Annotated in this window: 4 protein-coding genes; all 4 read right to left on the bottom strand. The window is 68.9% G+C overall.

What is annotated here, in order from left to right; all coding sequences use genetic code 11:
• Window positions 1-2,190: condensation domain-containing protein (locus ACH34T_RS42720; protein ID WP_396026739.1), on the bottom strand; the 2,190-nt coding region annotated here is incomplete at its 3' end.
• On the bottom strand, window positions 2,187-18,044 hold the full coding sequence (locus ACH34T_RS42715) for a non-ribosomal peptide synthase/polyketide synthase (protein ID WP_396026738.1): 15,858 nt from the start codon (window positions 18,042-18,044) through the stop codon (window positions 2,187-2,189). The genes ACH34T_RS42715 and ACH34T_RS42720, both read right to left, overlap by 4 nt.
• Window positions 18,044-32,413, bottom strand: a complete 14,370-nt coding sequence (locus ACH34T_RS42710; RefSeq protein ID WP_396026737.1) for an amino acid adenylation domain-containing protein — start codon at window positions 32,411-32,413, stop codon at window positions 18,044-18,046. Before ACH34T_RS42710 ends, ACH34T_RS42715 begins: the two co-directional genes overlap by 1 nt.
• Entirely contained in the window at window positions 32,413-43,830 is an 11,418-nt protein-coding gene (locus ACH34T_RS42705) for an amino acid adenylation domain-containing protein (RefSeq protein ID WP_396026740.1), read from the bottom strand. Before ACH34T_RS42705 ends, ACH34T_RS42710 begins: the two co-directional genes overlap by 1 nt.
• Window positions 43,831-43,907: the final 77 nt, after the last annotated feature.

Genomic DNA, 43,907 nt, shown 5'->3' with positions numbered 1-43,907 from the left:
GAGTTGTTGGGGGGAGTGGCGTTGGGTGTGGGTGGTGGTGATGAGGGTGGCGCCGGCGGTGAGGGCGAGGGTGGTTTCCCAGATGGAGGCGTCGAAGCTTGCGGAGTAGAACTGCAGGATGCGGTCGTTTGGGGTGAGGTGGAAGTGGTGTTGTTGGGCGGTGATGAGGTTGGTGAGGCCGCCGTGGCGGATGCTGACGGCTTTGGGGGTTCCCGTCGACCCCGAGGTATAGATCAGGTACGCGATCTCATCCGGGTGCACCGTGCCGATCGGCGGAGTCGCGGGCAAGTCGGCGAGTCTTTGCCGGAGGCTCGGGTCGTCGATGAGCACGGCCGGGCCACGGGGGAGGAGCCGCTGGAGGGGCCCGGCGGTGATGACGGTGTGGGCGCCGCTGTCGGCGAGTTGGAAGGCGAGCCGGTCGGCGGGCTGGTCGGGGGCAAGCGGAAGATAGGACGCGCCGGCCTTCCAGATCGCCAGCAGAGCGGTGACCAGATCGGGGCCGCGGTCCAGGCACACGGCGACGATCGTGCCGGGTCCCGCTCCCTGGCCGCGGAGGAGGTGGGCCAGCCGATTGGCCTGGTCGTCGAGCCGCCCGTATGTCAGCTGCTGGTCGGCGGCGGTCACCGCGACGGCGCGTGGATGCCGGGCGGCCAGATCCGCGATCAGCTCATGTACCGGACGGTCTGGCACCGGGACCTCCGGCCCGCGCGCCCAGCTCTCAAGGCTCGCCCGCTCGTCCGCCGTCAGCAGCGGGATCTCGCTCAGCCGCGCCCCGGGTGCGGCGGCGACGCCTTCGAGCACGGTGGTGAGATGACAGGCAAGCCGCTCGATCGTGCTCGGGTCGAAGAGGTCGGTGCTGTATTCGATGGCCCCGTAGAGCCGCCCGTCGGCATCCATCAGCTCGACGGCGAGGTCGAACTGGGTGGTGGTACGAGTGATGGGGAAGTCGCATGCGCCCAGCTCGTCCAGCCCGGGACCGGCAGATCGGCCGGCGTCGGCCTGGTAGCTGAACAGGACGTCGAAGAGCGGGGTCCGGGCACCGTTCCGGTCCCGCCCGATCTCGTCCACCAGATGGGCGAAGGGAAGGTCTTGATTGGCGTACGCCTCTAGCGCGACGTTGCGCACACGGTGGAGGAGTTCCTCGAAGGTGGGGTCTCCTGACAGGTCGGAGCGCAGCACGAGGGTGTTGATGAACAGCCCGATCAGCGGCTCGGTGTCGTGGTGGAGACGGCCGGCGATGGGTGTGCCGACGGTGATGTCGTCGTGGCCGCAGTAGCGGGAGAGGAGCGCTTGGAACGCGGCGAGCAGGACCATGAACAGGCTGGTGCCGGTGTCGTGGCTGAGCGCGCGCATCCGGTGGGAGGTCTCGGCCGGGATCTGGAACTCGTACAGCGTGCCGGAGTGGCCGGGCTCCCCGGTGCGCGGATGGTCGGTGGGTAGTTGGAGCGGACTGAGATCGGAGAGTTGGGCGCGCCAATAGTCGATCTGCTCCTGCAGTACCTGGTCACCCATCCTGTCGCGTTGCCAGGCGGCATAGTCGGCGTATTGGATCGGCAGGGGCGGGAGGGGGGAGTGACTGCCGTCGCGATACGCGATGTACAGCGCCGTGAGCTCCTGCTGGAGGACACGGGACGACCACTGGTCGAACGCGATGTGATGGACGTTGACGAACAGAACGTGCTCGTCGGCGCTGAGGCGTAGCAGGAACGCCCGCATCGGCGGATCGGCCGCCACATCGAATCCCTGAGCCGCGTCGTTGTCGATCCGGCGGCCGGCCTCGGCTCGCGCCTCGTCGATGGGCAGCGGCGAGAGGTCGACGAGCGGGACCTCGAAGGCCGCGGTCGGCCGGACCACGGGTCGGGCTGTCCCGTCCGCGGCGGCGTCGATGGTCGTCCGCAGCACCTCGTGCCTGTCAACGATCTCGACCAGTGCTTGCTGGAGCGCCTCGGCGTTCAGGCCGCCGTCAAGGCGGAAGGCCATGGGGAGGTTGTAGTGTGCGGCGGAGGGATCGAGCTGGTTGACGAACCACATCCCTTGCTGTGCGAAGGACAGTGTGTTCGGAGCGTCCGCCGGAAGAGGCTCGATCTTGGAGCCGGCATCCGTGTTCGTGACACCCCTGAGCTGTTGTTCGAGCAGTGCTTGACGCTCGGGAGAGAGCTGTGATCGCCGTCGCGCGGGTGTGGTGCTCACGAATCGTCTCCTTCCAGGGCCAGAAGGTCGCGGACCTCGTCGTCGGTCATCCGCTCGATCCTCTCGATCAGCGCCTGCTCCACCCGTGCCGCCAGCCCGCCGAGCGAGGGGGCCTCGAAGAGGGCCGCCAGCGGCAGGTCGACCCCCAGCCGGGTACGAAGACGGACCGCGACCTGCGTGGCCAGCAGGGAGTGCCCGCCCAGTTCGAAGAAGTCGTCATCGACACCGACGCGGTCCACCCCCAGCACCTCCCGCCAGATGGCCGCCAGGGCGAGCTCGGCGGTGCTCGACGGCGCTACGAACGCGGCCGCCAGCTCGGGCCGGGCGGTGCCGGGCGCGGGCAGGGAGCGGCGGTCGACCTTGCCGCTGCCGGTGAGCGGCAGCGCGTGCAGCAGGATGAACGTTGCGGGGATCATGCTTTCCGGAAGGCGCTGCTTCAGGTGGTCGCGCAACTCGGAGATGTTCGGCGGGGTTCGGGAGTCGGGGACCACGTACGCGACCAGCTGGAGGCCGCGGTGCGGGCGCTCGTGAGCGATCACGGCGGCGCCGCCCACGTCTGCATGGGCGGTGAGCTCCTGTTCGATCTCGCCGGGTTCGATCCGGTGTCCGCGGAGTTTCACCTGGTCGTCCGTGCGCCCCAGGAACTCCAGTTGCCCGTCCGCACGCCAGCGGGCGAGGTCGCCGGTGCGGTAGAGCCGCGTCCCGGCCGGTCCGAGGGGATCGGGCACGAAGCGCTCGGCGGTGAGCGCGGCCCGATCGTGATAGCCCCGCGCGACGGCGACGCCGCCGATGTACAGCTCACCGGGGACTTCGATACCGGCCGGGCGAAGTCGTGCGTCGAGCACGTGGCACGAGACTCCGGTGATCGGGCGGCCGATGGGCGGCCGGTCGTCGTCCGGCGGGCAACGCGCGTCCGTGACCGAGACCGCGGCCTCGGCGGGCCCGTACAGGTTGTGGACCTGGAAGTGGTCTCCGAGCCGCTCATGGCAGCGGCGCACCAGGGGGCCGGGGAGCGCCTCCCCCGCGCATGTGATCAGACGCAGCCCAGCGGTCTGGTCGGCGTCGGCGACGTCCAGGAAGGGGCCGAGGAGTGAGGGTACGAACTCCACCGTGGTGATGGTGTGCCGTTCGATGAGCCGGGCGATCGCTGTGGGGTCCCGGTGCTGGCCGGGGGGCGTCATGATGATGGTGGCGCCGACGAGCAGTGGACAGCAGAGCTCCCAGAGGGAGACGTCGAAGATCAATGGCGTCTTGTGCAGGCTCCGGTCCGCGGCGTCGAACTCGTGGGCCTGGATCTGCCAGAGGAGCCGGTTGACCAGGCCGGCGTGGTGGTTGAGGACCGCTTTGGGGAGACCGGTGGACCCGGAGGTGTAGATCAAGTAGGCGCCGTTGCCGCCGTGTACGGGAACTGCTGGACTGGACGCGGGGAGTGCGGCGAGCGTGCGCTGGACGGCGGGCTCGTCGAGGACGACGACGGCCGTATCGATCTCGTTCACGGCCGGGAGCCGGCCGCGCAGGTCACCGGTGGTGATGAGCGCGATCGCGCCGCTGTCGCGGAGCTGGAACGCCAGGCGCTCCGCCGGGGCCTCGGGATCGAGCGGGACGTAGACGCCGCCGGCCTTCCAGATCCCGAGGAGCGTGGGGAGCAGTGACAGCCCGCGGTCGAGGAGAACCGCGACCGTCTTCTCTGGGCCGACACCCAGGCTGCGCAGGTGGTGGCCGAGCCGGTTGGCGCGCTGGTCCATGTCTCTGTAGGTCAGCCGCTGCGCCTCGGAGACCACTGCTATCGCCTCCGGTGTCCGGCGGGCCTGCGCGGCGACCAGTTCGTGGACCGCGGTGGCGGAGGCGACCGGCGCGTTCGTCCCGGCCGACCACTCGGCGACGAGCGCGGCTTCGTCCGATGGAACGGCGGTGATGTCGCCGAGCCGCTGGTGCGGGTCGTCGGCGATGGTCTCCAGCAGAGCGGACAGATGTGCCGCGAGGCGGTCGACGGTCGCCTCGGCGAGCCGCGATCGGTCATACGCGGCTGTGAAGAGCAGGGAGGTCTCGGGAATGGCGGTGACGGTGAGGGGATAGTGGTCGTATGCTTCCTCGCCGCTGATCTCGCAGATCGATGCCGTATCGCCGCGGTCGGCGGCCGTGGTGTCGGAAGGGCCGCCGCTTGATGTGACCGGGTAGTTGTGGACCACGAGGATGGTGTCGAAGAGCGGTGTGTTCGGCGGCAACGCACTGTCCGCCTGGATCGATACCAGGGGCGTGTGCTGGTGATCCTGCTGCTCGAGTTGCTGGCGTTGCAGGTCTTGAAGGAACTCGAGAAGAGGCTGGTCCGCCCTGGTTCGAGTACGGACGGGAAGTGTGTTGATGAAGAGGCCGAGCATGCTCTCGGCCCCGGGAAGGGTGCCCGGACGACCCGCGACGGTGGCGCCGAAGCAGACATCGGACGTCCCGGCCTGCCGGGAGATCAGCAGCGCGAGAGCACCGCGCACGATGGTGCTCATCGTCAGCCGGTGGCCGCGCGCCAGGTTCTCGAGTCGGCGAGTGATGTCCTCGGACAGGCTCCAGCGCCGGGTGGAGTGCCCGGTGGTCGGCTCAGTGCGTCGGGATTCCGCGAGCGGGGTGGGGTTGGTGAAGCCGTCCAGTTGCTCGCGCCAGAACTCCAGGTCGTCCTGGTCGTCCTGGCCGGCGAGCCAGGCGATGTAGTCGCGGTAAGGGCGGCGGGCGTGTAGGGCCGGCGCCTCTTCGCGGGCCATGGCCTGGTACGTGGCGAGGAACTCCTGCTGCAGGATCGGCAGGCTCCAGCCGTCGAGCAGCAGGTGGTGCGCGGCGATCAGGAGGGTGTGGCGCGTGGGGCCGTGCCGGATGACGGCCAGCCGGGCGAGTGGCGGGACGCCGAGGTCGAAGCCCCGCCGCCGATCCTCGACCAGGAAGTCCTCGAGCTGGGCGGCCTGCTGGTCTTCGGGAAAACGCGACCAGTCGTGAACGGTGCAGGGGATCGCGGTCTTGGCGGCGACGATCTGGAGAGGGTCGTCCAGGTCGTGGTGTCGGATGGCGGTGCGCAGAATCGGGTGCCGGTCGACCAGGTACTGGAAGGCCCGATGGAGGAGTTCCGGTTCCAGCGGCCCCTCGAAGGTAAGGCTGGTGTGCTCGAAGTACACGCCGGCGTCGGGGTCCAACAGTGTGTGGAACAGCATGCCGTGTTGCGTCGGCGACAGCGGATAGGCGTCTTCGATCACGAACCCGGTCGTGTCGACGAGCTGGTCTACCTGGTGCTGGGAGAGATTGGCCAAGCGGAAGTCGGAAGGCGTCGCCGCACCCGGACTCGTTCTCGCGACGTGCGCGGTGTGCTCGATCACCTCGACCAGCGCGCGCCGCACGTGTTCGGCCAGGGTGCTGATCGTGTCGGGTCGGAACCGGGTGCGCGGGTACGTCAGGTCGATGTGCAGCCGGCCTTCGTCGATCGCGGCGGTGATCTCCAATAGATGCGCCATCGGGGTGTCCGGGTGCTGGTCGTCCGCCGTTGGGCCGCCGACCGGCCGCCACCTCCCGTCCGGGTCGCCGCTCCCATCGCCCTGTTCCCGGCTGCCGGATGGCGATGGAGTGCCGGAGTCGAGCTGGCCGTGGTAGTTGAACCCGATCTCAGCACCCGAGCCGCCGCTGGACTCTGTGAGCAAATGGCCCCGCACACCGAGCCCTGAGATCGTCCGGACCTCTTCCTTCACCGTCTTGATGAGTCCCGCCAAATCGCCGGCATGTGCGAGCCGGACCGGGGCGAGCGCGGTGAACCAGCCGAGGGTGCGGGACAGATCGTGCGGACCGGTGTAGGTGCGGCCGTGGCCTTCGAGTTCGACGACGGTGCGGTCGACGCGCGCCCATTCGTGCAACGCGCGTGCGAGCGCGGCGAGGAGCAGATCGTCGACGCGGGTGCGGTATGCGCCCGGCGCCTCGCGGATCAATGCCGTCGTGGACTCGACGTCCAGGACGACGCCGCGGGTGCCCGCATGGGCGAAGGTCATGGGCCCCGTATCGTGATCGACTGGGAGCGGATCGGCGAGCCTGCCCGACCTCTGATCGCTCGCGGACGCGCTGGCGACGTCGGTGGTCCGGCTCAGGTCGGCGACGTACGCCGCCCACTGCCGGATGGACGTCGTCTTGGGGCCGAGGTCGACGGGTCGGCCGTCGGCGAGCTGTTCGTAGGCACGAGCCAGGTCCTCGATCAGGATGTCCCAGGAAACGGTGTCGATGGCGAGGTGGTGAACTACGAGCAGGATCCGGGAGCCGTTCCCGGATGCGTCATCCACGAGCTCGATCCGCCATATCGGTCCGTTCTCCAGATCCAGCCCCGCCTGAGCGCTTCCCGCGATTCGCCGGAGCCGGTCACGTGTCTGCTCCGCGTCGCAACCGGCCGGAAGGCGGTGCCGGGTGACGACCGGCGGAGCCTGGTCGGATACGGAGATCTGGAGCGCGTCGGGATATCCGGTGGCTCGTAGCCGAAGCACATCGTGATGGTGGGCGATCGCGGTCGCGGCCCGCTCCAGCAGCGGGGGATCGAGCCGGGTCGCAGACTCCAGCCAGGTTGCCTGGTTGAAGTGCTCCGGACGCGTCAACCGCTGTGCCGCCCACCAGTGATGAATGGGAAGGATCTCGATGGGGCCGGAGACCTGGACCTGTTCCGCCTCCTCGCCCTGGGCGGCGACGCCCGCCACCGCGGCAAGGGAGGCGATCGTGGAGTGGTCGAACAGCTGGGCCGGGGTGATGACGACGCCCGCGCGCCGTGCTCGCGCCACGACCTGCAGGCTCAAGATCGAGTCGCCGCCGAGGTCGAAGAAATCGTCGTGCACGCCCACGTGGTCGAGGCGCAGCACGTCACGCCAGACATCGGCCAACACCAGCTCGATGGCCGTGGCCGGTTCGACGTATTCGGCCGCGAGCCGGGGACGTTGTCCGCCGGGTGCGGGCAGGGCCTGACGGTCGATCTTGCCGGTGACCGTCAGCGGCAGCTCCGCCAGCGTGACGAAAGCCACGGGGATCATATGGTCGGGAAGCTTGGCCATCAGGAACGTTCTCAGCTCGTCGACGCTCGGATCCGACCCCGGCGAAACCGCGAGATAAGCGGCTATGCGCAGGTCGCCGGGTTCGTCCTCGCGCGTCACGACAGCGGCCGTCACGACGTCCGGATGTGCGACGAGGGCCGCTTCGACCTCACCGGGTTCGATGCGGTGGCCGCGCAGGTTGATCTGCTCGTCCGTGCGACCGAGGAGCTCCAGGTTTCCGTCGTTCCGCCAGCGTCCCAGATCACCCGTCCGGTACAGCCGCGAGCCGTCGTCGGCGGACGGGTCGGCGACGAAGCGCTGCGCGGTCAGGTCTGGCCGGTGGTGATATCCGCGGGTCAGCCCGTCGCCGGCGATGTAGATCTCTCCGGGCGTTCCGGGTGGTACCGGGCGCAGGTGACGGTCCAGAAGGTGCACGGTCGTGTGCGGAAGGGGCCGCCCGACGGGCAGGTACCGATGTGGGTGGGCGTCAGCGTGTGTCGCGTCGTACCAGGTCGAGTCGATGCTGGTCTCGGTGAGCCCGTAGGCGGTGAGCAGGCGGGCACACGGCAGCAGGGAGCGCGTAGGGGCGAGGTCGGCGGCGGGCCACAAGTCCGCTGCGACGACCATCAACCGCAGGTTCGAGGTGGCGGCCTCGGAAAGATGATCCCGAAGAGGGGCGAGCTGGTGGGGCGAGGTCTCCAGCGCGGTGATGCGGTGGCGGTCGATCAGATCCGCGAGGTGGGCGGGGTCGAGCCTGCGACGGTCTGGCCCGATGTGCAGGGTCGCGCCAGAGGCGAGCGCGCGGACCCAGTCGCCGGTGAAGACGTCGAAAGCCGTGTTCGCCGTGGTGAGCCATACGTCCTCGGCCGCCAGTCCGTGGCTGGCGGTCCACGCGTGGTGGAGCTGGATCAGATTGCGGTGGGTGCCGATGGCCCCCTTGGGCGTGCCGGTCGATCCCGACGTGTAGATCAGGTAGGCGGCGTTGTCGAGACTGATCTCGACCTCGGGTGGGGTGGCGGGGTGGTCCGCCAACTGGGCGCGGATCGCCGGGTCGTCGAGGAGCACGGTGGAGGCGACGTCGGCTTCGGACACGGGTGACCGTTCCCGCAGCGCCGAGGTGCTGATCAAGGTCCGGGTTCGGGTGTCGCGCAGGAGGAAGGCGAGTCGTTCGGGCGGGGTGCCGGGGTCGATGAGTGTGCAGGCGGCACCTGCCTTGAGCACGGCCAGGGCCGCGACGATCGCGTCGGATGTGCGTTCGAGGCAGATGGCCACCACTGCTTCGTGAGCCACGCCCCTAGTGCGAAGGAGGCGTCCGAGCCGGTTCGCGCCCTGCTCGAGTTCGAGGTACGTCAGTCGCCGTTCGCCGGTGGTCACCGCGGCCTTGTCCGGGGAGGTGTGCGCGTAGGTCGCGACCAGCTCATGGACGGGGACGTCCGGCACCTCGCCCGCCTCGATCCCGACCGTCCCCTTCCGGCTGCTGTCGTGTTCGGACGGCGGGAGAATCGGCAGCTCACTGAGGTGCAGGTCGGGATCGACCGCGACCGCGCCCAGCAGGACCGTGAAATGGGCGATGAGGCGGTCGACCGTCTCTCGATCGAGCAGCCTGGTCCCGTACTCGATGCTGCCGTGGAGAACCCGGCCGTCCTCGAACACGTTGAGTGTCAGGTCGAAAGGCGTGACCGTGTAGTTCGCCGGGAATTCGCAGGCGTCGAGGTCCGCCAGCCCGGTTCGATCATCGGCCCCCGCGGTGGCGTAGTTGAACATGACCTGGAAGAGCGGATGGCGAGCGCGATCCCGTTCCGGCCGCAGCGCGTCGACCAGGTGCTCGAAGGGAAGATCCTGGTGATCGTATGCGTCCAGCGCGGTCTTCCGGACCCGGCCGAGAAGTTCGGTGAAGGTGGGGTCGCCTGTCAGGTCGTTGCGCAGCACGACGGTGTTGACGAACAAGCCGATGAGCCGCTCGGCGTCCGGGTGGGGCCGGCCGCTGATCGGAGTGCCGACGGCGATGTCGTCTTGTCCGCTGTAGCGTGCCAGGAGCGTCTGGAAAGCGGCCAAGAGCGTCATGAACATGCTGGTGCCGGCCCTGCGGCTGGTCTCCCGCAGCCCCTCGGTGATTTCGGCGGAAACGGTGAACGGGCACTGGGCCCCCGCCGGGTCGCGAACCGCGGGGCTCTGGCGGTCCGTGGGCAGCCGCAGTGGGCGGAGGTCGGCGAGCTGGTCCCGCCAGTACTCCAGCTGGTCTCGCAATGCCTCTTCGGAGAGCCGACTGCGCTGCCATGCCGCGTAGTCGGCGTACTGAACGGGCAGCGGTTCGAGAGAGACGGGCCGCCCATCCCGGAAGGCCGCATAGAGCGTCGACAGCTCACGCTTGAGCACGCCGATCGACCACTCGTCCGCCGCGATGTGGTGGACGGTCAGAACTAGCACGTGCACATCAAGGTTCAGCCGGATCAGTTTCGCGCGCAGGGGCCGGGTCGTGGACAGATCGAACGGAGTGGCCGCGTCATCGTCCACGAGCCGGCCCGCTTCGCGCCGGGCGTCATCGGCGGGAAGCCCGGACAAGTCGATCAGTGGCATCCGCTGCTCGGCCTCAGCGGAGATCGTCTGCACTGGCACGCCGTCCGGTGTGCTGGTGATCGTGGTGCGCAGTGTCTCGTGCCGTGCCACCACCGCGGTGAGCGCCCGTCGCAACGCGGTGACGTCCAGCCCTCCGTCGAGCCGAAGCGCGCTGGAAATGTTGTACTCGGCGCTGTCGGGCTCCAGTCGGCTGAGGAACCACAGCCGCTGCTGGGCGGACGACAGTTCCAGCGGCGCGGTTCGGTCAACGGGCACGATGGGCGGGGGCTGCCGCCTGCGGTCCGACTCGTCCACCAGGACGGCGAGCTCAGCGACGGTGGGCGCGTTGAACAGGTCCGCTATCGCCAGGGTGACGCGGAACCGTTCTCTTATCCGCGAGACGATCTGCATGGCCGTGAGCGAATGCCCGCCCAGCTCGAAGAAGTCGTCGTGCGCGCCGACCCGTTCGATCTTGAGCACCTGCCGCCAGACGTCGGCGATGGCCTGCTCGGTCGCGGTGGCCGGAGGAACGAAACGGAGCACGGCGGCAGGCCGGTATGTCTCGTCGGCGCTGAGGGCGTGTCGGTCGGTCTTGCCGCTGGTGGTCATCGGCAACCGCGGCAGCTGCGTGACGCTTGCCGGGACCACGGGGTCGGGCAACCTGCTTCGCATGAACGCGCGGAGCTCCTCCGCCCCGGGCGGGTGGTCGGCGTCGGACGGGACGAGGAAGGCGGCCAGTCGTGCTTCGCCGGCATCCTCGCGGACCACGACCGCCGCCGCCCGCACCTGCGGATGGGAAGCGAGGACGCTCTCTATCTCCCCTGGCTCCACCCGATGGCCCCGGATCTTGATCTGGTCGTCGATGCGGCCCAGGTAGTGAAGCCTGCCCTCGGAGCTCCAAAGGGCGAGGTCCCCAGTGCGGTACAGGCGTGATCCGTCATTGGCCACGGGGTCGGGGACGAACCGCTCGGCGGTCAGCGCGGGACGACGGTGGTAACCGCGCGCGAGCTGCGGGCCGCCGATGAACAACTCGCCGGGAACGCCCGCCGGGACGCCCCGCAGGTGTTCGTCGAGCACGTGGGTGGTGGTGTGAGGGAGCGGGGTTCCGATCGATGGTGCGATGTTCTCTGGGAGATCAGGGGGGAGCAGATCGGTGGTGACGGTGATGGTGGTCTCCGTCGGGCCGTAGACGTTCCATAGGGGAACGCCGACGGCCTCGTACCAGGTCCGGATCTGCGCCGGGAGCGGGCGCTCTCCCCCGATCTTGGCTGCTCGGACCAGGGGGAGTTGCTCGGGCGTGGGAGTGGCCGCGCCGACCCAGCTCGCCCAGTAGCCGGCGGGCATGTGCAGCAGCGTGGGCCGCGACTCAAGGATGTGGACGGCGAGTTGGGCTGGATCGGGCCAGCCATCGGGCAGGACGTGGAGGGTTCCGCCGCGAGCGAGCACGGGAAAGATCTCTTCCGCGGCCGCGTCGAAACCGGGCGAGAACGCTTGCAGGGCACGGGTGTCGGTGCCGAGGCCGAAACGCGTGCTCATGGCCTCGTTGTGGTTGGCCAGCCCACGGTGGGTGACGGTTACCGCCTTCGGGGTACCCGTCGAGCCGGAGGTGTAGATCAGGTACGCGGCGTCGTCCGGGTGCACCGCGAAACGCGGTGAGGTGGGTTCGCATTCGTCGAGGGCGGCGACGGTGCCGGGATCGTCCAAGATCAGCAGCCGGGTTTCCGCCTTCACCGCACCAGGCAGGCGGTTCCGCAGCCGGTGCTGGGTGAGCACCACGTCGGCGCGGCTGTCGTCCAGCTGGAAGGCGAGCCGTTGCGTGGGGGTCGCGGTCGTCAGCGGCAGGTAGGCGGCACGGATCTTCCATGCGGCGAGCATGCAGACGATCAAGTCGCATCCGGGCACCGTGAACACGGCGACGACGCTTTCCGGGCCGATGCCCGCCGCCAGAAGATGGTGAGCGAGGCGACTGGCGTGCTGGTCCAAGTCCGCGTAAGTCATCCGGTGCTCGCCCGCCACCAGGGCGACCGCCTGCGGTGTCCGTTCCGCCTGCGCGGTGATCCAGTCGGGGACGTGCCCGCCCGGCACGGCGGTCAAGGGCCCTGTCCCCCAGTCCCGTAGTCGTGTCCGCTCCTGTGCCGTCACCATCGGCAGATCGACCAGGCGTCGGACCGGATCCTCGGCGATAACCTCGAGAAGAGCGGTGAGGCGGTCGGCGAGCGCGTCGACCGCCTCGGCGGACAGCCGGGCGCGGTCGTAGGAGAACGCGAGCTGCAGCGGGCTGCTGTCGTCGGTGATGAATGTCAGCGGGTAGTGGTCGTATTCGAGGGTGCTGCTCTCGCAGATCCGCGTCTCCGCTTCCGCGGTGGCGGCACCACCGTCACCGTCGGGGTAGTTGTTGAAGATCAGAATCGTGTCGAAGAGGGGACGTCCGACGGGGACCTCGCTCCTGGCCTGGATGGAGACGAGTGACGCGTGCTCGTGGCGTTGCTGCCTGAGTTGCTGCGTTTGGATGGACTGGAGGAAGTCCAGCACCGGTTGCTCGGGTGGGATGCGGACGCGTACCGGGACGGTGTTGATGAAGAGTCCGAGCATCTTCTCGGAGCCCGGCAGGGTATCGGGCCTGCCGGCGACGGTGGCCCCGTAGCAAACGTCCTTGCTAGCCGTCTGGTGGGAGATGGCGAGGGCCAGGGCGCCGCGGACGATGGTGTTGAGGGTCAGACGGTGGGTGCGTGCCAGTTCGTCCAGCCTGGCCGTGTGTCGCTGGGACAGCTTCCAATGATGCTTCGCATGTCCGCTGCCCGGCGCGGAAGCGTTCTCTGGGGCGATCAGGGTGGGGCTGGTGAAGCCGTCGAGTTCGTTGGCCCAGAACGCGGCACCGTCCTGTGAGTTCTGATCGCTCAGCCAGGCGATGTAGTCGCGGTAGGGCCGCCGGGAGGGAAGCCGCGGAGCCCGCCGATCGATGAATGCCTGATGGACGGCCTGGAGCTCGTGCAGGAGGATCGGCTGGCTCCAGCCGTCGAGCAGCACATGGTGCTCGGCGATCACCAGCGTGTGCTGGGTGGGCGTCTGCCGGATCAAGGTGAGGCGGATCAAGGGTGGCGTGCCGAGGTCGATTCCCCGCCGCCGGTCGGCGTCGAGGAACTCGGCAAGGCGCTCCTGGTACCGGTCGGCGGGCACGTCAGACCAGTCGCGGAAGTCGAAGGGGACGTCGGCGCGCGCCGCCACCATCTGAAGGGGCTCTTCGACGTCGAGTTGGCGGATGGCCGTGCGCAGGACGGGATGGCGATCCACCAGGTGCTGGAACGCCGCCCGCAGTGTGTCCGGATCGAGTGGTCCCTCGAAGGTGAGGAGCGTGTGTTCGAAGTACAGGCTGCTCTCCGCGTCGAGGAGGCTGTGAAAGAGCATGCCCTGCTGCATCGGAGAGAGCGGGTAGGCGTCTTCGACGGTGAATCCAGCCGTGTCGACCAGTCGATCGACCTGCTTCTGGGACAGCCGCGCCAGTGGGAAGTCCGATGGTGTCGCCAGACCCGGCGTCGTCTCCGTGACCTGCACGCAGTGCTCGGTGATGTCCGTCAGGGCCTCTTGCAGGTGTCCGGCGAGGTCGGCGATGCTTTCGGGCCGATACCGGGTGGTCGGATAGGTCACGCGGACGCGGAGCCGGTCACCACTGATCGTGACGCTGACGTCGAGCAGGTGCGGTAGGGGTGCGTCCGCCTGCTGGTCGTCTCCGGTCGGCCCGTCGATGGAACGCCATGGTGTCGCGCCTTTGGTGTGGTCGCCGCCGTCCTTGCCGGCCGAGGCGCCGGGCTCGGGGCCGAGACTTCCCTGGTAGTCGAAGCCGATCTCGGGAGTGGCCGACTCTGCCAGGTGGGGGGTGAGATGCGCGAGCACGCCGTATCCGAGTCCGTGGCGTGGGACGGCGCGTAGCTGCTCCTTCACGCTCCTGATGGCCCCCGGCCATCCGGCCGACGGATCGGCGAGGTCAAGCAGAACGGGTATGAGGGTGGTGAACCATCCGAGCGTTCGGGAGAGATCATGCGGTTCGGCATGGGTACGACCGTGGCCTTCCACGTCGATGAGGGCCCGGCGGGCTCCGGTCCATCGCCGGAGCGCCTCGGTCAGCGCGGTGAGGAGCAGGTCGTTGATCTGGGTGCGGTAGGCGGCGGGTGCCCGCCTGCTCAGCGCCCGGGTCATCTCGGGGGAGAGACAGATCTCGTGTGAGCCGGCGTGCGCGTGCGTGGCCGGGCCGGTGATGTGGTCCGTTGGCAACCGGTCGTGGTCTCCGCGACCCGTACGGATCCAGTACGGCTTCTCGGCCTTTGTGGTCTCGTCGTGGGCGAGCTCGACGAGGTGGTCGGCCCATTGACGGATGGAGCTGGTCTTGGGGCCGAGATCGACGGGCAGCCCGCTGACCAGCTGTGCGTAGGCGCCGGCCAGGTCTTCGGCGAGGATGGGCCAGGATACGGTGTCGATGGCGAGATGGTGGACCACGATGAGCAGGCGCGATCCCTCCTCGGTGCCGGAGCTGACGAGCTCGATCCGCCATATCGGCCCGGAAGTCAGATCCAGCCGTTGTTGCGCCGTCACCGCGATGCGATGGAGTTGCTCGGGACCGCACGCTTGGAGCCGGTGGGCGGTGACGACCGGAAGGTCCTCCGCGGCGAGGACGAGCCGGAGATCGTCGGGGTATCCGGTGGCGCGGAGCCGCAGGGCGTCATGATGATCCGAGACCGCGGCGGCGGCGCGTTCGAGGAGCACGGGATCGAGCCGTGTGGAGGTCTGCACCCAGGCGGCCTGGTTGAAGTGTTCCGGATGGCGCAGCCGGAGACCCGCCCACCAGCGGTGAATGGGCAGCGGAGCGACGGGGCCCGTCAGCCGGTCCTGATCTGCCTCCGCGCGCTCGCCGGCGAGCGCGACCGCGGCGAGCCCGGCCACGGTCGGATGATCGAAGATCTGCGCGGGCGTGATCAGCACGCCACGGGCCGCTGCCCGCGCCACGACCTGTAGTGCCAGGAGGGAATGGCCGCCGAGGTCGAAGAAGTCGTCGTGGATCCCGACCCGATCCAGGCCGAGGACCTCGCGCCAGATCTCGGTGAGGAGCTGTTCGGTTCCGGCGGCCGGTTCGAGGGACCAGGGGGGCGACCCGGTCTGCTCCGCAGGGGCGGGCAGATTCCCGCGATCCACCTTCCCGCCGCTCGTCAACGGAAGCGCGTCGAGGATGACGAACGCCGCCGGGATCATCGGGCTGGGGAGCCGGGTCCCGAGCAAATCTCTCAGCTCGCCGGCGTCGCAGGGTTGAGCCGGGTCCCGGGGGACGACGTAGGCGACCAGTCGCAGGGAGCCGGCTCCGTCCTCTTGCGCTGTCACGATGGCGGACGCGACCCGCGGATGCGTGGTCAGCACATTCTCGATCTCGCCCGGCTCGACCCGGTGGCCGCGTATCTTGACCTGGTCATCGATCCGGCCGAGGTATTCCAGGCGGCCGTCCCGACGCCAGCGGACGAGGTCACCGGTGCGGTAGAGGCGCGCGCCACCGGCGGACCAGGGATCGGCGACGAACTTCTCCGCGGTGAGGGCCGGCCGGTGGTGGTAGCCGCGAGCAGGCGCGAGACCGCCGATGAAGAGCTCCCCCGCGACGCCCGGCGGCACCGCGTTCATCCAAGGATCCAGCACTCGGCAGACGGTGTTCGCGTGCGGGGTGCCGATGGCGGGAGGGAGGTCGTCGTCGGGTTCGCAAGGCGAGTCGGTGACGTCGATGGTCGCTTCGGTCGGGCCATACAGATTCCGCAGCCGGACCCTCGGTCCCAGGACCTCCCGGCAGCGGTGGACCAGTGGTTGCGGCAGGGGGTCACCGCCACACGTGATCAACCTCAGGCCGGTGGCGTCGTCGCGGCCGGCGGTGTCCAGGAACGGGCCGAGCATCGCCGGCACGAAGTCCACCGCGGTGATGGCATGCCGTCCGATGGCACGGCCGAGCACCTTGGGATCCCGGGCGGCCTCCCGCGGCGCGACCACCACGGTCGCGCCCACCGCCAGCGGGCCGCACATCTCCCACAGCGACACGTCGAACGTCGGTGAGGTGCGCTGCAGGACTCGATCTTCAGGACCGAAGCGATGGGCCTCGAGCTGCCAGCGGAGCCGGTTGACCAGGCTCCCATGGGACACGACCACGGCCTTGGGGGCTCCCGTGGACCCGGAGGTGTAGATCATGTAAGCGGCGTTGTCCGGCCGCATGGCCACGTCGTGCGCTGCGGCGGGTTCCCCGTCGGGCCCTTCGTGCGCCCCCGGGGGGCGGACGAGGTGAACGTGTGCGCCGGTCTCCGGAAGGCGGTCCCGAAGGCCCATCGACGTGATGACCACACGGGCGCCGCTGTCGTCGAGCTGGAAGCGCAGCCGCTCGGTCGGCGCTCCAGGATCGAGGGGAAGGTACACACCGCCGGCCCTGAGCACTCCGAAGAGGCTCACCACAAGGTCGATACCAGGCTCCAGATGTACGGCGACCACCGTCTCGAGGCGGACTCCCAAGAGCCGCAGCCGCCGCGCGAGCCGGTCGGCGAGGCCGTCAAGCTCGGCGTAGGTGACGCGATCGTGGCCGAAGACGACCGCGGGGGCGTCAGGTGTGATCCGGGCTTGCCGCGCGAGCAGCTGGTGCACCACATCGGACCGGTCGCCCCATCCGACCTCCGGCCCTGAGGACCACTCGGAGATCTCAGTCCGTTCGGCGGAGGAGAGCAGGTCGAGCGCTCCGATCCGCTGCCGAGGGTTCGTGGCGACCCCTCGCAGGAGCCGCTGGAAGCCCAGGGCAAGCCGCTCGACGGACGAGTGATCGAACAGATCGGCGTCGTACTCGATGAGGCATCGCAGCGAGTCGCCGGTCTCGATCAGCTCGACGCCGAGATCGAGGGAGGTGACCGAGTAGGGCGCCGGCAGTTCGCAGACGTCCAGAGCCGCCCAGTCCGCGGCGTCACCCGCTGCGGGTCGCCGCCCTGCGTGGTAGCCGAACATGATGCCGAACAGCGGGTTGCGGGTTCGGTCGCGCTTCGGTTGCAGCTCGTCGACGAGCCGCTCGAACGGCAGGTCCTGGTTGGCGTAGGCGTCGAGGGCGACCTTGCGGACCCGCGCGAGCAACTCGGTGAAGGCGGGATCGCCCGACGTGTCGGTGCGCAACACGAGGGTGTTCGCGAAGAAGCCGATCAACGAACGCGTGTCCCGATGTGCCCGCCCGCTGATCGGGGTGCCGACGGCGATGTCCTCCTGCCCGGTATGCCGGGACAGGAACCCCTGGAAGGCCGCCAGCAGGGTCATGAACATGCTCGTCCCGGCCTCACGGCCGATGGTGCGCAGGGATTCGGTGACGTCCGCCGGGATGACGAAGTCGTACGATCCCGCCGTCCCGTGATCGGCGGTGCGGGGACGGTCGGTCCGCAGATCGAGTGGTGTCAGATCGGCCAACCGCGTGCGCCAGTAGTCCATCTGGTCGTGGTGGATCTCCTCGGAGAGGAGACCCCGTTGCCAGGCCGCGTAGTCGGAGTAGCGGATCGGTGGCGGGGACAAGGGGGACGGGTCGCCACGCTGGAAAGCGGTGTAGCAGGCCCTTAGCTCGTGGCGGAGGATGTCGGCCGACGTGTCGTCGAAGGCGATGTGATGCACGGTCAGGGTGAGGACGTGTTCCTGTTCGGCCAAGTGGATGAGCAGTGCACGCAGCGGTAGGGCCGTCGCCAGGTCGAACGGTCGCGTTGCCTCGGCGTCCACCATTTCCCGCGCCCGCTGCGCGGCCCGCTCGGCGGTCAGGTGGGAGAGGTCGCCGACGGGAAGTTCGATCGACCCCGGAGGCCTGATGACCGCCTCGGGCTCTCCGTCCGGGGTCATCGTGATCGTGGTTCGGAGCGCGTCGTGCCGGGCCGCCACCTCGTTGAGCGCCCGGTGCAGCGCGCCGACGTCGAGATCCCCCTTCAGCTGCATGACGAGGGGGCGGTTGTACTCGGGGCTTTCGGGCCGCAGCCGGTTGAGGAACCACAGGCGCCGCTGGGCGAACGACAGCATTGGCGGAACGCCGGCCTGGACGGCCGGGATGGGGTCGCCGCCACGATGCCGGCGTTCACCGCTCTGCCGGAGGAACGTCAGGATCTCCGCGCGGTGCGTGGCCAGCTGCTCTCGGAGCTCCTGGGTGAGCACGCCTCTGGGCGCTCGTAGGCGGAGATTCTCACCCTCGAGTTGGATGCCCACCCCGAGATCCCTGAGGCGCGTCAGCAGATCGACGGCGTTCACTAGAGCTCCATCTCCTCGTAGTCGTCCGAGGCGGTGGGCCCGCCGCCCTCCCGGACCCAGCGGGCCGCGTCGGCGGCGGCGGCCAGCCCGGCGAGCGTCGGGGCGTCGAAGACGGCCGCGACCGGCAGGTCGACGTCCAGCTCTGCGTGCAGTCCGGAGATGACCTGGGTGGCCAGGAGAGAGTGGCCGCCCAGGTCGAAGAAGTTGTCGTTGACGCCGATCCGGTCGATGCCGAGGACTTCGCTCCAGATGAGGGCGAGCGCCCGTTCGGTCGGCGTGCCCGGCGGCGCATGGTCGGCGATCGAGTCGGGACGGCGGTCTTCGAAGGCGGCTAGCGCGTGCCGATCGATCTTTCCACTGGGAGTCAGCGGAATCGCGTCGAGCGTCACGAAGGTGCCCGGGACCATGTGAGCGGGAAGCCGTGCCTCCAGGAAGCCCCGCACGTCGGCGGCGTCGGGGGGCTGCTCCAGGGTCGCTGGGAGGAGATAGCCGACCAGACGTTCGCCGCGCCGTTCGTCTCGGTGCGCCGCGACGGCAGCCCTGACGATCTGCGGATGGGCGGTCAGCGCTGCTTCGATCTCTCCAGGCTCGATCCGGTGACCCCGCACCTTGACCTGGGCGTCGACGCGGCGAAGGAACTCCAGCCGGCCATCTCCGTTCCACCGGACGAGGTCGCCGGTGCGGTAGAGGCGGGCGCCGTCCTCGCTGAATGGGCTGGCGACGAACCGCTCCGCGGTGAGCGCGGCACGGCCGTGGTAACCGCGAGCGAGTTGGAGGCCGCCGAGGAACAGTTCGCCCGGGACACCGATGGGGACGGGCCGCAGCTGCCGGTCGAGGACGTGGCAGGTCGTGCCGGGCAGCGGTGTGCCGATCGGCAAGCGCGCCCCGGGCCGTCCCTCGCCTACCCGATGGGTGGTGACGCCGACGCTGGTTTCCGTCGGTCCATAGTGGTTGTGCAGCTCGATTTTTGCTTCTCGGGCGAGCGCTTCCATCGTGTCGGCCAGCTCGGCGGGTGTGGCCTCCCCACCGAGGATCAGCGCGGATCGGGGCAGCAGCGCCACGGGGTCGTCGACGCCGGCCAGCAGGGCGGACAGCTGGGAGGGTGTGATTTTGAAGAAGTCGATGTCCTGGTGTTTCAGATAGCCGGCGAGTCGCGGTCCGTGCAGGGTCAGGGGCGTCGGAAGCAGGTGTACGGTGCCGCCGCTGCTCAGCGCCGCGTACAGCAGCGTGTTGCCGAAGTCGACCGTCAGTTGCTGGGCGATCGCGTAGCGGGCGGCTCCTCGAAGGTTCAACCGGTCACCGACGTTGTGGATGTATGCGGCCAGTCCTCCGTGCGTGACCGTGACGGCCTTCGGTGTTCCCGTGGAGCCGGAGGTGAAGATGAGGTATGCGGCGTTGTCGGTGCTCAGGTCGTTGGTGAGTGGAGTGCACGCGCACGCCCCGATGCCATCGCGCGTGGCGGGGTCGTCCAGCAGCACCACCGGAATGGGCTGGTCGGGAAGCCGGTCGAGGAGATCCGTTGTGGTGATGATCAGGCTCGCCGATGCCTCGGTGAGGTAGGAGCCGGTCCGTGCCAGCGGAGTGTCGGGCTCGATGGGCAGATAGGCGGCACCGCTCTTCCATACGCCGAGGAGCGCGGTGATCAGTTCGGGGCCGGCGGGAAGGACGAGCGCGACCACGGCTTCGGGTCCGGCGCCGAGCGAGCGTAGATAGCGGGAGAGGCGGTTGGCGTTCTCCTCCAGTACCGCGTAAGTGAGCGCATGCCCGTCCGCGAAGATAGCGGCCCTGTTGGGGTGGGCTCTTGCCTGCCCGCTGATGAGTTCGGGCAGTAGCGGTCTGGGGACGGCCGAGGCGACGTCCTCGCCCGACCACTCCAACAATCGGTCCCGCTCGACCGGGGAGGTCAGCGAGACATCGCCGATCGTCCGCAGGAGGTCGTCCGCCATGGCCTCCAGCCACCGGACGAGGTGGTCTCCCAGCCTCTCGATCGTGTCGGCCGTGTGCCGGGATCGGTCGAACGACAGCGTGAGGCGGAGGCGGGGGCCCGGGTCGGCCATGACGCTCAGGGGGTAGTGGTCGGCAGGCTCACCGAACATCCCGCAGAGCCTCGGCATCTGACCGGCTCCCTCGGAGTCGGCGGAGTTCCCCGCGCTGGCGCCGTGCGGATAGTTGTGGACGACAAGGATCGTGTCGAACAGCGGAACGTTCGGCGCAAGGCCGCCGACGGTGCGGATCGACGTGAGCGGCGTGTGCTGGTGGGGCTGTTGCAGCGTCCGCTGAGCTTGGATGTCGTGGAGGAAGTCCACGAGGTGTTGTTCGGCGGGGACCTGGACGCGCACCGGAAGTGTGTTGATGAACAGTCCCAGCATGTGCTCGGCACCAAGCAGCGTGTCGGGCCGGTCCGCGACGGTCGCGCCGTAACAGACGTCGGTGCTGCCCGTGTGCTGCGCGATCAGCAGGGCCAGGGCGCCGCGCAGGACGGTGTTGAGCGTCAGCTGATGCGTGCGGGCGAGGCCGGTGAGCCGCCGTGTCGTATCAGCGGACAGCTCCAGATGGTGGGTCGCCTGGCCGCCGTCGCTTCGCGGCGGATCAGTAGCCAGCGGGGTGGAGGCGGTGAAACCGGCGAGCTGGGAACGCCAGAACTCAAGGCCCTCCTGCGAGTCCTGCTCGGCCAGCCAGGCGATGTAGTCGCGGTACGGACGGCGCGCTCGCAGTGCGGGCGCGCGTCCGTTCGCCAGCGCCTCGTAGACGGTCCGCAGCTCGTCGAGCAGGATCGGCAGGCTCCAGCCGTCCATCAGCAGATGGTGTTCGGCCATGACCAGCGTGTGCCGCTCAGGGTCGTGCCGGATCAACGCCAGACGTGCCAGCGGTGGCCGGGACAGATCGATCCCACGGGCACGGTCGGCCGCCAGGAATTCGGCCAGCTTGGCGCTGTGACGGTCATCGGGCAGGCCGGTCCAGTCGTGCACGGTGAACGGGATGGTCGCTTGGGCGGCCACGAGCTGGAGCGGTGTGGTCTGGTCGTGATGACGGATCGCGGTCCGTAGGATCGGGTGCCGGTCGACCAGGTATTGGAAAGCCGCCCGGAGCGACTCCGGGTCCATCGGTCCCTCGTACGTGAGCACGGTGTGTTCGAAGTAGACGCCCTCCGAGGGGGCGAGGAGCGTGTGGAACAGCATGCCGTGCTGCATCGGTGAGAGCGGATATGCGTCCTCGACGATGAATCCGGCCGTGGCGACCAGATGGTCCACCTCGTCCTGGGAAAGCTCCGCCAAGGGGAAGTCCGAAGGCGTCGCCGCGCCGGGAGCGTTCTCCGCCACCTCCCGCGTGTGCGCGGCGATCCGTGTCAACGCTCGAAGCAGATGGTCGCCCAATGAGTCGACGGTCTCGCGGCGGTACCGGGAAACGGGATAGGTGAGGTGGAGGTTGAGCCTGTCTTCCGCGACCGCGGCGGTGAGTTCCAACAGGTGCGGCAGTGGGGCGCTGGGGTCCTGGTCGGAGCCGGTGGGGGCGCCGACGGGCCGCCACAGGCTCCGTCCGTCCTTGCCGTCCACCGCCTCCTCGCGAGACGCTTCCAGCCGGCCGTGGTAGTTGAAACCGATCTGAGTTTGCCCCGTGCGGGGTGACGGCCCATTGAGCTGCCGCCGGGAGGCACCGCGAAGCTTCTCCTTGGTGGACTTGATGAGGCTCGCGAGATCATCGGCGGATTCCGGGTGGACCAGCACGACCGGCGTGAGCGTGGTGAACCAGCCGACGGTGCGGGAGAGGTCGTGCGGCCCGGTGTGGGTGCGCCCATGCCCTTCGAGTTCGATGGACGCACAACGGATTCCGGCCCATCCGTGGAGCGCGTGAACGAGTGCGGTGAGCAGCAGGTCGTTGATCTGGGTGCGATAGGCGCTGGGGGAAAGCTTGATCAACGTCCGGGTGGTCTCGGCGTCCAGGCGGAGGCTGAGGGTATCTGCCTGCGCGTACGTGGTGGGGCCTTCGTCGTGATCGACGGGAAGCCGCTCGACCGGTTCGGGAGTCTCCGCGATCGTGTCGTCCTCGTGGGAGACGCCGGCCACGTAGGCGGCCCACTGGGAGATGGGAGTGGTCTTGGGACCGAGGTCCACGGGCTGTCCCGCGGCGACCTGGATGTAGGCGCGCGCCAGGTCTTCGACGAGGATGTGCCATGAGACGGTGTCGACCGCGAGGTGATGTACGACGATCAGGACGCGCGATCCCCGGCCGGGCCCACCGTCGACGAGGTCGAGACGCCAGACAGGGCCGGACACCAGGTTGAGCCCGGCCTGCGCCGCCTCGGCTATCGCCCTGAGCCGTTCTCGATGCTCCCGGTCGTCGCAGTCTTGCGGTAGCCGGTGGCGAACGACCAGCGGATCGTCCTGGGCGGCGATCGTCAATTGGAGCCGGTCGGGATAGCCGTCGGCGCGTAGCCGCAGAGCCTCGTGATGATCGGTGACTCCGGCGGCCGCGCGGGCCAGCGCGTCGGGGTCGAGTGTGACGTCCGCCTGGACCCACGTCGCCTGGTTGAAGTGGTCGGGGTCCGTCAAGCGCTGGTCCGCCCACCACCGGTGGATCGGCAGCAGTCCCACCGGTCCGGACACCCGCTCCTGCTCCGGATCGACGACTTCTTCGGCGCCCGCGATGGCACTGAGCGCCGCGACGGTGGGGTTGTCGAACAACTGGGCCGGAGTGATCCGCAGCCCGGCCTCACGTGCTCGAGCGACGATCTGCAGGCTCAGGATCGAGTCCCCGCCCAGGTCGAAGAAGTCGTCGTGGACGCCGACGCGATCCAGCCCGAGGACGTCCCGCCAGATGCGCGCCAGCACCTGCTCGGCCGGTGTGGCCGGCTCGACGAACCCGGCGTCAAGGCGCGGGCGATCGGCGGTGGGCGCGGGGAGTGCCTGACGGTCGAGCTTGCCGGTCGTGGTGGTCGGGAGAGCGTTGACGGTGACGAAGACGGCGGGAATGAGGTGGTCCGGGAGCCTCGTCTTGAGATACGCGCGGATCTGAGTGGCTGTGGGAGGCGGTGTGCTGGTGACGATGTATGCGGTGAGTTGGGGGTGGTTGTTGGGGTGGTGGAGGGTGATTGCTGCGGTGTGGATGTGGGGGTGGGTGGTGAGTGCGGTTTCGATTTCGGTGGGTTCGATGCGGTGGCCGTGGAGGTTGATTTGGTGGTCGGTGCGGCCGAGGAAGTGCAGGGTGCCGTCGGGGTTGCGGCGGGCTTGGTCGCCGGTGCGGTAGAGGCGGGTGCCGTTGGTGGTGTGGGGGTTGGCGATGAAGCGTTCGGCGGTGAGGGCGGGGTGGTTGTGGTAGCCGCGGGTGAGGCCGGTGCCGGTGATGTAGATCTGGCCGGGGATGCCGGGTGGGACGGGTTGGAGGTGGTTGTCGAGGAGGTGGACGGTGGTGTGGGGGAGTGGGTGGCCGATGGGGAGGGTTTGTTGGGGGTGGGGTTGGTGGTGGGTGGTGTTGCAGGTGGTGGTGTCGACGGTGGTCTCGGTGAGGCCGTAGCTGGTGAGTAGTTGGGTGTGGGGGAGCAGGGTGTGGGTGGTGTGGTGGTCGTGGGCGTGCCAGGTGTCGGCGGTGATGATGAGGGTGGTCAGTGGTGGTGGGTGGTGGGGGTTGATGTGGGGGTGGAGGGCGGTGAGTTGGTGGGGTGTGGTTTCGAGGGCGGTGATGTGGTGGTGGGTGAGTAGGTGGGCTAGGTGGGTGGGGTCGAGGTGGCGGCGGTCGGGGCCGATGTGGAGGGTGGCGCCGGTGGTGAGGGCGCGGGTCCAGTCGCCGGTGAAGGCGTCGAAGGTGAGGTTGGCGGTGGTCAGGAGGGTGTCGTTGGTGGGTAGGCCGTGGGTGTGGGTCCAGGCGTGGTGGAGGTAGACCAGGTTGCGGTGGGTGCCGATGGTGCCTTTTGGTTGGCCTGTTGATCCCGAGGTGTAGATCAGATACGCACCACAATCCGGGGACAGACGGATGGTCGGCGCTGAGGAAGGGCCGTTGTCCAGAGCCGATCGTGTGCTGACCTCGTCCAGTGCGACCACGACTGGAAGCTGCGCCCTGGCCGGCAATAGCTCACGGAGGTGCGTGGTCGTCACCACGACGGTGGGCCGGCTGTCGGCGAGCAGGTAGGCGAGCCGCTCGGACGGTGTCGCGGTGTCAACGGGCTGATAGACGCCGCCGGCCTTGAGCGCGCCGAGAGCCCACGCCAGGACGTGGACCCCGCGTTCCAGGACCAGAGCCACGACGGATTCGGGGCCTACGCCGCGATCGCGGAGAAGGTGCGCGATCCGGTTGGACAGTGCTGCGAGTTCGGCATAGGTGAGTCGCTCGGTTCCGTCGGCCACGGCCACCTTGTCCGGGGTGGTTCGTGCGTGGCGGTCGACCAGTTCGTGAATCAGGACGTCGGGGATCGGGGGCGCGCTCGGCCCGCGGCTCGACTTGTGCAGCCATCGTCGCTCGTCGTCGGTGACCACTGAGACCTCATGGACGCGCCGATCCGGGTCGGCCGCCACGCCTTCCAGCAGCAATGTCAGATGGCCCGTCAAACGCTCGATCGTCGGGTCGTCGAACAGAGCGGTGCTGTACTCCACGCTTCCCCGCAGCTCACGGCCGGTGTTGCTGAAACTGAGCGCCAGGTCGAACGGCGTCGCGGTGTAGGTCACGGGGAAGGCGCACGCGTCGACGTCGGCCAGGCCCGGCCGGTCCGCGCCGTCGTTGACGGCGTAGTTGAACATGACCTGGAACAGCGGGTGCCGGGCACGGTCGCGCTGCGGCTGGAGCTCCTCGACGAGATGCTCGAACGGCAGGTCCTGATGCGCGAGACCGTCCAGGACGACTCTGCGGACGCGAGCCACGACTTCCCTGAAAGTGGGGTCGCCCGACGTGTCGGCGCGGAGCACGAGGGTGTTGACGAAGAACCCGATGAGTCGCTCGGTGTCGGCGTGTGAACGGCCCGAGACCGGAGTGCCCACCGCGATGTCGTCCTGACCGCAATATCGGGCCAGCAGGGTCTGGAACCCCGCGAGCAAGACCATGAACATGCTGGTCCCGGTCCTGCGATTCAGGTCGCGCAGCCGGTCCGCCGTCTCGGCAGTGATGACGAACTGCTGGACGCGGCCGTCCGCGCGCCGCACCGGAGGGTGGGGCCGGTCGGTCGGCAAGCGAAGCATGGGCAGGTCGGCGAGCTGGGTGCGCCAGTAGGCAAGTTGGCGCTCCCGAATCTCACCGGACAACCAGTCCCGCTGCCAGGCGGCGTAGTCGGCGTATTGGATCGGCAGCGGTTCCAAGGGCGAAGCTCCGCCCTCGTGGAAGGCCGAATAGAGCAGGGACAGCTCGCGGGCGAAGATGGCGGCCGACTGCTCGTCCGAGGCGATGTGGTGAAAGGTGACGCAGAGGGCATGGTCGTCATTTGCCAGCCGGATCAACCGGACACGCATGGGAGGGGCGGCCCCCAGGTCGAACGGCTCGGCTGCCTCACCGTTGACCAGCTGGAGTGCTTCCTCACGGGCTTGTCGTCGCGGCAGCCCGGACAGATCCACGATGGGCGGGTCGATCGGTGCCGGCGGATGGACGTGCTGGACGGCGACGCCGTCGGCCGCTGTGATGATCGTGGTGCGGAGCACCTCGTGCCTGGCGACGATCTCGTTGAGGGCTCGCCGAAGCGCGTCGAAGTCGAGTTCCCCGCGGAGTTGGAGCGCCGTGGGAATGTGATACTCGGAGCTCGTCGGTTCGAGTTGATTGAGGAACCACAGCCGGTGCTGGGCGAAGGACAGCCTGTGCGCGCCTTTGCGGCGTAGGCGGGGGATCGGTGCCAGGGGCGCGACTCTGGAGCCGGCGTCCACCGCGGCGGCGATCCCGGCCGCGGTCGGCGCGTCGAAGAGCGCGACGAGCGGAAGGTCCACATCGAGCAGAGCCCGTATCCGCATGATGATCTGAGCGGCGAGGATGGAATGACCGCCCAGGTCGAAGAAGTCGTCGTGGACGCCGACGCGATCCAACCCGAGGACGTCCCGCCAGATATCGGCGACCGCGTGTTCGGTCGGTGTCCGGGGCGGCTGGTAGCCGTCGGCCAGCGCGGGCCGGTCGGTGCCGGGCGCGGGCAGCGCGTTCCGGTCGAGCTTGCCGGTCGTGGTCAGGGGAAGCGCGTCCAGCGGCACGAACACCGCGGGGACCATGTGATCGGGAAGTCGCGCCTTGAGATGGCTCCGCAGTTCGCTGGTGTTGGGCGGTCGCTCGCTGTCGTCGGGCACGATGTATGCGGTGAGTTGGGTGTGGTTGTTGGTGTGGTGGAGGGTGGTTGCTGCGGTGTGGATGTGGGGGTGGGTGGTGAGTGCGGTTTCGATTTCGGTGGGTTCGATGCGGTGGCCGTGGAGGTTGATTTGGTGGTCGGTGCGGCCGAGGAAGTGCAGGGTGCCGTCGGGGTTGCGGCGGGCTTGGTCGCCGGTGCGGTAGAGGCGGGTGCCGTTGGTGGTGTGGGGGTTGGCGATGAAGCGTTCGGCGGTGAGGGCGGGGTGGTTGTGGTAGCCGCGGGTGAGGCCGGTGCCGGTGATGTAGATCTGGCCGGGGATGCCGGGTGGGACGGGTTGGAGGTGGTTGTCGAGGAGGTGGACGGTGGTGTGGGGGAGTGGGTGGCCGATGGGGAGGGTTTGTTGGGGGTGGGGTTGGTGGTGGGTGGTGTTGCAGGTGGTGGTGTCGACGGTGGTCTCGGTGAGGCCGTAGCTGGTGAGTAGTTGGGTGTGGGGGAGCAGGGTGTGGGTGGTGTGGTGGTCGTGGGCGTGCCAGGTGTCGGCGGTGATGATGAGGGTGGTCAGTGGTGGTGGGTGGTGGGGGTTGATGTGGGGGTGGAGGGCGGTGAGTTGGTGGGGTGTGGTTTCGAGGGCGGTGATGTGGTGGTGGGTGAGTAGGTGGGCTAGGTGGGTGGGGTCGAGGTGGCGGCGGTCGGGGCCGATGTGGAGGGTGGCGCCGGTGGTGAGGGCGCGGGTCCAGTCGCCGGTGAAGGCGTCGAAGGTGAGGTTGGCGGTGGTCAGGAGGGTGTCGTTGGTGGGTAGGCCGTGGGTGTGGGTCCAGGCGTGGTGGAGGTAGACCAGGTTGCGGTGGGTGCCGATGGTGCCTTTTGGTTGGCCTGTTGATCCCGAGGTGTAGATCAGATACGCACCACAATCCGGAGATAGGGCCACGGTTGGAGGTGTGGGAGGGCACCGCCTCAACGCCGCAACGGTCATGGGATCGTCAAGCACGAGCGTGCTGCCGTCTGCCCTTCGGGGAACCCGGTCCCGAAGGTCAGTCGTCGTGATGGTGAGGACGGCTCTGCTGTCCGTGAGTAGGAAGCTCAGGCGTTCTCCCGGAACCTCGGCGTCCAACGGCAGGTAGATGCCGCCCGCCTTGAGAACGCCTAGGACCGCCGTGAGCACCTGCGGGGTACGCCCAAGGCACAACGCCACCACAGACTCCGGACCTACCCCCCGTTCCCGCAGTAGGTGGGCGAGCTTGCTGGCCGACTGCTCAAGGCTCAAGTACGTCAGCACGTCCTCTCCGGCGACGACCGCTGCCTTTTCGGGAGTGGTGCGTGCGTGCCGGTCGACCAGCTCGTGGACGAGGATGTCGGGGACGGCAGGCGTCGCCGGTCCCGAGGAGACTCGGACGACCTGGGCGAGTTCGCCGCGGGACATCAGGGCCACCTCGCTGAGGTGCTGCCCCGGTTCGGTCGCGATGGCAGCGAGCAATGCGGTGAGGTGGCCGACCATGCGCTCGATCGTGGCCGCGTCGAACAACGCGGTGCTGTACTCCACTCCGCCCTGCAAGACCCCACCGGTTTCCCCGACGCTCAGAGAGAGGTCGAACTTGGTGGTGGTGTGGCCTTGCGCGAACCCGCAGATATCTAGATGACCCAGGTCGGCGATCTGATCGGCCTGATCGGCCCGATCAGGTTGGTCGTAGGTGAACATGACGTCGAACAGCGGATTGCGGCCGCGGTCGCGTACCGGCTGGAGTACCTCGACCAGGTGCTCGAAGGGCAGGTCCTGATGGGTGTAGGCATCGAGGGTCGTCTCGCGCGTGCGGGCCAGCAGTTCGGTAAGGGGCGGGTCGCCCGTGGCGTCGGCGCGCAACACCAAGGTGTTGACGAAGAATCCGATGAGCCGCTCGGTTTCCGGATGTGCACGTCCGGCGATCATCGTGCCGATCGCGATGTCGTCCTGACCGGAGTAGCGCGCCAGCAGGGCCTGGAATCCCGTCAGCACGACCATGAACATGCTCGTCCCGGACTGTCGGCTGAGCTCCCGGAGATCGTTCGTGACTTCGGACGGGACGGTGAAGCGGTGAAGGGCGCCGCCGGAATCTCTTTCGCGGGGTCGTGGACGATCTGACGGGAGGTCCAAGATGGGCAGGTTCGCCAACTGGCCACGCCAGTAGTCCACCTGCCGCTCAAGGGTTCTCCCTGAGAGCCAGGATTTCTGCCATGCGGAGTAGTCGGCGTACTGGCATGGCAGCGGCTTCAGCGAAGATGGCGCGCCTTCGCGGAAGGCGTCGTACAGCGTCGACAGCTCCTGGATGAAGATGCGCGCCGACCAGTCGTCGAAGGCGATGTGGTGGAAGACCGCGCAGAGGATGTGCTCGTGGGCCGCGGCCCGGATCAACTGGGCGCGCCACGGCGGGTCCGCCGCGAGATCGAACGGCACGGCGGCGTCGGCGCCGATCAGCTGCCGCGCCTCGTCGCGGGCCTGTTGGAGCGGCAGTGCGGCCAGGTCGATCTGGCCGAGAGGCACCGGCGCAGCCGGGGCGATCGACTGGACGGGGGCGCCGTCGGGCCCGGTGGTGATGGTGGTGCGAAGCACCTCGTGCCGGGCGGCGATCGCGTTGAGGGCTCCTCGCAGCGCCGCGACGTCCAGTCTCCCCGTGAGCCGCAGCGCGAGCGGCACGTTGTACTCGCTGCTGTCCGGCTGCAACTGCTGGAGGAACCAGAGGCGCTGCTGCGCGAAGGACGGCTCGAGGGGCCGGCCGCGGTCCACGGTGTCCAGCGGGGGAGGCGGCTCGACGCGGCCGCTGTCGTCGACGGCGGCGGCGAACGACCTCAGGGTGGGGGCGTTGAAGAGGGCGGCGATCGGGACATCGACGTGAAACCGGACGCGGACGCGTGCGATGACCTGGGCGGCGAGAAGAGAATGCCCACCCAGGTCGAAGAAGTCGTCGTCGGCGCCGACGCGGTCGATCTTGAGAACGCGACGCCAGACGTCGGCGAGCACATGTTCGGTCGGTGTGGTGGGTTCGGTGAAGGCGGTTGGCAGCTCGGGACGAGTGGCGCCCGGTGCCGGCAGCGCCCTTCGGTCGAGCTTGCCGCCCGAGGTCAGCGGCAGTTCGTCGAGGACGACGAAGGCCGCCGGGATCATCGGCTCCGGTAGCCGTCCCCTGAGGAAGGCTCGTAGAGCGCCGGCGTCCGGCGGCTCACCCGCGGGGACGAGATAGGCGGTCAGCCGGGTGCCGTAGGGCTCGTCGTCGCGGGCGACCACGGTGGCGGTCCGGACATGAGGATGCTCGGCGAGCGTGAACTCGATCTCGCCAGGCTCGATGCGGTGGCCTCTGACTTTCACCTGGTCGTCCGTACGCCCGAGGAACTCCAACTGGCCGTCGCCACGTCGGCGAACCAGATCTCCGGTCCGGTAGAGGCGTGACCCGTCGGCGGCGAAGGGATCGGCGACGAACCGTTCGGCGGTGAGCGCGGACCGCTGATAGTAACCGCGGGCGAGCTGCGACCCGCCGATGAGGAGCTCACCAGGTACCCCTGTCGGCACAGGGCGGAGCCGATCGTCCAGGACGTGCAAGGTCGTGTTCACCACCGGCATGCCGATGGGGACACGCGTCGGGCGCTCGTCGGCGGCGACTTCATGGGTACAACAGCCGATCGTGGCCTCAGTCGGCCCGTACTCGTTGACCACCCGGCCGGGCGCGCCGTCCCGATACCAGCTTTCGAGTACATCGCCCTTGAGCTGTTCTCCGCCTATGACCAGCAGTTCGGGCCAGTGTGTCCGGCTCGCGTCCGGTGACGCGGCCGTCAACGCCGTCAGGTGCGAGGGAGTCAGTTTGACCAGTCCGTACCGGTCGGGGACCGTCAGGGACGGTTCCGCGCCGACGACCACCGGTCGCCCGTTGATCAGCGGGACGAGCAGCGAGGTGAGGCACAGGTCGACGGCGGTGGGCGCCGTTACCGGGCAGCGACCCGGTTCCGCTGTCCAGTAGGCCTCCCGTGCCCAGTGCAGATAGTTGGTCAGGGCGCGATGGGGCACGGCCACGGCCTTTGGCGCGCCCGTGGAGCCGGACGTGTAAATGAGGTAGGCGCAATTGTCGGCGACCGCGTCGTCCGGTGGTGGTGTTCCCGGGTTCGCCGCGATGGCGTCGCGGTTGACCGGATCGTCCAGCAGAAGCAGCGGCGCTCGATGTTCGGGCAACTGGTCGAGCTGGTCCGTCGTGGTGACGACCAGACCGACGTCGGCGTCGGCGAGCTGGAAGGCGATGCGTGCGAGCGGCGCCCTCGGGTCGAGCGGAAGGTAGGCCGCTCCCGCCCTCCAGGTGGCCAGGAGCGCGATGAGGAGATCCGGGCTGGACGGCAGCAATACTCCGACGATGGTCTCTGGACCGGCTCCCAGGGTTCGGAGCTGGTGAGCGAGCCGATTTGCCTGCCTGTCGAGCTCTCCGTAGGGCAGCTGCCGGTCGGTGGTGACCACCGCGACGTCGTCAGGGGTGGCGGCCGCCCGCTCCGCGATCAGGTGGTGTGCCGGCCGGTGGGGAACCGTGCTGATGGGTCCCGTGCTCCAGGCCCGGAGCTGCCGCCGCTCGGAGGCGGTGGTCAACTCGATCTCGCTCAGCCGGACGTGCGGGTGGTCGGCCACCGTGTCCAGGATCGTGCCCCACCGGGTCATGAGGCGTTCGACGGAAGCCGCTTCGAAAAGGTGGGTGCTGTACTCCAAGGCGGCGTGCAGCTCGCCGTGGCGTTCGGTAACGGTCAGGTTCAGGTCGAACTGCGTCGTGGCGTGGGCGACCGGGAAGCCGCAGGCCGAGAGGTCGCCGAAGCCGGCGCGGTCGAGGGCGTCGCCGCCGTTCTGATAGCTGAAAAGTACGTCGAACAAGGGGTGGCGGGCAGGGTCTCGTCGTGGCTGGAGCTTGTCGACCAGGTGCTCGAAGGGCAGGTCCTGATGGGCATAGGCGTCCAGCGAGATGCGACGGACACGGGCCAGGAGCTCACCGAAAGTCGGGCCCCCTGATGTGTCGGTCCTCAAGACGAGCGTATTGACGAAGAGGCCGATCAACGGTTCGGTATCCGGGTGGGTGCGCACCGCGACAGGCGTGCCCACGGAGATGTCCTGCTGCCCGGTGGATCGGGCGAGCAGGGCCTGGAATGTGGCGAGCAGGGTGATGAACATGCTCGCGTTGGACCTTCGGCCGAGTTCTCGCAGCCTCCGTGTCGTCTCGGCGGGAACGATCGAACGGTGCATGGCGCCGGCGGGATCGCGAAGCGCGGGCCGAGGCCGGTCCGTGGGCAGGTCGAGGGGGCGCAGCCCGGCCAGCCTGGTCCGCCAGTAGCCGAGGTGCTCTTGAGCGACGCCGTCCGTGAGCCGGGCGCGTTGCCATGCGGCGTAGTCGGCGTACTGGACGGCAAGCGGCTCCAGCGGAGAGGCCAGACCGTTCCGGTACGCCTCGTAAAGCGTTGAAAGCTCTCCGCGCAGGATTCCGGCCGACCGCTCGTCGGAGGCGATGTGATGCAGGGTGAGGCCGAGCACGTGCTCGTTGTCGGCCAGGCGGATCAGCTGGGCGCGCAACGGAGGATCGTTGGCCAGGTCGAAGGCCGTCCCGGCCTGCGCGTCGATCAGTCGGCGTGCCTCCCTTGTTCTCTCGGGTTCGGCTTCGTGGCCGGACAGGTCGGTCAGCGGCAGTGGGATCGGCGCCGGTGGACGGATGTTCTGCGTCGGCACACCGTCAGGTGTCGTAGCGATCGTCGTGCGCAGCACCTCATGGCGGGCCACGACCTCGTCCAGCGCTCGGTGCAGTGCGTCGACGTCGATGGGGCCGCTCAGCTGGAGAGCGGTGGAGATGTTGTACTCGCTGCTGTCGGGATCGAACTGCGCGAGGAACCACAGGCGCTGCTGAGCGAAGGACAACATCACGGGCTGTTCGCGCGAGACCACTGTGATCGGCGACGACGCAGGTGCTCCGTTGGTGCCCGCACTCCGCAGGAACCGCAGGATCTCCTCGCGATGATCGGACAACTGCTCTCTCAGCGCGGGAGTGAGCACGTCGTCCGGCGCGTAGAGCCGCAGTCTGTCGCCATCGAGTCGGATGCGGACCCCGAGGTCTCGGAGGTGGGAAAGCAGCTCGATCGCCGTCATCACAGCTCTATCCCTTCCGTCTCCGGAGCATCCGGACCGGGGTCGCGTGTCCAGCGCAGGACGTCCATGGTGTTCGCCAGCCCGGCCAGCGTCGGTGTCTCGAACACCGCCGCGATCGGCAGTTCGATTCCGAATTCGGCGTGCGCCTGCGCGCTGATCCGGAAAGCGTGCAGGGAGTTCCCGCCGAGCTCGAAGAAGTCGTCGTGTGCGCCTGGCTGCTCGATCTTGAGGACGTCGCTCCAGATGCGCGCTAGCGTCTTCTCCGTTTCGGTCGACGGGGGGACCGGCTCGCCGTGTCCGCCCCGTCCGGCGTGCGGCGCGGGCAGCGCCCGCTTGTCGACCTTGCCGCTGTCGGTGACCGGGAGTTCGCCGAGGAAGGTGAAGGTCTCCGGGATCATGGGGGCGGGAAGCCGGGCACGGAGGAACGACCTGAGTTCGCCATCGGCAGGCGGAGCCTCAGGATTCGCGGCCACGATGTAGGCGGCGAGTCGCGGCTCCTCGTCGGGCTCACGGCGAGCGGTCACCGTCACCGACCGCACACCCGGGTGAGTGCTCAGAGCGGTCTCTACCTCGGCCGGCTCGACGCGCTGGCCGAGGATCTTCACCTGGTCGTCGGTGCGGCCGAGGAACTCCAGCCGGCCGTCGGGCAGCCAGCGGACCCGGTCGCCGGTGCGGTAGAGGCGTGATCCGTCGCCCGCCTGCGGGTCGGGGACGAAGCGTTGCGCCGTCAGGGCGGGGCGGCGGTGGTAGCAGCGGGCGAGTTGCGGTCCGCCGACGTAGAGCTCACCGGGCGTGCCGACCGGCACCAGGCGCAGGCGCTCGTCCAGGACATACGCCGTGGTGTTGGCCACCGGGACGCCGATGGGACCGATGCGGTCGGGGCGGGGGGCCGCCTCGAGGAACTCGTCGGTCACGCCGATGGACGCCTCGGTGGGGCCGTAGCCGATGCGCAACATGGCGCGCCGATGCAGCAGGTCGTACCAGCGGCGCGCCAACGTGCCGGGTATCGGCTCTCCAGAGCACAGGACCAGCCTCAGGCTGGTGCATCGCTCGTCCCCGACGGCTTCGAGGAACGGGGCGAGCAGCGAGGCCACGAACTGGACCACGGTCACGTCGTGTCGCTCGATGAGGTGGCTCAGTGCGACGGGATCGCGGTGCGCGCCCGGTGGTGCCATCACGATGGCCGCGCCGGCCAGGAGGGGACAGCACAGTTCCCACAAGGACGCGTCGAAACTGATGGGGTTCTTGTGGAGGACCCGGTCGCCCGAGGTATAGCGGTGGGCCTTCACCTGCCACAGCAGCCGGTTGGCCAGCCCTCTGTGAGTGCCCGTGACGGCCTTGGGTGCTCCGGTCGATCCGGAGGTGTACATCAGGTAGGCGGTGTGGTCCGCATGGCCACGCGCCTCTGGGGGACTGCCGGGGTGCCGTGCGAGCGCGTCGCGAATTCCGTGATCGTCGACGGGCAGTACCCGCGCGTCGTGCTCGGGAAGTCGATCCCCGAGTTCGGTGGTCGTGATGATCATGCTGGTCCGGCCGTCCTCCAGCTGGAAACCGAGCCGATCGCGCGGGCCGTCCGGGTCGAGGGGAAGGTAGGCGGCTCCGGCTTTCCAGATGGCGAGCAGGGAGGTGATCAGATCAGGCGAGCGGTGCAGGAAGACCGCGACGACGCTCTCCGGCCCGATGCCGAGTGCCCGCAGGTGGTGGGCGAGCCGATTGGCCTGTTCATCCAGGTCCGAGTAGGAGACCCGTGCCTGTCCGGCCACCACCGCCGTCGCGTCTGGGGTGGCCGCGGCCTGCATCGCGATGAGGTCGGGGACGAGGTACTCGGACGCGGACTCGGAGTGGCCACGTCCCCACTGCCTGAGGCACGTCTCTTCGTCGGTGGATACGAGCGGAAGCTCGCTCAGTTCGCGGCCCGGGTCCCCGGCCATGGCCTCGAGCAGCGCGGTGAGGTGGTCGGCCATTCTTCGGACGGCGGTCTCGGTGTGCCGCGCCCGGTCATAGGAGAAGGTGAGCCGCAGAGGGGCGCCAGGCCCGGTGACCAGCGTCAATGGGTAGTGGTCATGTTCGAGCGTCGTGCTGTCGCAGATGTTCAGCGTGGGTGTGGGCGAAGCGGCGCCGTCGGCTGGGACCGGATAGTTCTCGAATATGAGAATCGTGTCGAAAAGGGGTGCGTCCGCGGGGAGGATGCTCGCTGCCTGTATGTCGACGAGCGAGGTGTGCTGGTGGGGTTGCTGCTGCAACTGCTGGTGCTGTACTGCGTTGAGCAGGTCGAGGATCGTCTGCTGAGCCGAGAGCTGGGCGCGGACGGGAACGGTGTTGATGAACAGGCCGAGCATGTTCTCGGCGCCGGGGAGGGCGTCGGGTCTGCCTGCGACGGTGGCGCCGTAGCAGACGTCCGAGCTGCCGGTCCGATGGGCGATGAGAAGGGCGAGCGCTCCGCGAAGGATGGTGTTCAGCGTCAGCTGCCGGGTGCGGGCCAGTTCGCTGAGGCGCTGGGTCGTGTCCTCGGAGAGATGCCAGTGGTGCCTGGCGTGCTCTGGCGCTGAGCCGGTCGGCTCGTCGGCCAGTGGTGTGGGGCCTGTGAAGCCCGCGAGTTGGCCGGCCCAGAACTCGAGATCCCTCTGCCGGTCCTGGTCGCCGAGCCAGGCGATGTAGTCGCGGTACGGCCTGCGCGTCGGCGGCATGGGTGCCTCACCCGAGGCGAGCGCTCCGTAGGCGGCTCGAAGGTCGTCGAGCAGAACTGGCTGGCTCCACCCGTCGAGGAGGAGGTGGTGCTCGGCGAGGACGAGGGTGTGGCGGTCGGCGCTGTGGCGAATCAGCGTGAGCCGGAGAAGGGGCGGCCGCGCCAGGTCGAGTCCGCGAGCCCTGTCGGCAGCGAGGAACTCGGTCAGACGGGCATCGTGTTCACCGGCGGGTGATCGGGTCCAGTCCTGGACGGCCCACGGGACGTCGGCGTGTGCGGCCACCAGCTGGAGCGGGGTGGTCTGGTCATGGTGTCGTACAGCGGTCCGCAGGATTGGGTGCCAATCGACCAGGTGCTGGAACGCCGCCTGGAGAAGCTCGGTGTCGAGAGGACCATCGAAGGTCAGGACCGTTTGCTCGAAGTACGCCCCCGAAGCGGGGTCGAGCAACGTATGAAGCAGCATCCCCTGCTGCATGGGAGACAGCGGGTAGACGTCTTCGATCGGGAACCCGGCCGTGTCCACCAGCCTGTCGACCTGCTCCTGGGAGAGCCCGGCCAGCGGGAAGTCCGACGGGGTGGCTGCGCCGGGAGCGGTTTGCGCGACGCGGGTCGTGTGCTCGATGACCAGCGCAAGAGCGTCGTGGAGCCGGTCGCCCAGAGCCCGGATCGTGTCGGCGCGGTATCGGGTGGAGGGGTAGGTCAGGTAGATGTTCAACCGTCCGTCGGTCACCGTACCGGTGACCTCCAGGAGGTGCGGCAACGGCGTGTCGGGGTGTCGGCTCCACCCGGTGGGACCGGCGGTCGGCCTCCACGCGGCGCCGCCCCCGCCGTGACCGGGTGCGTCGATCCGGCCGTGATAGTTGAACCCGATCTCCGGAGACCCGAGGAGATCGTCGTGGCGGGGTGTGCGGAGCCGCTCCTTGACGCCCTTGATGAGATCTGCCGGCTCGTCCAGGTCGGCGTCGAGGACGACGGGGGTGAGGCCGGTGAACCAGCCGATGGTCCGGGACAGGTCAAGGGCGTCCGTGCGGCCATGGCCCTCGACCTCGACGAGGGGGCGGCGGATGCCCGCCCACGCATGAAGGGCGTGGGAGAGGGCCGCCAGAAGGAGGTCGTTGATCCGGGTCCGGTAGGCGGCGTGCGCCTCCCGGATCAGAGCCTGTGTCGCGTCGGCGTCCAGGCAGATGCCGTGGGTCTCGGCATGCGCCTCGGTCGCCGGACCGGTGGTGTGGTCAATGGGCAGCGGGTCGGACTCGACGGGGGTGCCGACAGCGACAGGTTGCGTGCGTTGGCCTTGCCCGGCCGTGCGTTCCGCCCATTGGCGGATGGAAACGGTCTTTGGCCCCAGATCGGCGGATTCGCCGCGGGCGAGCTGCGTGTAGGCGCGGGAGAGATCGTCGATGAGGATGCGCCAGGAGACGGTGTCGATCGCGAGGTGGTGAACGACGATCAGCAACCGCGATCCCCGGTCCGGGCCTTGATCGACGAGTTCGACCCGCCAGATCGGGCCGCTCTCCAGGTCCAGTCCCGCTTGGGCGGTCTCCGCGATCGCCGCAAGGCGTCCGGCGACATCGGGCCCATGGTGCAGGGTGACGAGCGGCTCGTCCCTGGCGGCGACGGTGAGCCGCAAGTCATCGGGATATCCGCGGGCGCGTAGCCGTAGTGCATCGTGGTGGTCGCTCAGCGCGACCGCCGCGCGTTCGAGGACGTCCGCGTCGAGGCGGAGGGGAGCCTGGACCCAGGTGGCCTGGTTGAAGTGGTGCGGATGGCGGAGCCGTTGCTCAGCCCACCAGCGGTGGATGGGCAGCAGGCCGACCGGGCCGGTCACCCGCTCCTGCTCGGCTTGTACGCGGGTGTCCGTTCCGGCGACGACGGCCAATCCGGCCACGGTCGGATGGTCGAACATCTGCGCCGGGGTGATGACCACCCCGGCCGCGGCCGCCCGTGCGACGATCCTCAGGCTCAAGATCGAGTCCCCGCCCGACTCGAAGAAGTCGTCGTGGACGCCGACCCGATCGATGTGCAGGACGCTTTGCCAGATGTCGGCGAGGACCTGTTCCGTCGTCGTGCGGGGCGGCACGAAGGCGGTGCTCAGGCCGGGACGGCCGGTGCCGGGGGCGGGCAGCTCCTTGCGATCGATCTTGCCGCTGGAGGTGAGCGGCGGATCGGTGATGATCACGAAGACCGCGGGGATCATCGGCTCGGTGAGCCGTTCGCGGAGGAAGTCCCGCAGCTCACCGATGTCAGCGGCACGGTCACTGTCAGTCGGGACGATGTACGCGGTCAGCCGCAGGGTGCCGGCGGCGTCCTTCGGCGCCGTCACAACGGCGGTCCCCACGCCGGGGTGATCGGCCAGCGCCGCCTCGACCTCGCCGGGCTCCACACGGTGTCCGCGGATCTTGACCTGCGCGTCGAGACGTCCGAGGAACTCCAGATGCCCGTCCCGGCGCCGGCGGGCCCTGTCTCCCGTGCGGTAGATCCGGGTGCCGTCGGCTCCGACGGGATTCGCGACGAACCGTTCGGCGGTCAGATCGGGCCGTCCGTGATAGCCGCGAGCCAGCGCCGTGCCCGCGATGTACAACTCACCGGCGACCCCCGTGGGAACGGGGTTCAGCGATGCGTCCAGGACATGGCACGCGGTGTTGGCGTGAGGCGTCCCGATGTCGGGGTCGTGTGGGGCGTCGGGGAGGCAGACGGCGTCGGTGACGTCGATCGACGCCTCGGTCGGGCCGTAGAGATTTCGCACCTCGACGTGGGCCCCGAGACGGTCGTGGCAGCGCCGGACCAGCGATCGCGGAAGGGGTTCTCCACCGCAGGTGATCAGCCGCAGGCGCGTGGTCCACCGGGGATCAGCCGCGTCCAGGAAGGGGCCGAGCAGTGCGGGCACCAGGTCCACCGCGGTGATGGAATGCCGGTGGACCGCGCGCGCCAGCGCGCCAGGATCCCGGTCGGCGTCGTGCGGCGCGATGACCACGGTGCCGCCGGCGACCAGCGGGCCGCACAGCTCCCAGAGTGAGACGTCGAACGTGGGGGCCGTGCGTTGCAGGACCCGGTCGCCGGGTCCGAAGCCATGGGCCTCGAGCTGCCAGTGCACCCGATTGGCCAAACTCTCGTGAGCGGTGACGACGGCCTTGGGCGTTCCCGTAGAGCCGGAGGTGTAGATCAGATAGGCGGCAGTGTCCGGACGGGCATGGCCGGACGGGGACCGAGTGGGCCTCTTGTCCAGCGCGGCTGCGGTGACGGGGTCGTCGAGGACGACGGTGCGGCGCGCATCGGACGCGGAGGCGCTGAACGAGCCGCGGAGTTCGTTCGTGGTGACGAGATGACCCGCGGCGGCGTCGTCGAGCTGGTAGGCGAGCCGTTCAGGCGGATCACCCGGATCGAGGGGCAGATATGCCGCGCCGGACTTCCAGATGGCGAGGACGGTGGTGACGAGTTCGACACCGCGGGGAAGTCCGACGGCGACGACGGTCTCCGGACCGGCGCCGAGGTCCCGAAGGTGGTGGGCCAGCCGGTTGGCCGCCTGGTCCAGGGCCTGGTAGGTCGACCATCGTTCGTCCGCGACCACCGCGACGGAGTCCGGGAATCGTGCCGCCTGAGCCGCGATGGATTCGTGGAGCAGCCGATCGGGCCGGGGCCGCTGCGGGCCGCTGCTCCAGCGGGCCAGTTGCTCCCGCTCCGACTCGTCCAGGAGGTCGATCTCGCTCAGCCGGACGCCCGGGTCGTCGACCACGCTCCGCAGGATCGTGATCAAGCGGCTGGCTAGCTGCTCCATCGTTTCGAGGTCGAAAAGGTCGGTGCTGTACTCGAAGGCGGCACGCAGCGTTCCGTCGTTCTCGGCGAGGTTGAGCGTCAGGTCGAACTTGCTGGTGGTGTGCCCGATAGGGAAGCCGCAGGCGTCGATGTCGGCCAGGCCGGGGAAGTCATCGTGACCGGCGGCGTAGCTGAACATGACGTCGAAGAGCGGGTGCCGACCTCTGTCGCGTACAGGTTGAAGTGCGTCGACCAGGTGCTCGAAGGGCACGTCCTGGTGAGCGTAGGCGTCCAGAGCGACCTTCCGCGTGCGTGCCAGCAGTTCCGTGAACGGCGGGTCTCCGGAAGCGTCGGCTCGCAGCACCAGGGTGTTGACGAAGAACCCGATGAGCTGCTCGGTGTCGGGATGCGTACGACCGGTGATGGGACTGCCGATCGCGAGATCGAGCTGGCCGGTGTGGCGGTTCAGCAGTACCTGGTACGCGGCCAGTAGCGTCATGAACATGCTGCAGCCATGCTCACGGCTCAGACGCTGGAGGCCGCCGACGGTCGTGACGGGGACGGCGAACGTGTGAAGAGCGCCGGCAGAGTTGCGAACAGGCGGACGCGGCCGGTCTGTAGGAAGGTCCATGGCGGGCAGCCCGGCCAGCTGAGTGCTCCAGTAGCCAAGCTGATCTTCCAGGGCCCCTCCGGCGAGCACTTCGCGCTGCCATGCCGCGTAGTCGGCGTACTGGACCTCGAGTGGCGGCAGCGGTGACGGCTCTCCTGAACGGAACGCCGAATAGAGCGCTGACAGCTCGCGGGCGAAGATACCCGTTGACCAATCGTCGGACGCGATGTGGTGGAGCGTGAACCCCAGCACGTGCTCGTCTTGGCCGATCCGGATCAGGGTGGTGCGCAGGGGCGGATCGACGGCGAGGTCGAACGGGGCGGCGGACACCTCGTCCAGCACGCGGCGGGCCCGATCTTCGGCCTGGTCGGCTGGGAGCCCGGAGAGATCGACGGAGGTCAGCTCCACCGGTGCGGGCGCATGTACGTGCTGCGACGTCGTTCCGTCGGCAGCGGTAGCGATGGTGGTGCGGAGCACGCGATGGCGGGCCGCAATCTCGTCGAGCGCCCGCTGAAGCGCCGCGGTGTCGAGTTCCCCGGTCAGCCGGAGGGCGCTGGGAATGTTGTACTCGGGGCTGTCGGGCTCCAGCCGGTTGAGGAACCACAGTCGCTGCTGGGCGAAGGACAGCGTGAGAGGGCCGTTCCCGTCGATCGGTGCTATCGGAGGCGGCGGCTGGCTTCGAGCGGCCGTGTCGATGGTAGCGGCGAGCCCGGCGAGAGTCGGGGCGTCGAACACGGCGGCGACCGGCAAGTCGACGTGGAACCGGACGCGGATGCGGGACACGACCTGGGTGGCGAGAATGGAATGACCACCGAGATCGAAGAAGTCATCGTGGGCGCCGATCCGGTCGATACGCAGCACCTGCCGCCAGATGTCGGCCAAGAGTTGCTCGGTTCCGGTGGCGGGGGCGATGAACGCCGCGGCCAGTGTCGGCCGGTCGCCGTCCGGCGCGGGCAGCGCCTTGCGGTCGAGTTTCCCGCTGCTTGTCTGCGGTAGGCGGTCCAGGGAAAGGAAGCCCGCCGGGATCATGTGATCGGGAAGGCGGGCGCGCAGGAAGGCGCGCAACTCGCTGACGTCAGGCAGGGTGTCGGCGGCGGGGACCAGATATCCGAACAGGCGGGTCTCGCTCGGAACGTCCCCGCGGGGCACGACCGCGGCGGCCTGGACGGCGGCATGCGCGACGAGCGCTCTTTCGATCTCCCCTGGCTCTACCCGGTGACCGCGGATCTTGACCTGGTCGTCGGCCCGGCCGAGGAACTCCAGCAGGCCCTCCCGGTTCCAACGGACCCGGTCGCCGGTGCGGTAGATCCGGGAACCCTCGCCGCCATGGGGATCGGCGACGAAGCGTTCGGCGGTGAGAGCGGCCCTGCCGTGGTAACCACGGGCCACTTGGACGCCGCCGATGAACAGCTCCCCGGGAACGCCCACGGGCACCGGGCGGAGATTCTCGTCCAGAACGAGCGCCGAGATGTTCGCGAGAGGAGTGCCGATCGGAACGTCACCGGAGGAGCTCCCGGACTCTGCCGGATGGGTCGTCACACCGACCGTGGTCTCACTGGGACCGTAGTGGTTGTGGACCGAGACGCCCTCCAGTCCGCTCAGCAGCGGGCCGGGGAGGGGTTCCCCGCCGAGGACGAGCGCGGTGACGGGCAAGTCGGCCGCGGGCGCTCCGCCATCGGCCGTCAAGGCGGCCAGCTGGGTGGGGAGCAGCTTGATGTAGTCGATGCGTTGGTCCCGGAGATGCGCCCACAGCCGGTCGGAGTCGATGTCGGGCGGCAGGAGGTGCACGGTGCCGCCTTGGGCCAGGGCGGGGTAGAGCATCGTGACCGCGAAGTCGACGCTCAGTGACTGCAGGGTCGCGTAGCCGGCACCGCCGCGCAGGTCGAGGCGCCTCGTGATGTGCTGCACGTAGGCGGCCAGGCTGCGATGGGTGACGGTGACCGCCTTCGGAGCACCGGTGGAGCCGGAGGTATAAGTCAGGTACGCGGCGTTGTCCAGGTGCGGGCCAAGCCGGTGCGCTTCGGCCTCCTCGACGGCGGGGAGGGCATCGAGGTCGGCCCTGTCGTCCACGAGAACGAGCGGGATGGGGTGCTCGGGCAGGCCGTCGAGGAGCTCGGTGGCGGTGATGAGGACTGCGGCCGCGCTGTCGGTCAGCTGGTACGCGGTGCTGGCCAGCGGGTTGCCGGGATCGAGCACCAGGTGGGTGGCTCCGGCCTTCCAGACAGCAAGCATCGCGGTGACGTGGAGGGGGCTGCGGGGCAGGCAGATCGCGATGACGGATTCGGGGCCGACGCCGAGCGTCACCAGATGGCGCGCGAGCTGCTCGGCGTCCTGGTTCAGCTCCTCGTACGTCAGCTGCTGGTCCGCCGCCACGACTGCGACGTGGTCCGGGGTCAAAGCCGCCTGGTCGGAGATGGCAAGGTGGAGGGGACGGACAGGTGAGGGCGCGGGCGGGCCCGTGCTCCATGCCGCCAGCTCCGCCCGCTCGGTGTCCGGCACCATCGCGATCCGGCTGAGCCGCACCTCTGGTTCGGCGGTTATCGCTTCCAGGATGTTCAGTAGGTGCGAGGCAAGCCGCTCGATCGTCACCGGGTCGAAGAGCCGGACGCTGTACTCCAGGGCGGCGTGCACGGCGTGCTGATCGTCGGTCACGTTCAGGGTCAGGTCGAACTGCGAGGTGACGTGGTCGATCGGCAAGCCGCAGGCGGAAACGCCACCGAGGTCGGCCTGGACGGGTAGATCACCGCGGGTCCGATAGCTGAAGAACACGTCGAACAGTGGATGGCGGCCTCGGCCCCGCTCGGGCCGGAGAACCTCGACGAGATGCTCGAAAGGCAGGTCCTGGTGGGCATAGGCATCCAACGCCGTCCTGCGCACCCGGCCGAGGAGTTCCCGGAAGGTGGGATCTCCGGCCAGGTCTCCGCGGAAGACGAGGGTGTTGACGAAGAATCCGATCAGGCGTTCGGTCTCCGGTTGGGCGCGACCGGCGATCGGGGACCCGACCGCGATGTCGTCCTGTCCGCTGTGACGGGACAGCAGAACCTGGAAAGCCGCCAGGAGCGTCATGAAGGTGGTGCAGCCCGCCTCCCGGCTGAGCTCGCGCAGTTTGTTGCTGACCTCGGCCGGGACGCTGAACTGATAAAGGGCGCCCGCGGGGTCGCGATGTGCGGGCCTGGGCCCGTCGGTGGGCAGTTCGAGGACCGGTAGATCGGTCAACTGGGCGCGCCAGTAGTCGACCTGCCGCCGGAGGACGTCACCTCTCAGCCACTGGCGCTGCCAGGCTGCGAAGTCCGCGTACTGGATCGTCGGCGGGGCCAGGGGACAGGGCAGGCCCTGGCGGAACGCGCTGTACAGGACAGACAACTCGTCATGCAGAACAGCCGCCGAAGCATGATCGGCCGCGATGTGATGCAGCGTCATGGAGAGCACGTGGTCGCCTTCGCCGACCCGGATCAAGTGTGCTCGGAAGGGTGCGTCGCGGCGCAGGTCGAATGGTGCGGTCGCGTCGGACCCCACGAGACGGCGAGCCTCCGCCAACGCATGGTCGGACGACTGCTCGGAGAGGTCGGAGACGAGCAGGCGCACTCGGTGTGCTTCGTCGATGTGCTGTATCGGCGTGCCGTCCGCGGTGGTGGACACGGTCGTGCGGAGAATCTCGTGGCGGGTGACGAGCTCGTCCAGCGCCTGGCGCAGCGCGTCGACGTCCAGGTCTCCGGTGAGCTGTAGGGCTATCGGGACGTTGTACTCGGCGCCGTCCGGGGAGAGCCTGTTGAGGAACCAGAGCCGCTGCTGAGCGAACGACAGTTCAAGCCGCTGGTCCCGGTCGGCACGGACGAGCGGTGGCGGTGGTTCGGTGCCGACGCTGTCATCGATGGCGCTGGCGAGCCCTGCCACTGTGGGGCTGTCGAAGAGGTCGGCGAGCAGGGGGCCCGTGCGAAGGTCGCTCCGGATTCGCGCGACCACCTTGGTGGCGAGAATCGAGTGCCCCCCGAGCTCGAAGAAATTGTCGTGGATGCCGACGCGGTCGAGTCCGAGAACCTCCGCCCAGATCGCGGCGATCGTCCGTTCGGTCGGCGTCCGGGGCGGCCGGTAGGCATCGGTCAGCTCGGGGCGGGTGCGGCCGGGGTCGGGCAGCGCGTATCGGTTCACCTTCCCGCTCGTGGTCAGCGGTATGGCGTCGAGGAAGACGTACGCCGCGGGGATCATGTGTTGGGGGAGCCGGGCCTTGAGGTGGTCGCGCAGCTCGTTGGCGCCCAAGGGCCGGAAGGCGACCACGTAGGCGACCAGTCGGTCGCGATGTGGGATGACCGTGGCGGTCTGGATGTTGGGGTGGGTGGTGAGTGTTGTTTCTATTTCTGTTGTTTCGATGCGGTAGCCGCGGATTTTGGTTTGGGTGTCGGTGCGGCCGAGGTGTTGGAGGTGTCCGTTGGGGTGTTGGCGGGCGA

This window comes from Actinomadura sp. 9N215, from assembly GCF_044326345.1.
In the GTDB taxonomy this organism is placed as follows: Bacteria; Actinomycetota; Actinomycetes; order Streptosporangiales; family Streptosporangiaceae; genus Spirillospora.
This window is presented reverse-complemented; position numbering and strand designations above follow the sequence as displayed.

Bases quoted from the DNA above. Each gene is read 5' to 3' on its own strand.
- ACH34T_RS42710 (WP_396026737.1), bottom strand. From the start codon at position 32,413: ATGACGGCGATCGAGCTGCTTTCCCACCTCCGAGACCTCGGGGTCCGC.